Raw genomic sequence first — 57,010 nt, 5'->3', positions numbered from 1 at the left:
TTGCGCAGCGCATGGGTTATGAGAAGGAAGCCGTCGAGATCCAGGACAAGTACCTGTCCGGCGACAAGAAGGGCGCGGCCGAGGCGGTCCCGCACCAGCTGATCGACCAGACGGCGCTGCTGGGCCCGGTGGAGCGGATCGCCGAGCGGATGGCTGCGTACGCCGCGGCCGGCGTCACCACGCTGACCCTCGCCCCGGCCGGCTTCACGCTCGACGAGCGGCTCACGGCCCTGCGGGCGGGCACGGAGGCCCTGGAGCGCGCCGGGCTCGCCTGACGCGGCCGCTGACCAGCCTGCCTGCGTCGAAGCCCTCGTACAGACCGTCGTACAGAGGAGTGCAAGTCTGCGGCCGTGGTGGGGGCTCGGGGGTCTTCCCCGCCACGGCCGTCATGCACCACAACGCCGAAAAGCTGGCTCCGGTTACGGCCGGCGCCCGCGCCGCCGTCCTCCGTTCGGCGGAGTTGTGCGACCTACCTGTTGCCTCGCCTCCCGTAGCGCATTTGACTCGTTCTTTGCGGATGTCTTCTGCGGATGTCTTCACGGAAGGTGGCAGTGATGCTCTCGGCCCGAACTCTCTTCCAGGAAATCGTCGACTGCGACGACGCCTTCCAGCTCTTCTGCTCCATCGCGGCCAGCGGCGAGGCACAGGGCGGCTGGGAGAACGGCCGTATCGCCTCCCTGGTGCCTGAGAGCATGCGTGCCCTCGCGCCCAAGATCACCCGGCACGGCGCCGACGAGGACAAGCACGGACGGCTCTTCGACGCCCTGCTGAAGAAGCGCGGACTGGAGCCGGTCCCCGTCCCGCCGGAGACCGACTACACGATGCTGCTGGAAAAGAAGGGCATCGGACTCACCCACGAGAAGCTGCGCCGCGACGAGCCGCTGACCGAGCAGGACATCGTCGTCTACCTCTCGCACAGCAGGGTCACAGAACAGCGGGCCGCCGACCAGATGGACATGCTCGTGAAGCACTTCGGGAACCATCCGGAACTGGGCAGGGCCATCACCATGATCTGCAACGACGAGGACAACCACCTGGCGTACTGCCACGAGGAGTTGCTGCGGCTGGCCGCCGCCGGGCACGGCCGTACGATCCAGCGGGTGTTGCGCGAGAGCGCCCTCGCCGAGATCAAGGTCTACCGCGATGTGAGTCTCGCAGTGATGGAGCACATGGGAAGGCTGCTGCACTGGCCCAAGGCCAAGTCCGCGACGCTGGCGGCGGGCATCCACGCCATGTACGCGTACGAACGGTTCGGCGGCTGGCACCGGATGGTCAGCCTGAAGATGCCCGAGCGCCGGGGCGCCCTCGACGGGCCTCCCGCCGCCGCTCCCGCCTTCTGAGAGGGGCCTGGGCGCCTCTACGGCCGACCGGGCGCTACCAGCCGGCCGCGGCGCTCTACGGCCGCCCGCGGCGCCTCTACAGCCAGCCGCGGCGCTTGAACAGCCGGAACAGGCCGTACACCGCCCCGGCCATCAGCAGCACCACCGCCGGATAAGCCCACACCGACCCGAGCTCCGGCATGTGCTCGAAGTTCATGCCGTAGATCCCCGCGACCATGGTGGGGACCGCGACCATGGCCGCCCACGCCGAGATCTTGCGCAGGTCGTCGTTCTGCCGCACGCCCATCTGTGCGAGATGGGCGGACAAGACGTCCGACAGCAGCCGGTCAAGCCCCTCCACCTGCTCGTTCGCGCGTATCAGATGGTCGCTGACGTCCCGGAAGAACGGCTGCGAGTGCTCGTGGACGAACGGCACGCCCGCGCTCGCCAGACGGGCCATCGGAGCCGTCAGCGGCCCGGCGGCGCGGCGGAACTCCAGCACCTGCCGCTTGAAGGTGTAGATCCGCACCGCGCTGTGGCGTGCGTCGCCGCCGGCGGGTGCGAAGACGTCGGTCTCCAGCTCCTCCAGGTCCACCTGGAGCTCGGCGGCGACATCGATGTAGTGGTCGACGACCGCGTCACTGATGGCGTACAGAACCGCAGTGGGGCCGTGTTTGAGGACCTCGGGTTCGGCTTCTAGCCGTCGGCGCACCGCCGCGAGCGGCGCGCCCTCACCGTGCCGGACCGTCACCACGAACGAATCGCCTATGAAGACCATCAGCTCGTCAGTGGTCACAGCGTCGCTTTCCGGCTCGTACACCACCGGCTTGAGAACCACGAACAGCGAGTCGTCATACACCTCGAGCTTGGGGCGCTGGTGTGCGTTGAGCGCGTCCTCCACCGCCAGCGGATGCAGCCCGAACTCCGCCGAGACGTGATCGAACTCCTTCTCGGTCGGCTCGTAAAGACCGATCCAGAGAAAGGCGTCGCCGGTCGCCCGAGCCTCGTCCAGGGCATCGGAGAAGTCGGCGGGGCCTTTGGTACGACGCCCCTCCCGGTAGATGGCACAGTCCACGATCACGGCGTGCATTCTTCCTTGCATACGGCCCCGGCGCACCCTCGTGCGCGGGTCCGCCTAGGCTGACGGGCATGGCCACGCTGATCCTCGTACGCCACGGACGCTCCACCGCCAACACCGCGGGGGTGCTCGCGGGCTGGACCCCTGGCGTCTTCCTCGACGAGCGCGGCGCCGCGCAGGCGGCCGCGCTGCCCGAGCGGCTCGCCGACGTGCCGATCGCCGCCGCCGTCAGCAGCCCCCTGGAGCGCTGTCTGCAGACCATGCAGCCGCTGCTGGACGCCCGGTCCGGCCTTGAACTGCAGACCGACGAGCGGATCGGCGAGTGTCACTACGGCGACTGGTCGGGGCGCAAGCTCGCCGAGCTCGCGGACGAGCCGCTCATGGAGGTCGTGCAGCAGCACCCGTCCGCGGCGACGTTCCCCGGCGGCGAGTCGATGCGGGCCATGCAGGCGCGCGCCGTCGACGCCGTACGCGAATGGAACGCCCGGATCGACGCGGCGCACGGCGAGGACGCGGCGTATGTGATGTGCTCGCACGGCGACATCATCAAGTCCCTGGTGGCGGACGCGCTCGGCATGCATCTCGATCTCTTCCAGCGGGTTCATGTGGAGCCGTGTTCCGTGACCGCGATCCGTTACACCCGCACCCGACCATTTCTTCTGCGCCTCGGCGACACCGGGGACTTCGGCTCGCTCGCGCCGCGCGGGAACGGCGGCGGGAGCGCCGGTGGGGGGACCGCGGTCGTCGGGGGCGACGTGGGCGCCCCGTGATCGCTCCGCGCAGTAGGGTGGACGGGCCGAAAACCCGTATGCCCGCTCGACAGTCGTCCACAGCAGCCCGTACCGACCGACCCCACGATCCCGAGGGAGACAGAACGTGTCCCGTCAGGTGTACCTCTACGACCCGCCGGACCGTTTCGTGGCCGGTACGGTCGGGCTGCCTGGACGCCGTACGTTCTTCCTGCAGGCTTCGGCCGCAGGGCGCGTCACCAGCGTAGCCCTGGAGAAGACCCAGGTGGCCGCGCTCGCCGAGCGGATCGACGAGCTGCTGGACGAGGTCGTACGCCGCACCGGGGGCAACGCGCCGGTGCCTGCCGTCGCGCCCGCCGACGTCGCGGACACCGCGCCGCTCGACGCTCCGGTCGAGGAGGAGTTCCGGGTCGGCACGATGGCGCTGGCGTGGGACGGCGAGGAACAGCGCATGATCGTCGAGGCTCAGGCGCTGGTGGAGCTGGACGCGGACTCCGAGGAGGACCTCGCGGAGGCCGAGGAACGGCTGCTGCAGGACGAGGAGAACGGCCCGCCGATGCTGCGCGTCCGGCTGTCCGGGGCGCAGGCGAGGGCGTTTGCCAAGCGCGCGCTGGACGTGGTGAACGCCGGCCGGCCGCCGTGCCCGCTGTGCAGCCTGCCGCTCGATCCGGAAGGACACGTATGCCCGCGCCAGAACGGATACCGCCGCGGAGCCTGACGACGCGGAGCCTGACGGCGCGGGATCTCCTCGCCAAGGGCGAGCTCACCGTGCGCGGACGGATCCGCGAGGCGTCCAACGCGGTCCTGTACTGCTCCGTCGCGTACGAGGGCGAGCAGGCCCACTGCGTGTACAAGCCGATCGCCGGGGAGCGTCCGCTGTGGGACTTCCCGGACGGCACGCTCGCGCAGCGCGAGGTGGCGGCGTACGAGCTCTCCGAGGCGACCGGGTGGGGCCTGGTGCCGCCGACGGTCCTGCGGGACGGCCCGTACGGCGAGGGCATGGTCCAGCTGTGGATCGAGGCGGACCCGTCGGCGTCGCTGCTCGCGCTGGTCGAGGACGAGGAGCCGGGCGAGGGCTGGAAGGCGGTCGGCTTCGCGGAGGTGGGCGAGGGACGTACGGCGCTGCTGGTGCACGCGGACGATGTGCGGCTGCGGCGGCTGGCGGTGCTGGACGCGGTGATCAACAACGGTGACCGGAAGGGCGGGCATCTGCTGCCGACGGCGGACGGCCATCTGTACGCGATCGACCACGGGGTCACGTTCAATGTGGACGACAAGCTGAGGACGCTGCTGTGGGGCTGGGCGGGAGACCCGCTGACGGCGGAGGCGACCTCGGCGCTGGCCTCGCTGGCGGCGGCGCTGGGCGAGGGCGAACAACTGTCCACCCGTCTGGCGGAACTGCTGACGGGCCCGGAGGTGGCGGCCGTGCGGTCGAGGGTGGGCGCGCTGCTGGGGACGGGGAGGCATCCGGAGCCGTCGGGGGAGTGGCCGGCGATTCCCTGGCCGCCGGTGTGAGGCGTTGGGGTTTCCCCACGAACACATCCCCGCGCCCCCCGCAAGACCGCCCAACCGGCCAAGCCGTCGCCTGATCCGGTTCGTATGCGGAACGGGCGTCCGGTTACGCTCATGTCATGCATGCCTGGCCCGCTTCTGAGGTCCCCGCCCTGCCTGGCAAGGGCCGCGACCTCCGGATCCACGACACCGCGACCGGTGGTCCTGTGACCCTCGACCCCGGTCCCGTCGCCCGTATCTATGTCTGCGGCATTACGCCGTACGACGCCACCCACATGGGTCACGCGGCGACTTACAACGCGTTCGACCTCGTTCAGCGCGTGTGGCTCGACAACAAGCGGCAGGTTCACTACGTCCAGAACGTGACGGACGTCGACGACCCGCTCCTCGAGCGCGCGGTCCGCGACGGGCACGACTGGACCGAGCTCGCCGAGCGCGAGACCGCGCTCTTCCGCGAGGACATGACTGCACTGCGGATGCTTCCCCCGCAGCACTACATCGGCGCCGTCGAGGCCATACCCGGCATCGTGCCGCTCGTCGAGCGGCTCCGGGACGCGGGTGCCGCGTACGAGCTCGAGGGTGACGTGTACTTCTCCGTGGAGGCCGATCCGCACTTCGGGGAGGTGTCCAACCTCGACGCCGAGGCGATGCGTCTCCTGTCCGCCGAGCGCGGCGGCGACCCCGACCGCCCGGGCAAGAAGAACCCACTCGACCCGATGCTGTGGATGGCCGCCCGTGAGGGCGAGCCGAGTTGGGACGGCGGCACCCTCGGGCGCGGGCGGCCCGGATGGCACATCGAGTGTGTGGCCATCGCCCTGGACCACCTCGGCATGGGCTTCGACGTGCAGGGCGGCGGCTCCGATCTCGCCTTCCCGCACCACGAGATGGGCGCTTCGCACGCCCAAGTCCTCACCGGTGAGTACCCCTTCGCCAAGGCGTACGTCCACGCCGGCATGGTCGCGCTCGACGGCCAGAAGATGTCCAAGTCCAAGGGCAATCTGGTCTTCGTCTCCAAGCTGCGCCGCGACGGGATCGACCCGGCCGCGATCCGGCTCGCTCTTCTCTCCCACCACTACCGCTCCGACTGGGAGTGGACCGACCAGGTCCTGCGGGACGCCCTCGAGCGTCTCGGCCGCTGGCGCGCGGCCGTGTCCCGGCCCGACGGGCCGCCCGCCGACGCCCTGGTCGAGGAGATCCGCGCCGCCCTCGCAAGCGACCTCGACGCGCCCGCCGCGCTGGCCGCCGTCGACCGCTGGGCCGCGCGCCAGCAGTCCGAGGGCGGCACGGACGAGGGCGCCCCCGGCCTGGTCTCTCGTGCCGTCGACGCTCTGCTGGGCGTAGCGCTGTAAACCCGGACGACGCCTGAACGGGCGCCGGGCGGGTCTGTGCCCACCCGGCGCCCTCTGTACGGGAGTTGCCTCAACTGCTTGTTCGGGTAACCCGCGCATTTCGTCCTGAAGGCGATGTCAGCCGCAATTCGGCCAAGTACTGCGCAGCCGCCTGCCGTGTGTTGAGGTGAGAGCGTCTGTTGACCACTTGTCGGAAGGACGGTCAATGCAACGCTCCTTCGCACGTCGAAGAGTTCTCGGAGCGGTCGCGGCACTCGGCGGCGCGGCGCTCCTCGCCCCTCTGGGCCCAGTCGCCCAGGCGGCCGGATCCACCGGTGGGCGGTGGCCCACACGTTTCCCGCTGCCGAACGGCTTCCGGCCCGAGGGCATCTCCATCGGGCCGAGTCCGTATGCCTACTTAGGGTCGATAGCGAACGGCGATGTCTACCGCGCGAGCCTGGCCACGGGCCGGGGACACGTCATCAGCCGGGGGCTCGGACCCGAGCATCCCGTGATCGGACTCAAAGTCGACCGGCGCGAGCGGCTGTTGTTCCTCAGCGGCGGCGGCAGCCGTGAGATCCGGGTGGCCGACGTCCGCTCGGGCAAGCTCCTGAAGACCTTCACCGTCGGCTCGGACGGCACATTCGTCAACGATGTGATCCTCACCCCGGGCGCCGCCTGGTTCACGGATTCGTTCAAACCGCAGATCTACCGCCTCCCGCTCGGCCGGTACGACCAACCGGGCGACGAGGTCACGACCGTCCCGCTGACCGGTGACTGGGAGCAGGGTCCCGACTTCACGGGCAACGGCATCGAGCGCACCCCGGACGGCAGCGCGCTGCTCCTGGTCAACTCCGTGGCCGGGGGCGGCGGCCTGATGCGCGTCGACCCGCGCACCGGAGTGGCCCGCAGCGTCGACATCGGCGACACCCGACTGCCCAACGGCGACGGTCTGTTGCTGCTAGGCCGCACCCTCTATGTCGTACAGCAGCGGCAGAACGCCGTCGATGTGCTGCGGCTCGATCAGTCCGGCACCCGGGGCACGGCGATCGCGCGCATCACCGATCCGGAGCGCTTCAAGATCCCCACGACGGCCGCGGCATGGGGCGACCGGATCTACTTGCCCAACGCCCGTTTCGATGTCGAGCCGACACCCGACACGACGTACGACGTCGTCGCGGTGGATCAGGTCCGACGCTGAGTACGAACTGAGAACGGAGCGGGGCGGCGCCCGGTCGGCACCGCCCCGCTCCTCACTCCGCCAACTCAGCCGTCCGAGGAATCTTCGTCCCCGGACTCGGGCCCAGCAGGCCCCGCAGGCCCCGCCTCGGGCTCAGCAGGCCCCGCCTCGGGCTCAGCCTCAGGCCCCGCCTCGGGATCCGGCCCCGCACGCGGCGGCATCGGCGGCCGGGTCCGGCCGCCGGAGGTGTCGCGCAGATACGAGCTGCCCTCGCCGCCGTCCGTCGCATGCCCGGGACCGCCGTCGCGCCTGCGCAGATACCGTTCGAATTCGCGGGCGATCGCCTCGCCCGACGCCTCGGGAAGCTCCGCGGTGTCCCGCGCCTCCTCCAGCGTCTGAACGTACTCGGCCACTTCGCTGTCCTCTGCGGCCAGTTGATCCACGCCGAGCTGCCACGCCCGTGCGTCCTCGGCCAGTTCGCCCAGCGGAATCCGGAGCCCGATCAGGTCCTCGAGGCGGTTGAGCAGGGCCAGCGTCGCCTTGGGGTTGGGCGGCTGCGACACATAGTGCGGCACGGCGGCCCACAGGCTCACTGCCGGCACACCCGCGTGCGTGCACGCCTCCTGGAGGATGCCGACGATACCGGTCGGCCCCTCGTACTTGGTCTCCTCCAGATCCATGGTCCTCGCCAGATCCGGATCGGAGGTGATGCCGCTGACCGGCACGGGACGGGTGTGCGGGGTGTCGCCGAGCAGCGCGCCCAGAATCACCACCATCTCGACGCCCAGCTCATGGGCGAAGCCCAGGATCTCGTTGCAGAACGAGCGCCAGCGCATGGACGGCTCGATGCCGCGGACCAGCACCAGGTCGCGCGGCTTGTCGCCGCCGATGCGGACCACGGAGAGCCGGGTGGTGGGCCAGGTGATCTTCCGTACCCCGCCGTCCAGCCACACCGTCGGCCGGTTGACCTGGAAGTCGTAGTAGTCCTCTGCGTCGAGCGCCGCGAACACCTCGCCCTTCCATTCCCGGTCCAGGTGTGCGACCGCGGTGGAGGCGGCGTCGCCGGCGTCGTTCCAGCCCTCGAACGCGGCCACCATGACCGGGTCGATCAGCTCGGGAACCCCCTCGAGCTCGATCACCCAGTGCCTCCTTCCGAAGTTTCCTTGTCCACGCCCCAACCTTACGGCTTACGGGGCGCCCGGCCGCAGCCCCCTTGCACGGCCGGGTGAACTTCCGCGCGATAGGGCATGCGTCGGAGAACCCGGGTATCCGGCCCTCGATTCATCCGAGCTGTGCACGAGAACTTTCGCCCCGACCCTGGGCGTTGCCGCGTCGACGGCGCTATACATCGGATGACCGAGAGAGGTCCGATGTTCTTCCAATGGGGGGCGGGCATGAGTCATACCGTCACGGAGTGCGAGGTTCACGGCATCCGCTTTCCCACCTCGGAACAGCTCGACGGCTCAGACGCCATGAACCGGGACCCGACAATTCCGCCGCCTATGTAGCGATACGCGACTCCGGCGGGGCCGAGGGCCACGGCTTCTGCTTCACCATCGGGCGTGGCAACGATGTCACCGCCGCGGCCACCGAGGCGCTGCGCCCCTAACGTCATCGGGCTCCCCGCTCCCCGTACGGCAGCCGATCTCGCCGCCCTCCTGTACCTCGCTGCGTACGACAACAGGCCCGCCGCAGGCGTTACAGCGTTGACCTCAGCCACTGCTCCACGCTCGCGATATGCACCGTCGCCCACGACCTCGCCGCCTCTCCATCCCGGTCCCGCAGCGCCGACAGGATCGCCCGGTGCTCGTGGAGCGTGCGGCTGACCGCGTCCTCCTGTGTCAGGCCGCGCCACACCCGCGCCCGGGTGGTCGGCCCGGACAGTCCGTCGAGCAGCGAGCAGAGCACCGAGTTGCCCGAGGACTGCACGATGCCGCGGTGGAACTCGAGGTCGGCGGCGACCAGCTGCTCCACCGAAGGCTGCGGACCGAGCGCGTCCAACTGTGCGCTCAGCACATCCAGTTCGCTCTCGCTGATCCTGGACGCGGCCATCGCGGTCGCGGCCGGCTCAAGGATGCGGCGTACCGCGAGGAACTCCAGCACCGTGTCGTCCCGGTGGAAGTCGACGACGAAGCTCAGGGCCTCCAGCAGCAGCTGCGGGTCCAGGCTGGTGACGTAGGTGCCGTCGCCCTGCCGTACGTCGAGGATGCGGATCAGCGACAGCGCGCGCACCGCCTCACGCAGTGAGTTGCGCGACAGGCCCAGCTCGGCGGCGAGTTCGCTCTCCTTCGGGAGGCGGTCGCCGGGGCGCAGCGCACCCGAGACGATCATTCCCTTGATCTTCTCGATGGCTTCGTCGGTGACAGCCATGGGCGACCTCCATACATCCGATGTATCGGCCCCCATTATGCGTCCCAGAGGGTGGTCGGAGCCGCCTTCCGTGCGATTGGGTGACGGCAACGTGGCGGCCGTATGGCATGAGTAAGGGGCGGCCTCCCGGGAGGCCGCCCCTTACTCATCAAGCAGCATCAAGCAGCGCCAAGCAGTGTCAGCCCTTGTCCACGAGCAGCTTGTCGACCTTCTCGCGGATCTCGTCCGTCGCGAGGCCACGGATCGTCAGCGTCGTACGGCGGCGCAGCACATCGTCCGCCGTCTCGGCCCACTCGTGGTCCCGCGCGTACACGACCTGCGCCCAGATCTCCGGCGCGTCCGGGTGTATCCGCTCGCCGAGCGCCGGGTTGTCGTTGGCCAGGCGCGCGATGTCGAAGGAGAGCGAGCCGTAGTGCGTGGCCAGGTGCCGAGCGGTGTCCGCGGCCATCCGCGGGCCGGGCGTTCCGCCGTCGACCAGCAGCCGGTGCGCGACCGCGTTCGGGTTGGCGATACCCGGCAGCGGGAGCTTCTTCGGCAGTCGCGAGATCGGCTCCATGTCGTCGGCCAGCGGCTGCCCGGGCAGGGCGGCCAGCTTGTTCATCACCGTACGGCCGATGTGGCGGAAGGTCGTCCACTTGCCGCCGGCCACCGACAGCATGCCGGCGCGGCCCTCGGTCACGACCGTCTCGCGCTTCGCCTTCGAGGTGTCGCCGGGACCGCCCGGCAGCACCCGCAGACCCGCGAAGGAGTACGTGATCAGATCGCGGGACAGCTGCTGGTCGCGTATGGAGAACGCGGCCTCGTCCAGGATCTGCGTGACGTCCTTGTCGTTGACCGCGACATCTCCCGGATCGCCCTCGTACTCCTCGTCGGTCGTGCCGAGCAGCAGCATGTCCTCCCAGGGGAGGGCGAAGGTGATGCGGTACTTGTCGATCGGCGTCGCCAGCGCGGCCTTCCACGGCGAGGTGCGCTTGAGCACCAGGTGCGCGCCCTTGGACAGGCGGATGGACGGAGCCGCGTTCGGGTCCTCCATCCTGCGCAGGTGGTCGACCCACGGTCCGGTGGCGTTGAGCACCAGGCGTGCGCTGACGCCGAACTCCGTGCCGTCCATACGGTCCTTGAGCTCAGCGCCCGTCACCCGGCCCTTGGTGAAGCGCAGCCCGGTGACCTCGGCGTGGTTGAGCACGGTCGTGCCCGACTCGACGGCCGCGCGGACCGTCATCAGCGCCATCCGGGAGTCGTTCATCTGGTCGTCGCCGTACACGGCAACGGCCTTGAGGTTCTCCGTACGCAGCTCGGGAACGTCACGCTGTGCCTTGGACGCGCTGATCACATGGCCGACGCCGTCGCCGAACGCGGAGAGCGCGGAGTAGGCGAAGACGCCCGCCCCGAGCTTCGCCGCGCCGTGCGGTCCGCCCTTGTAGACCGGCAGATAGAAGGTGAGCGGGTTGGCCAGGTGGGGAGCCACCTGACGGGATATCGCGCGCCGCTCGAAGTGGTTCTCCGCGACCAGCTTCACCGCGCCGGTCTGCAGATAGCGCAGACCGCCGTGGAGCAGCTTGGAGGAGGCGGAGGAGGTGGCGCCGGCGAAGTCGCCGGCGTCCACCAGAGCCACCCGCAGCCCGGACTGCGCCGCATGCCAGGCGGTGGAGATGCCCAGGATGCCGCCGCCGATCACCAGGAGGTCGTACGTCGCCTTGGAAAGCTGCTCCCGAGTTTCGGCGCGGCTCGGCAGGGAGCCGGAGGCCGGGTGCGTCCCAAGGGAAGGGACGCTCTGCAGGGTGGTCATCTCGAATTACTCCTCGTCAGCGTCGTCTTCGAGCCAGCCCATGGTCCGCTCGACGGCCTTGAGCCAGCTCTTGTACTCGCGGTCCCGTTGGGCCGCATCCATGTGGGGTGTCCACTCGGCGGCCCTGCGCCAGTTGGCGCGCAGCGCGTCGGTGTCCGGCCAGTAGCCGACGGCCAGACCGGCGGCGTAGGCAGCGCCGAGGCAGGTCGTCTCGGCGACCATCGGGCGCACCACCGGTGCGTCCAGGAAGTCCGAGAGGGTCTGCATCAGCAGGTTGTTGGAGGTCATGCCGCCGTCGACCTTGAGAGCGGTCAGCTCGACGCCGGAGTCCTTGGTCATGGCGTCACTGATCTCGCGGGTCTGCCAGGCGGTGGCCTCGAGAACGGCGCGGGCGATGTGCGCCTTGGTGACATAACGGGTGAGACCGGCGATCACGCCGCGGGCGTCGGGACGCCAGTACGGGGCGAAGAGACCGGAGAAGGCCGGTACGAAGTACGCGCCGCCGTTGTCCTCGACGGAGGAGGCCAGCGTCTCGATCTCGGCCGCGGAGTTGATCAGGCCCATCTGGTCCCGCATCCACTGCACCAGCGAACCGGTGACGGCGATGGAACCCTCGAGGGCGTACACCGGAGCCTGGTCGCCGATCCGGTAGCCGACCGTCGTCAGCAGGCCGTTGTACGAGTTGACGGGCTCGTGACCGGTGTTCATCAGCATGAAGGTGCCGGTGCCGTACGTCGACTTGGCCTCGCCCTCGGCGAAACAGGTCTGGCCGAACAGGGCCGCCTGCTGGTCGCCGAGCGCCGATGCGACCGGCACGCCTGCGAGGGCGCCGCTCTTGGCGGTCCCGTACACCTCGGCGGAGGAACGGATCTCCGGCAGCACCGCGGCCGGGACATCCATCGACTGGAGGATCTTCTCGTCCCAGTCGAGGGTGTGCAGGTTCATCAGCATGGTGCGCGAGGCGTTGGTGACGTCGGTGACGTGGCGGCCGCCGTCGACACCTCCGGTCAGGTTCCAGATGACCCAGGAGTCCATGGTGCCGAAGAGGATCTCGCCACGCTCGGCGCGCTCGCGCAGGCCCTCGACGTTGTCGAGCAGCCAGCGGATCTTCGGACCGGCGAAGTACGAGGCCAGGGGCAGGCCGGTCTCGCGGCGGAAGCGGTCCTGGCCGACGTTGCGGCCGAGCTCCTTGCAGAGCGCGTCGGTACGGGTGTCCTGCCAGACCAGCGCGTTGTGCACCGGCTCGCCGGTGTTCTTGTCCCACAGGACGGTGGTCTCGCGCTGGTTGGTGATGCCGATGGCCTTGACGTCGGCGGCGGTGATGCCCGCCTTCGCGACGGCGCTGTCGACGACCTCCTGGACATTGGTCCAGATCTCGGCGGCGTTGTGCTCCACCCAGCCCGGCTTGGGGAAGATCTGCTCGTGTTCCTTCTGGTCGACGGAGACGATCCGGCCGTCCGTGTCGAAGACGATGCAGCGGCTGGAGGTGGTGCCCTGGTCGATGGCGGCGATGAAGGGGCCGGTGGTGTGTGCGTCGGTCACGGGTGTGCTCCTGAAGGCTGTAGGTGTCGGTCGGCTCAGGCGAACGCGATGTTGTAGATGCCCGCGGCAATCGCTCCGCCGATCAGCGGACCGACGACGGGAATCCAGGCGTAGCCCCAGTCGGAACCGCCCTTGTTCGGGAGCGGGAGCAGGGCGTGCACGATGCGCGGTCCCAGGTCACGTGCCGGGTTGATGGCGTAGCCGGTGGGGCCGCCGAGCGAGAGGCCGATGCCGACGACGGTGAAGGCGACGATCAGTGCGCCGATGACGCCCAGGCCCTTGCCGCTGTCGTTGAGGCCCTGCGTCAGCACCGCGAGCACGAGCACGATGGTGCCGATGATCTCGGTGGCCAGGTTCTGCCACACGACACGGACCTCGGGGCCGGTGGAGAAGACACCGAGCACCGGTCCGGCCTTCGGCGCGGCCTCCTCGCTGACCAGGCCTTCCTCGTGCGGCGGCGCGGCGGTGATCTCCGGGTCCGTGAGGTGGGCCTGGAACTGTCCGTAGTACGCGATCCAGACCAGAGCGGCACCGATCATGGCGCCGAGCATCTGCCCGGCTATGTAGACCGGAACGTTGCTCCAGTCCCCGTCCTTGACCGCGATGCCGACGGTGACCGCCGGGTTGAGGTGGGCGCCGGACAGGGTGCCCGTCATGTAGACCGCGATCATGACCGCGAAGCCCCACCCGAAGGTGATCGCCAGCCAGCCGGCGTTCTGAGCCTTCGAGCGCTTGAGCACGACGGCAGCGACCACGCCGCCGCCGAGCAGGATGAGAACGGCGGTACCAATTATCTCGCCGATGAAGATGTCGGAGCTGGACACCCGCGACTCCTTTGTCCTTCGTCCAGGGGAAGCCGAACCCCGGGTTCCCTCCGGTGGTCCGCGCCCTCAGGTGAGGGCGATACCGGCCCTGGCATGGCCACACTCTAACGCGTATTGCCGGTAGGTGTTCGGCAATGCCGACCGATGAACGGAAGTTTTGCCCTCCGGTTAACAGGACGTCAAGGGCTTGTGGCCGAGAGACTCGATCGTTACCCACGAGCTGGCAAAAGCCTCAAAAGCGTCCGGCGCCGAGGTCCCTGGAAACCGCCCTGGCACAGTCCCGTACCGCCGCGACCAGCTCGGAACGCAGCTCGCCGGAGTTGCAGACCCGCTCCACGGCGCCCGTTATGGCGACAGCCCCTACCGGCATGCGGCGTCGGTCGTGGATGGGCGCGGCCACCGAGGCGACGCCCTCCCAGGTCTCCTCTATGTCGGCCGCCCAGCCCTGGGCCCGGGTGTGGTTGAGCACCGACTCGAACTCCTTGAGGCCGGTCACGGTCCGCGGGGTGAAGACCTTGCGCTCGACCTCGAGGACCTCGGTGTGCGCCACCGGGTCGTAAGCCGAGAGCACCTTCCCCAGCGCGGTGGAGTGCAGTGGCTGCATGGCCCCCACCTCCAGGACCTGGCGGCTGTCGTCGGGCCGGAAGACGTGGTGGACGATGAGGACGCCGTGCTGGTGCAGCACCCCGAGGTGGACGCTCTCGCCGCTGGAGCGCGCCAGGTCGTCGGTCCAGACGAGGGCGCGGGCGCGCAGCTCGTGGACGTCCAGATAGCTGTTGCCGAGCCGGAGCAGTTCGGCCCCCAGCTGGTAGCGCCCGGATGCCGGGTCCTGCTCGACGAAGCCCTCGGCCTGGAGTGTGCGCAAGATGCCGTGGGCGGTGCCCTTGGCCAGGTCGAGCGAGGAGGCGATGTCGGAAAGGCCGAACCGGCGCTCCCCGCCCGCGAGCAGCCGCAGCATTGCCGCTGCTCGCTCGAGTGACTGGATGTTCTTCGCCATCTCCCGGCCCTTCTCCACTGCGGTTCGACAATGCTGAACACTATCGGTCGATGTCGACCTTGGTTACCGCAGTGCAAGCCCTTCGTGGCCGAAAGCCATCACCTGAGGGACGGGGACATGATGCCGTCCCGCCCCGTGGGACGCCCGCCCCTTCCTCGGCCCGCCCGGTTAGTCTGGGCCCGTGCGCCTTCCACCGAGGACGCAAAGCCGACAGCCGTCGCATTCCAGGGAGAACATCCATGGCCTCGTTGCCGACCCCTTCCGCTGACAGCCGGACCCGAATCGAAGCCCTGCGCGAAGCCCTCGCCACGCGAGTCGTCGTGGCCGACGGGGCGATGGGCACGATGCTCCAGGCGCAGGATCCGACGCTCGAGGACTTCGAGGACCTCGAGGGCTGCAACGAGATCCTCAATGTGACCCGCCCCGACATCGTGCGGTCGGTCCACGAGGAGTATTTCGAGGTCGGTGTCGACTGTGTCGAGACGAATACGTTCGGTGCGAACTTCGCGGCGCTGGCGGAGTACGACATCCCCGAGCGGGTCTTCGAGCTCTCCGAGTCCGGGGCGCGGATCGCGCGTGAGGTCGCGGACGAGTTCACCGGGTCGACGGGGCAGCAGCGCTGGGTGCTCGGCTCGATGGGGCCGGGCACCAAGCTGCCGACGCTGGGCCACGCCCCCTATGTGAAGCTGCGGGACGCCTATCAGCAGAACGCCGAGGGCATGATCGCGGGCGGCGCGGACGCGCTGCTGGTCGAGACGACCCAGGACCTGCTCCAGACGAAGGCCGCGATTCTCGGCGCCCGCCGGGCCCTGGACGCAACCGGCACGAACCTGCCCGTGATCTGCTCGGTGACGGTCGAGACGACCGGGACGATGCTGCTCGGTTCGGAGATCGGGGCGGCGCTGACCGCGCTGGAGCCGCTGGGCATCGACATGATCGGCCTGAACTGTGCGACAGGACCGGCCGAGATGAGCGAGCACCTGCGCTACCTCGCCCGGCACTCCCGTATCCCGCTGGCCTGCATGCCGAACGCCGGTCTGCCGGTCCTCGGGAAGAACGGCGCGCACTATCCGCTCTCCGCGGGCGAGCTCGCCGACGCGCAGGAGACGTTCGTACGTGAGTATGGGCTGTCGCTGGTGGGTGGCTGCTGCGGTACGACGCCGGAGCATCTGCGGCAGGTTGTCGAGCGGGTGCGTGGGCTGGTTCCGAGCGGGCGTGAGCCGCGCCCGGAGCCGGGCGCGGCGTCGCTGTACCAGACGGTGCCGTTCCGTCAGGACACCTCCTTCATGGCGATCGGTGAGCGTACGAACGCGAACGGGTCGAAGAAGTTCCGCGACGCCATGCTCGAGGGCCGTTGGGACGACTGTGTGGAGATGGTGCGGGACCAGATCCGCGAGGGCGCGCACATGCTCGACCTGTGCGTCGACTACGTCGGCCGGGACGGCGTCGCCGACATGGAGGAACTGGCCGGCCGTTTCGCCACCGCGTCCACCCTCCCCATCGTGCTGGACTCGACCGAAGTCGACGTCCTTCAGGCCGGGTTGGAGAAGCTGGGCGGACGTGCGGTCATCAACTCCGTCAACTACGAGGACGGCGACGGTCCCGAGTCGCGGTTCGCGAAGGTCACCAAGCTTGCGGTCGAGCATGGCGCGGCGCTCATCGCGCTGACGATCGACGAGGAGGGCCAGGCCCGCACCGTCGAGAACAAGGTCGCGATCGCCGAGCGGATCATTGACGATCTGACCGGGAACTGGGGTGTGCTGGAATCCGACATCCTCATCGACACCCTCACGTTCACCATCTGCACCGGGCAGGAGGAGTCGCGTAAGGACGGCATCGCCACCATCGAGGCGATCCGTGAACTCAAGCGCCGCCGCCCCGATGTGCAGACCACGCTGGGCCTTTCGAACATTTCCTTCGGTCTGAACCCCGCCGCCCGGGTCGTGCTGAACTCCGTGTTCCTGGACGAGTGTGTGAAGGCGGGACTGGACTCGGCGATCGTGCACGCCTCGAAGATCCTGCCGATCGCCCGTCTTGAGGAGGAGCAGGTCAAGGTCGCCCTCGACCTGATCTACGACCGGCGGGCCGAGGGGTATGACCCGCTGCAGAAGCTCATGGAGCTCTTCGAGGGCGTCAACATGAAGTCGATGAAGGCGGGCAAGGCCGAGGAGCTTCTGGCCCTGCCGCTGGAGGAGCGGCTCAAGCGCCGGATCATCGACGGTGAGAAGAACGGCCTGGAGGCCGACCTCGACGAGGCGCTGCAGACCCGCCCGGCTCTCGAGATCGTCAATGCCACGCTCCTGGACGGCATGAAGGTCGTCGGTGAGCTGTTCGGTTCTGGTCAGATGCAGTTGCCGTTCGTGCTGCAGTCCGCCGAGGTGATGAAGAACGCGGTGGCCTATCTCGAGCCGCACATGGAGAAGTCGGACGCGGACGGCAAGGGCACGATCGTGCTGGCGACGGTCCGTGGTGATGTCCATGACATCGGGAAGAACCTCGTCGACATCATCCTGTCCAACAACGGCTACAACGTCGTCAACCTCGGTATCAAGCAGCCGGTTTCCGCGATCCTGGAGGCGGCAGAAGAGCACCGCGCCGATGTGATCGGCATGTCGGGTCTGCTGGTGAAGTCCACGGTGATCATGAAGGAGAACCTTCAGGAGCTGAACCAGCGCAAGCTGGCCGCGGACTTCCCGGTCATCCTCGGCGGGGCGGCGCTGACGCGAGCGTATGTGGAGCAGGATCTGCACGAGATCTACGAGGGTGAAGTCCGCTACGCCCGTGACGCGTTCGAGGGTCTGCGGCTGATGGACGCGCTGATCGCGGTCAAGCGCGGTGTCCCGGGGGCCGCCCTGCCGGAGCTGAAGCAGCGCCGGGTGGCCAAGCGCGACACGGCGGTGCTGGAAGTGCAGGAACCGGAGGGCACGGTCCGCTCCGATGTGGCAGTCGACAATCCGGTGCCCGCCCCGCCGTTCTGGGGCACCCGGGTCATCAAGGGCATCCAGTTGAAGGAGTACGCGTCCTGGTTGGACGAGGGCGCGCTGTTCAAGGGCCAGTGGGGCCTCAAGCAGGCCCGGGCAGGTGACGGCCCCACCTATGAGGAGCTGGTGGAAACCGACGGCCGGCCGCGGCTGCGCGGCTGGCTGGACCAGCTGCACACCAGGAACCTCCTGGAGGCGGCCGTGGTCTACGGCTACTTCCCCTGCGTGTCCAAGGGCGACGACCTGATCCTCCTGAACGAGGACGGCTCGGAGCGCACCCGCTTCTCCTTCCCCCGCCAGCGCCGCGGCCGCCGGCTGTGCCTCGCCGACTTCTTCCGCCCCGAAGAGTCCGGCGAGACCGACGTCGTCGGACTCCAGGTCGTGACCGTGGGCTCCAAGATCGGCGAAGCCACCGCCGAGCTCTTCGAGTCGGACTCGTACCGCGACTACCTCGAACTGCACGGCCTGTCCGTGCAGCTGGCCGAGGCGCTCGCCGAGTACTGGCACGCCCGCGTCCGCGCCGAGCTCGGCTTCGCGGGCGACGACCCGGCCGACGTCGAGGACATGTTCGCGCTCAAGTACCGCGGCGCGCGCTTCTCGCTCGGTTACGGAGCGTGCCCGGACCTCGAGGACCGGGCCAAGATCGCCGAGCTGCTGCAGCCGGAGCGGATCGGCGTCCAGCTCTCCGAGGAGTTCCAGCTCCACCCCGAGCAGTCCACCGACGCCATCGTCATCCACCACCCCGAAGCGAAGTACTTCAACGCACGTTAGTCGGCAGAGTCGTACACTGGTCGGTCCAGTGCAGGCCGGTTGCCTTCCCCACCTGGGAGGCGACCGGCCTTGTCGTCCCTGATGGAGGTGTGCCGGATGACCAGTACGGTCCCCGCGTCCTTGACCCGTTCGGCCGAGGGCTCTGCCTTGCAGGCCGTTTTCCTCGACATGGACGGCACCCTCGTGGACACCGAAGGCTTCTGGTGGGACGCGGAGGTGGAGGTCTTCGCCGATCTCGGCCATGAGCTCGACGAGGCATGGCGGGACGTGGTGGTCGGCGGCCCCATGACGCGCAGCGCCGGCTATCTCATCGCGGCCACCGGCGCGGACATCACGCTGGCCGAGCTGACCGTGCTGCTCAACGATCGATTCGAGGACCGCATCGGGCGCGGTGTGCCGCTGATGCCGGGCGCCGCACGGCTGCTCGCCGAGCTCGCCGCACACGAGGTGCCCACCGCACTGGTCTCCGCCTCCCACCGCCGCATCATCGACCGCGTCCTCGCCTCCCTCGGGCCCCAGCACTTCGCGCTCTCGGTCGCGGGTGACGAGGTCTCCCGTACGAAGCCGCACCCGGACCCCTACCTGCTCGCCGCCCGGGGGCTGGGCGCCCAGCCTGCGAGATGCGCCGTCATCGAGGACACGGCGACCGGTGTGGCGGCCGCAGAGGCGGCCGGCTGCCGGGTGGTCGCCGTACCGTCGGTGGCGCCGATCGCACCCGGAAACGGCCGGGTGGTCGTACGGTCACTCGAAGAAGTGGACCTTGGCTTTCTGCGCACCCTCATCACCGCGATGAACTGATGCGTGTACGGTCCGTATTTCTCCCCTGCATTCGTCTGCATTCGTCAATGGGGTTCATAGCGTGACGTTCGTCACGCTGAGTGGTCACGCAGAGGTGGGTCTGGATCACTCTGCACTCTGACCAAGGGCGCCGGGCCTGCCCTTGTGTCCACATTGGTGGGGTGGTGTACGAATCATTCCGTCGCGCGCTCGTCCACTCGCGGGCGTGACTGATCACGGAGTGGTTGCGATCCCAACTCGGCCCTGGTCACGCTTTCCTGACGTCTCCGACTAATCTCTTCGCGAGAACTTCGTCGCATCATCGATCTGTCTCGGCGGCCACCCAGCCATGGGGAACTCAGTGCCGACCGCTCTGTTTCCCCGGCCCGATCGCACCGCTCCGAACGGGCGGTCGCGGCGCAGTGCCCTAGCCATCGCTGTAACCCAGTGCCGGATGAGGAGAACGTCCAGGATGAACCGTAAGACTCTGGTGCTGCCGGCCGTGGTCGGCCTGCTCGCGCCCGTGCTCGTCGCCTGCGGTGGGTCGGACGGCGGGTCCGGCGGCGGTGATGCCATTGTCGTGGGCACCACGGACCAGTTCATCGCGACCGCGGACGCGCCCGCGCCCCTCGACCCGGCCTACGCGTACGACACCGGTTCGTGGAGCGTGCTGCGGCAGACCGTCCAGACGCTGACGCGCAATCCGAGCGGCGGCGGCGCGCCGGTGCCCGAAGCGGCCCAGTCGTGCAGCTTCACGGACAAGGTCAGCGAGAGCTACCGCTGCAAGCTGCGCAGCGGGCTGAAGTTCGCCGACGGCAGTGCCATCACCGCCGAGGACGTGAAGTTCTCCATCCAGCGTGTCCTGGACATCAACCCCGACAGCGGCACGGCCTCCCTCCTCGCGAACATCGACACGATCGAGGCCAACGGCGACGAGGTGGTCTTCCACCTCGCAACGCCCGACGCGACCTTTCCGTACAAGCTCTCGACACCGGTCGCCGCCATCGTCAGCAAGAAGAAGTACGAGGGCAAGAAGCTCCGCGAGGGCTTCGAGGTCGACGGCTCCGGCCCGTACACCATGAAGACCGAGGCCAAGGGCGGCCAGATCGCCAAGGTCATCTTCACCAAGAACCCCTCCTACCAGGGCGACATCAAGCTCCGCAACGACAAGGTCGAACTGCGGTCGTTCCCGGACGCCGACTCCATGGGCCAGGCGCTCGAAGCCGGTGACATCGACATGATGACCCGCGCGATGTCGCCCGAGCAGATCAGGGATCTGTCCGAGAACCCCAAGGAGGACATCCGGCTCACCGAGATGCCGGGCCTGGAGATCCGCTACCTCGGCTTCAACACCAACGACCCGTCGGTGAAGAACAAGGCTGTCCGGCAGGCCATGGCGGCAGTCGTCGACCGCGGCCAGATCGCCGGCCAGGTGTACGGCTCCACCGCCGAGCCGCTCTACTCGCTCATCCCGTCGAGCATCGCGGCGCACACCAACTCCTTCTACAACAAGTACGGCGAGCCGAGCCGCGCGAAGGCCGCGGACATGCTGCGCGACGCCGACATCACCACGCCGGTGAAGCTGAAGCTCCACTACACGACCGACCACTACGGTCCCGGTACGGCGAAGGAGTTCGAGGCGCTCAAGAACCAGCTGAACGCCACCAAGCTCTTCGACGTCACCATCGAGGGCACCGAGTGGTCGAAGTTCGTCCCCGCCGAGAAGCGCGGTGACTACGCGGTCTACGGAATGGGCTGGTTCCCCGACTTCCCGGACCCGGACAGCTTCATCGCCCCGTTCCTGGACAAGGGCAGCTTCCTCAACACCCCGTACGTGAGCACCGTGGCCCGGGAGCTCATCCCGCAGTCGCGCCGTGCCGCCGACCGGACCGCCGCGTCCGACGCCTTCACTCAGATGCAGGAGATCGTCGCCACCGACGTGCCGTTCCTGCCGCTGTGGCAGGGCAAGCAGTACGTCGCCGCCCGCACCGGCGTCAATGGCGTCGAGCGGCTGCTCAACTCCAGCTCGGACCTGCAGCTTTGGGAGTTGGGCCGGGGAGGCGTCTGACCCGTACCATTCCCCGGGGCACATTGCCCCCGAATGGTACGAGAGAACAGAGGCACGGTTCTGTGAAGACAGGTATCAAGTGGCTGACCACCCCGCTCGCGGCGGGACTGGCGGCCGGTCTGTTGAGCGGCTGCGGCGATCAGAAGGACGGTGCCGCCTCCGGCGGCACCGAGTCGCTGGTCATAGGAATGTCGGACGAGGTCCTGGCCACAGACCCGGCGGCAGGCTACGACCCGGGTTCCTGGCTGTTGTTCAACAACGTCTTCCAGTCGCTCCTCAGCTTCCCCAAGGGCAGCTCCATCCCGCAGCCGGAGGCGGCCGAGAGCTGCACGTTCGACAAGGGCGGCAGCACGGTCTACCGCTGCACACTGCGCGACGGCCTGAAGTTCAGCAACGGGAACAGCATGACGTCGGAGGATGTGAAGTTCTCCTTCGAGCGTGTGCGGAAGATCGCCAGCGACGCGGGCCCCATGCCTCTGCTCTCCACCATCGACAAGATCGAGACGCCGGACGAGAAGACGGTCGTCTTCGAGCTGAAGGCCCCCGACGCCACCTTCCCGAGCAAGATCGCCTCGGGTGCCGGCTCCATCGTCGACCACCGCGAGTACGAGGCCGACACGCTGCGCACCGACGGCAAGGCAGTCGGCTCGGGTCCCTACAAGCTCGACTCGTACGGCAAGAACGAGGCTGTCTTCTCGCTCAATGCCGACTACAAGGGCACCGCCAAGGCGCAGAACTCGGGCATCAAGCTGAAGTTCTTCCACAGCGACCAGAAGGCGCTGGCGTCGGCGCTCGGTGAGGGCCAGGTCGACGTCGCCTACCGAGGTCTGCCCGCAGACGACATATCCGGACTCCAGGGCTCGGCGTCGGCCGATGCCATGGGGATCGAGGTCGTCGAGGGAACCAGCGCCGAGGTGCAGCACCTGGTCTTCAACCTCAACGACCCGGTCGTCGGCAAGCTCGGGGTGCGCAAGGCGATTGCGCATCTCATCGACCGCGACGCCCTGGTCCGGGATGTCTACCAGTCCACGGCGACCTCCCTCTACTCGATCGTCCCGGCCGGCATCTCCGGTCACAACACCGCGTACTTCGACCTGTACGGCGGCAGTCCGCAGCCGGAGAAGGCGAAGAAGGCACTGCGCTCCGCCGGCATCAGCGACAAGGTGAAGCTCACCCTCTGGTCCACGCCGAGCCGCTACGGCCCCGCCACCGACCAGGAGTTCAAGGCGATCGCCAAGCAGCTCAACGACAGCGGGCTGTTCGACGCGACGGTGAAGTCGGTCGGTTTCGAGCAGTACGAGAAGGACATCGCGGCCGGGAAGTACGGCGTCTATGTAAAGGGCTGGATCCCCGACTACCCCGACGCCGACAACTTCACGCAGCCCTTCTTCGGCGAGGGCAACGTCCTCGGCAACCACTACGAGAACAAGCGGATCACCGGCTCGATCCTCCCCGGGACCGCCGCCGTCGCCGACCGGGCGGCCACCGAGCAGCAGTACGGCGAGCTCCAGGACCTGGTGGCGGCGGAACTGCCGATCCTGCCGCTCTGGCAGGGCAAGCAGTACGCCGTGGCCTACGGCAACATCACAGGCCTGGAGTGGACCCTGGACGCCTCGACCGTCTTCCGGTTCTGGGAGATCAAGAAGGTCTGACCGCCCGGCCCCCGCCGCCCACCGGCCCCCGCCGCCCACCGGCCCCCGCCGCCCACTGGGCGCCGGGGGACACCAGGCACCGGGGTACACCAGGCGCCGGGCAGCTCACTGTGCGCCGGGGCGCACCAGACCGCTCTCGTACGCATACACCGCGGCCTGTACCCGGTCGCGCAGACCCAGCTTCGTCAGCACATGGCCCACATGCGTCTTGACGGTGGTCTCGCTGACGAACAAATCCGCGGCGATCTCGGCATTGGACAGCCCTCGCGCGACCAGCTTGAGCACCTCCACCTCGCGATCGGTCAGCGTGTGGAGCGTGTCCGGGACCGGATCCTCGCCGGACGGCAGATGGTCCGCGTACTTGTCGAGCAGTCGGCGCGTGATGCTCGGCGCCAGCATCGCCTCGCCCGCCGCCACCACCCGGATCGCCTGGATCAGTTCATTGGCGGGCGCGTCCTTGAGCAGGAAGCCGCTCGCGCCGGCCCGCAGCGCCTCCACCACATACTCATCCAGGTCGAAGGTGGTCAGCACCAGGACCTTCGCCGGGCCGTCGCGGCCGGGGCCGGTGATCTGCCGGGTCGCCTCGACGCCGTCCATCCGGGGCATCCGGATGTCCATCAGCACCACATCAGGCTGCAGTGCCCGCACCTGGTCGAGGGCCTGGAGGCCGTCCCCGGCCTCGCCGACGACCGCGAGGTCCTGCTCCGCCTCCAGGATCATCCGGAATCCGGTGCGCAGCAGGGGTTGGTCGTCGACCAGTAGGACGCGGATAGCCACGGGTACTCCTTCGCTTGGACCGGGCCCATTCTGCCCTGGTCATCCTCGGCCGAAGCGGCCGGGGAAATGCTCAGCGGATGCTGCGTCATTCGCGGGGGGCGACCCCCGGGCCCCCGGCAGAAAAGCGCAGGTCAGCTGGGTTGATCCGATTGTTCTGGTGAGGCGAAACCAGGATAAGGCGGGGGAGTGCCGCCGAATTCCGGGCAGACCGCCTGGTGGTCGCACCAGCCGCACAGCTTCGTCGGCCGCGGCCGCCAGTCACCCGACTCGGTGGCCTGTCTGATCGCGTCCCACAGCGCCAGCAGCTTGCGCTCCATCCGCTCCAGGTCCGCCGGGACCGGGTCGTACGTCAGCACATCGCCGCTGCCCAGATACACCAGCTGCAGCCGGCGCGGGACGACGCTTTTCAGCCGCCAGATCACCAGCGCGTAGAACTTCATCTGGAACAGTGCGCCCTCGCTGTACTCCGGGCGCGGGGCCTTGCCCGTCTTGTAGTCGACGATCCGCACCTCGCCGGTGGGCGCCACATCGACCCGGTCGATGACCCCGCGCAGCCGCAGCCCCGACTCCAGCTCCGTCTCGACGAACATCTCCCGCTCGGCGGGCTCCAGGCGGGTCGGATCCTCCAGCGAGAACCAACGCTCCACCAACTGCTCCGCCTCGCCCAGCCAGCGCGTCAGCCGCTCGCCCTCGGCGTCCTGGGCGAACAGCTCGCCCAGCTCCGGCTTGGTCTCGAGCAGCCGGTCCCACTGGCCCGGGATCAGGGCCTTGGCGCGCGGAGCCGTGCGCTCCGCCGCCGGGGCGTCGAAGAGCCGCTCCAGCACCGCATGCACCAGCGTGCCGCGGGTAGCCGCCTCGCTGGGCTTCTCGGGCAGCTTGTCGATCACCCGGAACCGGTACAGCAGAGGGCACTGCATGAAGTCGCTCGCCCGCGACGGCGACAGCGATGTGGGCTGCTGACTCGTACTCATGACCCAGACCCTACGGCCCGCCACTGACAGCGAGCGGAATACCATCGACGTCAGACCCTCGCGCACTGCATGATCGAGCGAGCGAGCGACGCATTCGCAATGAAGGGGACCCGTGAACGAGGACGACAAGAGCGGTGAGCGCGAGCGGCCGCAGTCCGGTACGCGGGGAGCGAACCCCGAGAGCGGCAAGCCGCGGCGCTCCGACGGCCCCGGCGGCGGCATTCTGATGGGCCGTCCCTTCGGCGTGCCGGTCTACGTCGCCCCCAGCTGGTTCATCGTCGCGGCCCTCATCACCTGGGTCTTCGGCGGTCAGCTCGACCGCGTGCTCCCGGAACTCGGCAGCGCGCGCTATCTCGTCTCCCTCTTCTTCGCGGTCGCGTTCTACGCCTCCGTACTCGTCCACGAACTGGCCCACACCATCGCCGCGCTGCGCTTCAAACTGCCGGTGCGCCGCATCCAGCTGCAGTTCTTCGGGGGCGTCTCCGAGATCGAGAAGGAGTCCGAGACCCCGGGCCGCGAGTTCATCCTCGCCTTCGTCGGGCCGCTGCTCTCACTCGTGCTGTCAGGCGTCTTCTACCTCGGCATGCAGGCTGTGGAGCCCGGCACGGTCCCGGGTGTGCTGCTGGCCGGCCTGATGATCTCCAACCTCATCGTCGCCGCGTTCAATCTGCTGCCCGGGCTGCCGCTCGACGGCGGCCGGATGCTGCGTGCCGTCGTCTGGAAGATCACCGGCAAGCCGATGGCGGGCACCGTCGCCGCGGCCTGGGTCGGCCGGGCGCTGGCCGTCGCCGTGCTCATCGGCCTGCCGCTGCTCACCCACACCGGAGCCCTCGGCAACGCCACCGAGGACATCGGCGGCATGGAGACGGTCACCGACGCGCTGCTCGCCGCGATTCTGGCCGCGATCATCTGGACCGGTGCGGGCAACAGCCTGCGCATGGCCCGGCTGCGCGAGCACCTCCCCGAGCTGGAGGCCCGCACGCTCACCAGGCGCGCCGTCCCCGTCGAGTCCGACACCCCGCTCTCCGAGGCCCTGCGCCGTGCCAACGAGGCGGGGGCCCGCGCGCTGGTCGTCGTCGACGGCCACGGCGAGCCGAAGGCCCTGGTCCGCGAGAGCGCGATCGTCGGTGTCCCGGAACACCGCCGCCCGTGGGTGGCGGTCAGCGGCCTCGCACAGGATCTGACGGAAGGCATGAAGGTCCCGGCCGAACTGGCGGGCGAGGCCCTCCTCGACAAGCTGAGGGCGTCCCCGGCCACGGAGTACCTGGTGGTCGAGAAGACGGGCGAGATCTACGGCGTACTGTCCACGGCGGACGTGGAGCGCGCTTTCGTGGCGGCGATGGCGCGGCCGTCTGCCTGAAGGCTCCGCCAAGGCGCGTGGTCCCCGGGGCCGACGGGGGCCGGTAGGCTGGTCACATGTCCGAACCGACCGGTGCCGCCCGCCGACGCGGGCCCTTCAAGGTCGGGGACCAGGTCCAGCTCACCGATCCCAAGGGACGCCACTACACGTTCACTCTCGAGGCCGGGAAGAATTTTCACACCCACAAGGGTTCCTTCCCGCACGACGAGTTGATCGGCGCTCCAGAGGGCAGTGTTGTCCGTACCACGGGAAACGTCGCCTACCTCGCGCTGCGCCCCCTGCTCCCCGACTACGTCCTGTCCATGCCCCGCGGCGCCGCCGTGGTCTACCCCAAGGACGCGGGGCAGATCCTGGCCTTCGCCGACATCTTCCCCGGTGCGCGAGTCGTCGAGGCGGGGGTCGGCTCCGGCTCGCTGAGCAGCTTCCTGCTGCGCGCCATCGGCGACCACGGCATGCTGCACTCCTACGAGCGCCGCGAGGACTTCGCCGAGATCGCCCAGCAGAACGTGGAGCGCTACTTCGGCGGCCCGCACCCCGCCTGGCAGCTCACCGTCGGCGACCTCCAGGACAACCTGACCGACGCCGATGTCGACCGCGTGATTCTGGACATGCTCGCCCCCTGGGAGTGCCTGGAGGCCGTCTCCAAGGCGCTCGTCCCCGGCGGCATTCTCTGCTGCTACGTCGCGACCACCACCCAGCTGGCGCGGACCGTGGAATCCATCCGCGAGATCGGCTGCTTCGCCGAACCGCAGCCCTGGGAATCGATGATCCGCAACTGGCACGTCGAAGGCCTGGCCGTCCGCCCCGATCACCGGATGATCGGCCACACCGGCTTCCTCGTCACCGCCCGCCGTCTCGCCGACGGTGTGGAGCCCCCGATGCGCCGCCGCCGCCCCGCCAAGGGCGCGTACGGCGATGACTACGAAGGCCCCAACAAGGGCTGACACTCGCACAACGCGACGACGCCGCCGTCGAGTTCCCGCGACACCGCGGGGAACTCGACGGCGGCGTCGTCGCGTTGACCGCTTCTTGACGAACGCATTCGGACCCCGCTGTTCCGCGCCCACTGTGACGTATGGCACGATGCAGGCCACCCCCACCGGACCGCCGCCACAGGAGACATCCCGCGTGCAGACCTCCGCCGTCCCGGACCTCGCGCACACCCACGCCCGCCCGGTGCACTGGCTGGCCACGGCGACGGCGATGGCCGCGGTCGTCGCTGCCGCCGGACTGCTGCAGCCCAGGGCCGCCACCGCGTCCCAGGCGGGCGCGCCCGGAACGGGCACCGTTGCGGCCGCTGCCCCCGATCCGGCGGGCGTACAGCTCCCGCTGGAGTGCGGCGGGGCGAAGACTGTCGTGACCCACAGGGCTTCGGGCGATCTGGACGGCGACGGCAGCCCGGAGACAGTGGCCGTGGCCCGGTGCGACGCAGGCTCCGGTACTCCGCCGAGCGGCATGTACGTACTGACCCGGGGCAGGGGCACGGACCCGCGCGTCGTCGCGACGCTGATCGAGCCCGCACAGAAGCTCTCCGTCAAGGACTTCGCCGTACGTGACGGAGCGGTTACGGCAACGCTGCTCGGCTACTCCTCGCCGGACGTGCCGAGCTGCTGTCCCGACCAACTGGAGAAGGTCAAGTGGCAGTGGCAGGGCGGGAAGTTCGTCCGCAGCGCCGGGGTGCAAGCGCGCAGTATGTGATTTGTCACTCTGCGTCGGGGCCGTAGACCTCGACCCTGTCCGAAACGCGTCGCACATGGATGCAGTCGCCCGGGCACTCCTTCGCGGAGTCCACGACGTCCCTCAGGAGCGGCAGTGGTACGGGCGTTGTGGCGCCCGGGTTCTGGAGCAGTTCGTCGCCGCCGCTCTTCACATACGCGAGCCCGTCGATGTCCAGCTCGAAGACCTCGGGGGCGTACTGCACACAGATCCCGTCCCCCGTGCAGAGGTCCTGGTCGATCCAGACCTCCAGGGCCTCCCCGACGCCTTCGCTGGGGGCCTCGTGCTGCACGGTCATATCTCCTGCCGTTTCCTTCGTCGGGTGTAGCAATGTGAAGCAAGTCGTGCCAGCCCTGACGGGTGTTGAACGCTTCGACCATACAACCGCCCGCTTTCCGATGTTGATGGGTGGGTATTCCCCTGGCGAGAGGGAGAGCGCAAGGGTGAAGATCGGACACACCCCGACCGTCTTTGTGATCTAGGGGTTTCAATCACCACCCGCCCAGGTAGGGTCAGGAAGCGTCCAGCTCCCCATGGAGGAGGTGAGGACCGTGGCAGCCCACGACGACGACATCAACCGCGGCATCCGGCCGGGGCGAGGGTCTGAAGACCCCGCCGGTCAGGTTGCCTATCTCGAGCAGGAAATCGCCGTCCTGCGCCGCAAGCTCGCCGACTCTCCGCGTCATACGAGGATTCTCGAAGAGCGGATCGTCGAGTTGCAGACCAACCTGGCCGGCGTCTCCGCACAGAATGAGCGGCTCGCCAACACGCTCCGTGAGGCCCGCGACCAGATCGTGGCCCTCAAGGAGGAGGTCGACCGGCTCGCTCAGCCACCGGCCGGCTTCGGTGTCTTCCTGCAGGCCAACGAGGACGGCACCTGTGACATCTTCACCGGGGGCCGCAAGCTCCGGGTGAATGTCAGCCCCAGCGTCGAGCTCGACGAGCTCAGGCGCGGCCAGGAAGTCATGCTCAACGAGGCGCTCAACGTGGTCGAGGCCATGCAGTTCGAGCGCGCCGGGGACATCGTCACCCTCAAGGAGATCCTCGAGGACGGCGAGCGCGCCCTGGTGCTCGGGCACACCGACGAGGAACGGGTGGTGCGGCTTGCGGAGACGCTGCTGGACACCACCATCCGTCCCGGCGACGCCCTGCTGCTCGAGCCCCGCTCCGGCTATGTCTATGAAGTGATCCCGAAGAGCGAGGTCGAAGAGCTCGTCCTCGAAGAGGTCCCGGACGTCGACTACGACAAGATCGGCGGTCTGGGCGGCCAGATCGAGATGATCCGCGACGCGGTCGAGCTTCCGTACCTCCACCCGGACCTCTTCAAGGAGCACGAACTGCGGCCGCCGAAGGGCATCCTGCTCTACGGCCCGCCCGGATGCGGCAAGACGCTGATCGCGAAGGCCGTCGCCAACTCCCTTGCCAAGAAGGTCGCCGAGGTGACCGGCCAGCCCGCGGGGAAGAGCTACTTCCTCAACATCAAGGGCCCCGAGCTCCTCAACAAGTACGTCGGCGAGACCGAGCGGCACATCCGCCTCGTCTTCCAGCGTGCCCGGGAGAAGGCGAGCGAGGGCACCCCCGTCATCGTCTTCTTCGACGAGATGGAATCCCTCTTCCGCACCCGTGGTTCCGGCGTCAGCTCGGACGTGGAGAACACCATCGTTCCGCAGCTGCTGGCCGAGATCGACGGTGTGGAGGGCCTGGAGAACGTCATCGTCATCGGCGCCTCCAACCGCGAGGACATGATCGACCCCGCGATCCTGCGCCCCGGCCGGCTCGATGTGAAGATCAAGATCGAGCGTCCGGACGCGGAGGCCGCAAAGGACATCTTCGCCAAGTACCTGACGGCCTCGCTGCCGCTGCACTCGGACGACCTGTCCGAGCACAATGGCTCCAAGGAAGCGGCGGCGCACGGGATGATCCAGTCCGTCGTCGAGCAGATGTACGCGGAGTCCGAGGAGAACCGCTTCCTCGAGGTCACGTACGCCAACGGCGACAAGGAAGTCCTGTACTTCAAGGACTTCAACTCCGGCGCGATGATCCAGAACATCGTCGACCGGGCCAAGAAAATGGCCATCAAGGCCTTCCTCGACCACAACCAGAAGGGCCTTCGGGTCTCCCACCTCCTCCAGGCATGCGTGGACGAGTTCAAGGAGAACGAGGACCTGCCGAACACCACCAACCCGGACGACTGGGCCCGGATCTCCGGAAAGAAGGGCGAGCGGATCGTGTTCATCCGCACCCTTGTCACCGGAAAGCAGGGCGCGGACACCGGACGTTCCATCGACACGGTGGCGAATACCGGTCAGTACCTGTAGAAACGCAGACCGGCTGCGGATGCTGGGGGTCCCCCCGCCGAGGGCAGGGGGGACAGGCATCCGCAGCCGAATGCTTTTCCGACAGGTCCAGCCATACCGGAGCAATGACGAAATTGATCTCCCCACCAGTGCAGAGGCGTTCTAGGCTCTTCGGTACCGCCGAGTCGCGCAGTGCGGGGACGGGCACCGCACAGGCACCGGAGAGACAGCGGTACTTGAGCGCCGTTCCCGGAGGGGAGCGCCGCCGGGCAAGGAGGGCCGCATGACCGTACGGCGAGTAATGGGCATCGAGACGGAGTACGGAATCTCCGTCCCTGGCCACCCGAACGCCAATGCCATGCTCACCTCGTCCCAGATCGTCAATGCCTACGCGGCGGCGATGCACAGGGCGCGGCGCGCCCGCTGGGACTTCGAGGAGGAGAATCCGCTGCGGGACGCCCGCGGCTTCGACCTCGCCCGCGAGGCCGCCGACTCCAGCCAGCTCACCGACGAGGACATCGGCCTGGCCAATGTGATCCTCACCAACGGTGCACGGCTGTACGTCGACCATGCGCACCCCGAGTACAGCTCGCCCGAGGTCACCAATCCGCTGGACGCCGTCCTGTGGGACAAGGCGGGCGAGCGGATCATGGCGGAGGCCGCCGAGCGCGCGGCCCAGCTCCCCGGCGCCCAGCCGATCCACCTGTACAAGAACAACACCGACAACAAGGGCGCGTCCTACGGGACGCACGAGAACTACCTGATGAAGCGGGAGACCGCCTTCTCGGACATCGTGCGCCACCTGACGCCGTTCTTCGTGTCCCGGCAGGTCGTCACTGGTGCCGGACGGGTCGGAATCGGCCAGGACGGCCATGAACACGGCTTTCAGATCAGCCAGCGCGCCGACTATTTCGAGGTCGAGGTCGGGCTCGAGACCACGCTGAAGCGGCCCATCATCAACACCCGGGACGAGCCCCACTCCGACGCCGAGAAGTACCGCCGGCTGCATGTGATCATCGGCGACGCGAACCTGTCCGAGATCTCCACCTACCTCAAGCTGGGCACGACGGCCCTGGTCCTGTCGATGATCGAGGACGGCTTCATCGCGGTGGACCTGGCGGTCGACCAGCCGGTACGCACCCTGCACCAGGTTTCCCACGACCCGACCCTCAAGCGCCTGGTCACGCTGCGCAGCGGCCGGACACTCACCGCGGTCCAGCTCCAGATGGAGTACTTCGAGCTGGCCCGCAAGTACGTCGAGGAGCGCTTCGGCGCGGACGCCGACGACCAGACCAAGGACGTCCTGGTCCGTTGGGAGGACACCCTCAACCGGCTCGAGAACGACCCGATGAGCCTGTCCGGGGAGCTGGACTGGATCGCCAAGAAGGAGCTCATGGAGGGCTACCGGCGGCGGGACAGCCTGGGCTGGGACGCGGCGCGGCTGCACTTGGTCGACCTCCAGTACGCCGACGTACGCCCCGAGAAGGGCCTGTACAACCGCCTGGCGGCCCGCGGCAAGATGAAACGGCTGCTGGACGAGCAGGACGTCGCACGGGCCGGGACGAAGCCCCCTGAGGACACCCGGGCGTACTTCCGCGGCCGCTGCCTGGAGCAGTACGCCGACGATGTGGCCGCGGCCTCCTGGGACTCGGTCATCTTCGATCTGCCAGGCCGTGACTCTCTGCAGCGGGTGCCGACCCTGGAGCCGCTGCGCGGCACGCGCAACCACGTCAAGGAGCTGCTGGACCGCTGCCGCACCGCGGAAGACCTGGTCCGGGTGCTGTCCGGGGGCTGAAATGGTCCTCGTCCGGGAATCATCGAGGTGGTCCCCGGACGTTGAGGCAAGTGCGGGGCCGATGTCGGACCCTGCTTGTAGGGTCTGATCTTGACCGAACGAACTCACGTCAGGGCAAACCGAGCGGGGTGAGGGATATGGCGACCAAGGACACCGGCGGCGGGCAGCAGAAAGCCACGCGTTCCACCGAGGAGACCGAGGAGCAGACGCAGGAGGCGCAGGCTTCGGAGGACCTCAAGGAGCGCCAGGAGAAGCTGTCGGACGATGTCGACTCCGTACTGGACGAGATCGACGACGTCCTCGAGGAGAACGCCGAGGACTTCGTGAGGTCCTTCGTTCAGAAGGGCGGAGAGTAGGTCCCCCTAACTTCGTTGGGGGTACCCCCAGTTGTCTGTCCCGGACCGTCGGCGAAAGCCGGTGGCACCGGGGCGGATGACCGGCGATGGCGCGGGTAAGGTCCGTGCACAGTTCGAAAGATCGGCCCGCGCCCGAACATGGCGGGCCGCCGCCTATCCGGAAGGAAACGCGTGGAAGCCAACCCTCGTAGCACCGGGCGTCTGCCGGCAGCCTTCCTGACGCCCGGCTCGTCCTCGTTCATGGACTTCCTGGGCCAGCACTCCCCGGAGATGCTGCCCGGCAAGCGCATCCTGCCGCCCGTACAGGGCGCCATCGAGGCACCGCACGGCACGACCATCGTCGCGACGACGTTCCCCGGCGGTGTGGTGCTCGCCGGTGACCGGCGGGCGACCATGGGCAACATGATCGCGCAGCGCGACATCGAGAAGGTCTTCCCGGCCGACGAGTACTCGGCGGTGGGCATCGCAGGCACCGCCGGCCTCGCCGTGGAGATGGTCAAGCTCTTCCAGCTGGAGCTGGAGCACTTCGAGAAGGTCGAAGGCGCCCAACTCTCCCTGGAGGGCAAGGCGAACCGGCTGTCCACGATGATCCGCAGCAACCTCGGCATGGCCATGCAGGGCCTGGCCGTGGTGCCGCTCTTCGCGGGGTACGACGTCGACCGCGAGAAGGGCCGGATCTTCTCGTACGACGTCACAGGCGGCCGCTCCGAGGAGCACGGATTCGCGGCCACCGGCTCTGGTTCGATCTTCGCCCGCGGAGCGATGAAGAAGCTCTATCGCGAGGACCTGACGGAGCAGCAGGCCACCACCCTGGTCATCCAGGCGCTGTACGACGCGGCCGACGACGACTCGGCGACCGGCGGGCCCGATGTGGCCCGGCGGATCTATCCGATCGTCACCGTCATCACCGACGAGGGCTTCCGCAGGCTCACCGAGGCCGAGTCCTCCGAGATCGCCCGCTCGATCCTGGAGCGCCGCCTCGAACAGCCCGACGGCCCGCGCGCCGCGCTGCTCTGAATGCTCTCGCCACTGACAGAAAGGGACGGATAGCCGGTGTCGACGCCGTTCTATGTCTCACCCCAGCAGGCCATGGCCGATCGGGCGGAATACGCCCGCAAGGGCATCGCCCGTGGTCGCAGCCTCGTCGTGCTGCAGTACTCCGACGGCATTGTCTTCGTCGGTGAGAACCCGTCCCGTGCGCTGCACAAATTCAGTGAGATCTACGACCGGATCGGCTTCGCCGCCGCCGGTAAGTACAACGAGTACGAGAACCTCCGGATCGGCGGTGTGCGCTACGCCGACCTGCGCGGTTACACCTACGACCGTGACGATGTGACCGCCCGTGGTCTCGCCAACGTCTACGCCCAGACGCTGGGCACGATCTTCTCCAGCGCGGCCGAGAAGCCGTACGAGGTGGAGCTGGTCGTCGCCGAGGTCGGCGCCACTCCCGAGGGCGACCAGATCTACCGGCTGCCGCACGACGGATCGATCGTGGACGAGCACGGCTCGGTCGCGGTCGGCGGCAGCGCGGAGCAGATCAGTACCTTCCTGGACCAGCGCCACCGCGACGGGATGTCGCTGGCCGAGGCCTTGAAGCTGGCCGTACAGGCCCTGTCCAACCAGCCCAACGGCAGCGATCGGGAGATCCCCGCGGACCGGCTGGAGGTCGCGGTGCTGGACCGTACGCGACCGCAGGCCCGGAAGTTCAAGCGCATCGTCGGACGGCAGCTGTCCCGGCTGCTGGAGGCCGACGGTGCCGCGTCGACGCCGACGGACGCGCCGTCGGACACCGAGGAGACCGAGGACGGCGAGGAGTAGCCCGCCGGCCCGACCCGACTGCGCCCCGGACCGCCCGTGCGGACCGGGGCGCAGCCGTATGCCCGGGTCAGGGGAGTGCCCAGCGGTGGAGGCGGGTGCGGTCCCGGGTGAGCCAGGTGCCGTCGCCGAGCGGGGTCACATCGCCGCCGACGGCCACCGGATACCGCACCCGGCCCTGCGGGCGGAGTGTCACCGCGTCGCACAGCCAGTGACGCACAGAAACCGGCCGCCCGGGCAGGTAGATCCGGCCGGTGACCAGGACGTGCGTGCCGTCGATCAGATACGCGCCGGCGAACTCGTCGTTGTCGCGGTCGACCGCGAGCTCGCCGAGGTCGAACAGCCCGGCCGGGTCGTCGGCGCAAACATCGTGGGACGCGAGCTCGTCGCGGTCGTCGTTGTACGCGATTCCCTCGGCGCGCCGGATGGTGAGCACTCGGGAGGCCGCGGGCAGGAAGCCGATCACCTCGCGCATCGTCGTGCCGCCGCGGATGTGCAGCCCGTCGTGGCGCGGCTCGATCCACCAGGTCGACCAGCTGTACCAGGCCGTCCAGCAGGAGAGCGCGAGCAGCGAGCCGTCCGGATGCCACCGTTGCGTCACGTCCGAGGCGACGGCCCCGATCGGGCGGCGAGCCCGGACGTCGCCGGACGCGGCGTCGAGGAGCAGCAGGGTGTCGCGCGCGTAGCGATGCCGGGGCGAAACGTCCTGGACCAGTATCGCGGCGCGCTCGCCGGTGGCGAGCGTCGGCACGAGGACGCTGACGAGACTGCCGTCCGGGCTCACGGCGGGCGGGCCGGGCGGGCGCGGGTCACGGTGCCCGCCGTGCCAGCGGGCGTGCCGCAGCTCCCAGCGGGTGGCGCCGGCGGGGCCGACGACGCGGATCCTGGATCCCTCGGCGACGACGAGGCCGCCGCCGGGCAGCGGGGTGGCCGCGGCGTACGGCGGGAGGCGCAGGCTCTGGGTGGGGGCGGGGATGCCGGAGAGGAAGGTCTCCGCGTCGTGGATCTCGAGGCGCTCATCGGTTCTGACGACCAGCCGGTCCCCCGAGAGCGGTGTTACGGAGCCTGTTGCGGGGACCGTCCCGATCAGCGTCGCGTCGATCGGGTTCTCGGCCGTACTCGTCATGATCGTGATCGTTCCACGCTGGGTGTCGTGGGCTCAAGGCGGATGGCTACGGACCATCCGGACGGGTTCAGACGGTCCGTGCGGGAGCCGACGAGCCGCGTACGACCAGTTCGACCGGGAGGTCGCCCTCCTCGGGCGGACGGCCTTCGAGGATCGCGAGCAGGGCGGACATGCCGCGCTCGCCGACCCGTTCCGCGGGCAGGCTGACCGTGGTGAGCTCCGGCTCGACGGCGGTGGCGAGCGCGAGGTCGTCGAAGCCGGTGACGGACACGTCATCGGGGACCCGCAGGCCCAGCCGCCGTACCGCCTTGCAGGCGCCGGCGGCCAGAACGTCGTCGTCGCACACGATCGCGGTGGGCCGCGGCCCCGGGCCCGTGAGCGCCCGCTCCGCGGCCTCGCGCGCGCCGGCCACGTCGAGGGGTGCGGGGACGGTCCGTACGACCGCGTCGGGGATGTCACGCAGTGCCGTGGCGAGCGCCCGGGCCCGTACGTCGAAGGTCCAGGAGGACACGGCCGATGCGAGGTGGACGAAGCGGCGATGGCCGAGCGCCAGCAGATGGGCCGACATCTGCCGCATGCCGTCGGCGATGTCGAGATTGACGTGGGCCGCGGCGCCCGGGTCGGCGGGGTCGCTGTCGATCATCACCAGCGGGAGATCCGTACCGCGGATGGCGGTCAGGGCCTGGGCGGCCATGGAGGACGCGATCACGCCGTCGAGCGCGGCGCGGGCCGAGGCGAAGGGGTCCCTGGCGGGGCCGACGCCTTCGGGGGAGGGGTAGAGCACCACGCCGAAGCCGTGCTCGGAAGCGATGGTGGCCGCGCCCGTGTAGACCCGGGCGAAGAACTCGTTGGTGAGGGCCGGGACCACGAGCAGCGCGGTCCTGGTGCGCCCGAGCCGCAGATTGCGCGCGGCGAGGTTGGGCCGGTAGCCGAGCTGCCGCGCGGCATCCCGTACGAGCCCGGCGGTGCGCTCGGAGACCCGGCCGCGCCATTTCTCGCCGAGGACGAGGGACACGGTGGCCTGCGACACGCCGGCGGCGCGGGCGACGTCCCGGCTGGTGGGCCGGGGGGTGCCGGGGCGGTGCCCGACCGGCGGGGGAGACGCCCCCTGGCCCGGTACCGCGGGGTGGTCCTTGGGGGACCCGTGTGCCATCGGTGCCGTCCTCAGCCGCAAGCCACTTGTTCAGGTACGCCGCCGCGGTGGACCCGCGGACTGTCGACATGGTACGTATGACCGAAGGCGTTATACGTAAAACCTCGGGTCATGCCCGGGTGAGAGGGGGGAACATGGCCGCGGGAGCCACCGGCTACGCAGACATCCTCAAGGCGCCGCACGCCACACGGCTGCTCGCCGGGACGCTCGTGGGGCGGCTGCCCAACGCCACCGCCCCCGTTGCCATAGTCCTGTTCACCCGCGCAGAGGGCGGCAGCTACAGCCTCGCCGGAGGGCTCGCCGCCGTGTACGGCATAGCGACTGCGATAGGCCAGCCCCTCCTCGGCCGCGCCGTCGACCTGCACGGACAGCCGCGCGTCCAGTTCCCCGCCGCTGTCGTCTCCGCCCTCGGCATGGTGCTCCTGGCCGCTGTCGGCATCGGCGCGCTGCCCGTCGCGTACGCGGCCGTCGCCGTCGCGGGCGTGTTCACCCCGCCCCTCGAAGGCGGACTGCGCGCCCTGTGGCCCAGCGTCCTGGGCGGCGAGGACCGGGTGCACCGGGCCTACGCCATGGACGCCGTCGCGCAGGAGATCATGTTCACCGTCGGCCCGCTGCTGGTCACGCTGCTCGTCTCGCTCTGGTCGGCCGGTGCCGCCCTCCTCGTCATCAACGTCATCGGCGTCCTCGGCGCGCTCTCCGTCGTACTCTCCGTACCCTCCCGCGGCTGGCGCTCCGCACCCCGCGAGGCCCACTGGCTGGGCGCACTGCGCTCGCCCGGCCTGCTCGCCCTGCTCGGGTGCTTCTTCTTCGTCGGCCTCGCGCTGGGCTCGATCACCGTGGCCGGAGTCGCGTACGCCGACGACCACGGCCGTGAGTCGGTGTACGGCTGGCTGATGGCTGCGCTGGGCCTCGGCGCGCTCATCGGCGGCACGGCCTACGGCGCCCGCCAGTGGGCCGGAGCCCCCGAACGCCGCCTCCGCGTCATCGTCGGCCTGCTCGCGCTCGGCTATCTGCCGCTCGCGCTCACCCCCGGTGTGGTCGCCATGACCGCGCTCGCCGCCGTCTCCGGCCTCTTCCTCGCGCCCGCGATCGCCTGCGCCTTCATCGTCGTCGACCGGCATGCCCCGAGCGGCACCGTCACAGAGGCGTTCTCCTGGCTCGTCACCACCTTCGGCGTCGGCGCCGCGGCCGGAACCGCCGTCGCAGGCCCGGCGGTCGAGCTGGGCGGAACCTCCTGGAGCTTCGCCGTCGCGGGAGCCGGCGGCATCGCCGCGCTGCTGGTCCTGACGGGCACTCAGCGGGTCCTCGCAGTTCCCGGGCGTACCAAGGACATCGCAGGCTCATCGGAAAATGATCGAAACGGTGCTGCCGAACCCGGTTTCAGCTCAGGCCGTGAGGCGTAATGTTCAGACATGGACCGCCGCATTTTCGGGCTGGAGAACGAGTACGGCGTCACGTGCACGTTCAGGGGACAGCGCCGACTGTCACCTGACGAAGTGGCGCGCTACCTCTTCCGCCGTGTTGTCTCATGGGGCCGCAGCAGCAATGTCTTCCTGCGGAACGGCGCCCGCCTCTACCTCGACGTGGGTTCGCATCCGGAATACGCAACTCCCGAATGCGACAACGTGACCGAACTGGTCACCCACGACAAGGCCGGCGAGCGCATTCTCGAAGGCCTGCTCGTCGACGCCGAACGCCGCCTGCACGAGGAGGGAATCGCGGGCGACGTCTATCTCTTCAAGAACAACACCGACTCGGCGGGAAACTCCTACGGCTGCCACGAGAACTATCTCGTCGCCCGCCACGGAGAGTTCTCCCGGCTGGCGGACATTCTCATCCCGTTCCTGGTCACCCGTCAGCTGCTGTGCGGCGCGGGCAAGGTGCTGCAGACCCCGCGCGGCGCTGTCTACTGCGTCAGCCAGCGCGCCGAGCACATCTGGGAGGGCGTCAGCTCCGCCACCACCCGCTCGCGCCCGATCATCAACACCCGCGACGAACCGCACGCCGACGCCGAGCGCTACCGCCGCCTCCACGTCATCGTCGGCGACTCGAACATGTCCGAGACGACGATGCTGCTGAAGGTCGGCGCGACCGATCTCGTACTGCGCATGATCGAGGCGGGCACCGTGATGCGCGATCTGACCCTGGAGAACCCCATCCGGGCGATCCGCGAGGTCAGCCACGACATCACCGGCCAGCGCAAGGTGCGCCTGGCCAGCGGCCGCGAGGCCTCCGCCCTCGAAGTACAGCGTGAGTACTACGAGAAGGCCGTGGACTTCGTCGACCGGCGTGGAATCCGCACCGGCACCGTCGAGCAGGTCCTGGAGCTGTGGGGCCGCACGCTCGACGCGATCGAGGCGGAGGACCTCGACCGGATCGGCACCGAGATCGACTGGGTCATGAAGTACAAGCTCATCGAGCGCTACCGCGCCAAGCACAACATGACCATGTCGCATCCGCGAGTCGCGCAGATAGACCTCGCGTACCACGACATCCACCGCAGGCGCGGGCTGTACTACCTGCTGGAGCGCAAGGGGCAGGCCGCCCGGATCTGCAACGACCTGAAGATCTTCGAGGGCAAGTCCGTGCCCCCGCAGACCACCCGGGCCAGGCTGCGCGGCGACTTCATCCGCCGGGCGCAGGAGCAGCGGCGGGACTTCACCGTCGACTGGGTGCACCTCAAGCTCAACGACCAGGCGCAGCGCACCGTGCTGTGCAAGGACCCCTTCCGGTCGGTCGACGACCGGGTGGAGAAGCTCATCGCCGGCATGTAGGTCTCAGACGGTGGAACGCCACTCGGGCCCCGTACGTTTCTCGTGCGGGGCCCTTGGCACGCCCTAGAGTGTCGGGCAACTAATGTGCCGTCTGAGATCTGAGGAACACGTGCGCCGACTTGCCGGCCTTCTCGTCGTCCCCCTGCTGCTGCTGTCCGCGGCGGCGTGCGGCAGTGACGACGACAAGGGCTCCGACTCCACCTCGACCAAGAACGGACTGCCCGCGATCACCGCCGGCGCCCAGTTCGGTGAGAAGCCGACTCTGGCGAAGGGCGAAGGTGATCCGCCCAAGGCGCTGAAGGTCGAGACGATCAGCGAGGGCAAGGGCGCGACGCTGAAGAAGGGCGACCCGGTCCAGGTCAACTACCTCGGCCAGGCCTGGGACTCGAACAAGCCCTTCGACAACAGCTTCGACCGCAAGCAGCCCTTCGACCTCACGCTGGGCGCCGGTGGCGTCATCCAGGGCTGGGACAAGGGCCTCGAGGGCCAGAAGGTCGGCAGCCGTATCGAGATGTCGATCCCGCCGGAGCTCGGCTACGGCGCGCAGGGCCAGGGCGACATCAAGCCGAACGCCACCCTCGTCTTCGTCATCGACATCCTGAAGTCCACTCAGGTACCGCTGTCCGCCAAGGGCACCGAGGTCGCCCAGGACAACATCGACCTGCCGAAGGTGGGCACCAACACCGACGGCAAGGCGCCCTCGGTCACCTTCCCCAAGTCCGACGCGCCGAAGAAGCTCGTCTCCAATTACGTCCTGGAAGGCACGGGCCCTGTGCTGACGGCGAAGGACACCGTCGTCGTGAAGTACGAGGCGTACCTCTGGGACGGCGCCAAGAAGTTCGACAGCACCTATCAGGCGGGTAAGACCCAGACTTTCCCGCTGGGACAGGTGACGCTCAAGGGCCTCAAGGACGGCGTCGTGGGCAAGAAGGTCGGCAGCCGCGTGCTCCTCGTCATCCCGCCGGACCAGGCATTCGGGGCCAAGGAGCAGCAGGGCATTCCGAAGAACTCGACGCTCGTCTTCGCCGTGGACCTGCTGACCAAGGTGTAAGGACCAATGGGTGGGGACAAAGGTGTAAGACTGTCTTGGTTGCCCCGTTCATCATTTAGAGGAGCAGTTCAGTGAGCATCGAGAAGCCCGAGATCGACTTCCCGGGTGGCGAGCCGCCGGCCGACCTGGAGATCAAGGACATCTGGGAGGGTGACGGCCCGGTGGCCAAGGCGGGCGACACCGTCTCCGTCCACTACGTCGGTGTGGCCTTCTCCACCGGCGAGGAGTTCGACGCGTCCTGGAACCGGGGCACACCCCTGCAGTTCCAGCTCGGCGTCGGCCAGGTCATCTCCGGCTGGGACCAGGGCGTGCAGGGCATGAAGGTCGGCGGCCGCCGCCAGCTGACCATCCCCGCGCACCTCGCGTACGGCGACCGCGGCGCCGGCGGCCGTATCGCTCCCGGCGAGACGCTGATCTTCGTCTGTGACCTGGTCGCCGTCTGACCTCGTACGGACAGTGAACGAGGGCCCATGCCTTGTGGCATGGGCCCTCGGCTTTGGTCCCGACGCTCCGGAGCGGTACGGTCAACGATCGGAAGCACTGTGAGGAAGGGCGTCGATGGCCATTGCCAAGGCCGAGCGGCTGATGAATCTGGCGCTGTGCCTGCTGGGGACCCGCCGCCCGCTCAGCAAGCGCGAACTGCGCGGGTCCATCGAGGCCTACCTCGAGGCCGGTTCCGACGACTCCTTCAACCGGATGTTCGAGCGCGACAAGGATGATCTGCGCGAACTCGGCCTGGTCATCGAGACGGTGGAGAATCTCGACGGCGACACCGGCTATCTTGCCCGCCGCGACTCCAACCGGCTGCCCGCCATCACGCTCGACGCCGAGGAGGCCGCAGCGCTCGGCCTCGCCGCCAGGGTCTGGCAGCAGGCGCGGCTCGCCGGAGCCGCCAGCGGCGCCCTGCAGAAGCTGCGCGCGGCCGGCATGCCCGAGGCCGAGGATTCGTACGAGGCACACCACAGCGCACTCGAACCCCGCATCCCGGTCCATGAGGCCGCCTTCGAGCCTTTGATGCTCGCCTGCCGCGACCGCCGCCCGGTCATCTTCGACTACCGCAAGGCGAACGCCGCGCGCCCCGAGCCGCGCCATGTCGAGCCATGGACGCTCGAGTGCTGGCGCGGCCACTGGTATCTGGCGGGCTGGGACCGGGACCGCGGCGCCGAGCGGGTCTTCCGGCTGTCGCGCATCACCGGCCGGGTCCGCTCGCGCGCCGGCTCCTTCACCGCGCCCGTCCCCGACGTCGTCACCGTCCGGGAGACCGTCGAGACCTGGGCCGGGGAGACCGCGACCCGCTCCGCGCGGATCCGGCTGCGCACCGGCTGCGGCTATCCGCTGCGGTCCAGGGCGAAGTCGATACGGGAACTGGGTGAGGGCTGGGACGAGTTGGAGATTCCGTACGGTCACGGGCTCGACGCCTGGCTCGTGGAGTTCGGCCCGGACGTCGTCGTACTGGAGCCCGCGGATCTGCGGGCCGATGTGGTGGACCGGCTGCGCGCCGTGGCCAAAGGCTGAGGGGGACTCGTACAACCATGGCCGCCAATGCCATTGACCAGACCCGGCGGATGCTCTCGCTGGTGACCTATCTGCGGGAGCGCCCCGGCGCGCGCGTCGGTGACGTCGCCCGCGCCTTCGGGATCACCGAGGACGAGCTGATCTCCGACCTCGACGTACTGCCGATGTGCGGGACGAGCTTCCGCGGCGGCGATCTGCTCGACATCGACACCGACGGTGAGCGCATCTGGTGGCACAACCCCGACGATGTCGCCGAGCCGCTGCGGCTCGCTGCCGACGAGGCGACCGCGCTGCTGGTCGCGGCGCGCGCCGTGGCCACGCTGCCGGGACTGCGCGAGAGTGACCGGGACGCGCTGCTGCGGGCCACCGCCAAGCTGGAGGCCGCGGCGGGCGAGGCGGCGGGCGCCAGCTCCCGGCTGTCGGTGACCTTCGAGTCCGAGGGCGGCGTCTTCGCGGATGTCGACCGGGCGATCTCGGAGCGGCGGCGCCTGTGGCTGAAGTACTACTCGCCCGCGCGTGACGAGCTCACCGAGCGCGAGGTCGACCCGATCCGGCTCTTCGCCGTGGGACATACGTATATGGAGGCCTGGTGCCGTCTCTCCGAGGCGCGCAGGACCTTCCGGCTCGACAGGGTGGCGGAGATCAGACTGCTGGACGCGCCCGCGGCCCCGCCCGAGCTGGAGCTGCGCGATTTGTCGGAGGGGCTTGTGCAGCCGTCCGCCGACGACCCCGAGGTCGTGGTAGAGGTCGGCCCCGGGGGTCGCTGGGTCGCGGAGTACTACCCGCACGACAGCGCGGACGAGCTGCCGGACGGCGGGCTGCGCATCAGTCTGCGTACGCCTGAGCCTGCCTCGCTGCGCCGACTGGCGCTGCGGCTGGGACAGGACGGGCGGATCGTCTCGCCGCAGGACCTGGCGGACAGTGCCCGGCTGGCGGCGCGCGAGGCACTCGCGGCCTACGACGGTCAGGAATAGGGAGACTCGCGCCACATGTCTGTGATGTCAGGAATCGCGGCCCAGATGGCGCCGGTGCTCTTCAAGGCCGCCTGCCCCGACTGCCGCGCCGGCTTCGAGCTCTCGGCGGGGGCCCTGCGGCTGGCGATCGGCGCGAGCGCGCGCACCACGTTCTACTCCTTCACCTGCCCGGAGTGCGGGTCCGCGGTTCGCAAGCCGGCGGGGGAGCGCATCGTCGAACTCCTCACCGGCGGCGGTGTGCGGACGCTGCGCCTCCACTCCTCCCTCTGAGACGTCTAGGCTCTGCCCATGCTCTGGCCCATGCTCGCCATCGCCCTCGGCTTCCTCGGGATCGCCGTGCTCGGCGTCCTCGGCATCAGGGTCTTCATCGAGGCCCAGCGCCTGGGCCGTGAGGTGGCCCGCACGACTGAGCGGATCAACCGTGCGTCGGAGGAGTTGGAGAGGGCGGCGACGGATCTGGCGCGTACAGGCGAGGCCTTGCGGTAGCGGGTGCACCCTGATGTGAGGGCGACTCGGGCGGTAGGCTGATAAGCGGCGGCAGGCAATGAGGCGTCGGCCGCAACGGGAGTATGCAAGGGGATTGCCCTGCGTTCACCCGTGAGAGTTACGATCGCAGCCGGTTACGGTTCGGACACCAGTCCGGCGTGATCAGCAGCTCAGCCCTATGCCGCCTCGGTGAGAAGGTAGACACCAGCTATGTTCCGACAGATCGGTCCCCTCGAGATCAGTCTCATCCTTCTCGTCGTCGTCTTGCTCTTCGGGGCCAAGAAGCTTCCCGAGATGGCCCGTTCGCTGGGTAAGTCGGCCCGGATCCTGAAGAGCGAAGCGAAGGCGATGAAGACCGAGGGCCAGCCGTCCGCCACTCCGGCCGACCCGCCGCAGGACCCGGCCCAGGGTCAGGCTGCCCCTCGTACGATCCAGGCGTCGCCCGGCGATGTGACGAGCGCTCGGCCCGTCAACGAGCCCTCTGACACCACCCCCCAGCGCTGACCCCAAGGCCACCGATCACGGCCTGCCGCACGAGATGAGGACGTGGGTTGCTCAAGCCTGCCCGCTCGAAACAGAAGCAGGAGAAGGACCCCGAAGGGCGGATGCCGCTCGCGGAGCACCTGCGTGAGCTGCGCAACCGGCTTGCGAAGGCGATGCTGGCGGTCACGATCGCGTCCATCGTGGCCGCGTTCTACAGCCAGGAGCTGATGCGGGTCCTGGCCTCGCCGGTCCACGCCTGTGAACAGGGACAGCTCGAGACCGGCGGCAAGTGCGCCACCATCGTCTACACCGACCTGCTGTCGCCCTTCACCACCACGGTGAAGGTCGTCATGATGGCGGGCATCATCGCGGCCTGCCCGGTCTGGCTGTACCAGCTGTGGGCCTTCGTGGCCCCGGGCCTGCACAAGAAGGAGAAGAAGTACACCTACTTCTTCGCCGCCGCGGCCGTTCCGCTCTTTATCGCGGGTGCCTATCTTGCGTTCGTGATCATGCCGGTGAGCATGAGCGTGTTGCTCAGCATCACCCCGGACACCGCCGCGAACTTCCTCGAGGTCGACAAGATCCTGGACTTCGCCGTCCGCATGGTGCTGATCTTCGGGTTCTCCTTCGAGCTGCCGCTGCTGCTGATCATGCTGAACTTGGCAGGCGTCGTGACGGGACGCCGGATGGCGGGCTGGTGGCGTGGTGCCGTCATGGGCATCTTCGTCTTCGGGGCGATCGCCACCCCGTCCACCGACCCCCTGGGCATGATCGCGCTGGCGGGACCGATCATCGTGCTGTACTTCGTCGCGGTGGGTGTCTCGCTGCTCAACGACCGGCGGCGACGACGCAACGACCCCGACGCCGAACTCGACGACGACGAGGCATCCGAACTCGACCTCGCTCCCGAGGCTGTCGGTGAGATCGAGGCCGTATCAGCCGCCAGGGCGCTGCCCGAGCAGGCGAGCGGCGAGGCCGACGGACGTTCCCACAGGCTCAACGGTTACGACGACGTCACCTGATCTTGTATGGTCCTCCCCCCAGACTCCGTCCAGGGGGACCCCAGTGACCAGCGAGATCACCCTCTTCGTCAATCCCACCGCGGGACGCGGCCGGGGCGCTCATGCCGCGCAGCCGGCCGCTGGTGTGCTGCGCGAGGCCGGGTTCTCCGTGCGTACCGTCCTCGGCGAGGACGCCGACGACGCCCTGCGGCGGGCGCGCGAAGCCGTCGGCGGGGGAACCGGGGCTCTCATAGCCGTCGGTGGGGACGGGATGATGTCGCTCGCTCTGCAAGCCGTCGCCGGCACCCGGACGCCGCTCGGTGTCGTCGCCGTCGGGACCGGCAATGACTTCGCCCGCGCGCTCGGGCTGCCTGTACGGGAGCCGGCCGCCGCCGGGCGGCTCGTCGCCGAGGCGCTCAAGGGCGAGCAGATCCGGGAGGTGGACCTCGGGCGCGTGGGGCAGAAGTGGTTCGGGACCATCCTCGCCTCCGGGTTCGACTCGCGGGTCAACGACCGCGGGAACCGCATGCGGTGGCCCAGCGGGCGCTTCAAGTACGACCTCGCGATGGTCGCAGAGCTGGCGGCCTTCAAGCCCATCCCGTACCGCATCACGCTCGACGACGGGGAGGTGCGCGAGATCGAGGCCACCCTCGTCGCCGTCGGCAACGGATCCTCCTACGGCGGCGGCATGCGGATCTGCTCCGGTGCGCGCATGGACGACGGGCTGTTCGACGTGACCGTGGTCGGGGACTGTACGCGTACGACCCTGCTCAAGGTCTTTCCGCAGGTCTACAAGGGGACGCACCTCAGCCACCCCAAGGTCACCACCCATCGCGTGCGTACGATCACGCTCCAGGCGGACGAAGTCACCGGGTATGCCGACGGGGAACCGATGGGAGCGCTGCCGCTGACCGCCCAGTGCGTTCCGGGCGCCGTGCGGGTGCTCGCTCCGGAGGTGGCCCCGGTGATCGCCCGGTAATGCCCAGTGACTGCCCCGTGGCTGCCCGGTGATTGCCCGGTGATTGCCCCGGTCAATTAAAGATCGCGCTCACTGTCAGAGGTGGCGGGTAGGCTCGTGGGCAAGATGACCGAGGACCTCTCACCCGCTGAGCGCTACGCCGCCGCCCGCATCCGCGCTGTTGAGGAGGCCACTGCGCTGGCCCCCTTCCGCGCGTTGTACGAATTCGACCTGGACCCCTTCCAGATCGAGGCCTGCCAGTCCCTGGAGGCGGGCAAGGGCGTGCTCGTCGCCGCGCCCACCGGCTCGGGCAAGACCATCGTCGGCGAATTCGCCGTCCACCTGGCCCTTCAGCAGGGCCGCAAGTGCTTCTACACCACGCCCATCAAGGCCCTTTCCAACCAGAAGTACACCGACCTCGTCAGGCGCTACGGCGCGGACAGGGTCGGCCTCCTCACCGGCGACAACAGCGTCAACCCCGAAGCACCCGTGGTCGTGATGACCACAGAGGTGCTGCGCAACATGCTCTACGCGGGCTCGCAGTCGCTGCTCGGCCTCGGCCATGTGGTGATGGACGAGGTGCACTACCTCTCCGATCGCTTCCGCGGCGCCGTGTGGGAGGAAGTGATCATCCACCTCCCCGAGTCGGTGACCCTGGTGTCACTGTCGGCGACTGTTTCCAACGCCGAGGAGTTCGGCGACTGGCTGGACACCGTCCGCGGCGACACCGAGGTGATCGTCGCCGAGGAGCGGCCCGTCCCGCTGTGGCAGCACGTCATGGCCGGCCGCCGGATGTACGACCTCTTCGAGGAGGAGACCGACCACGGCGGCCGCGGCTCGGGCCGGCGCGAGGTCAACCCCGATCTCGTACGCCTGGCGCGGACGGAGAACCAGCGTACGTACAACCCCAAGGACCGCCGCCGCGGCAAGATGGTGCGCGAGGCGGACCGCGAGCGGGAGCGGCGCCAGCGCAGCCGGATCTGGACGCCCGGGCGGCCCGAGGTCATCGAACGGCTCGACGCCGAAGGGCTGTTGCCCGCGATCACCTTCATCTTCAGCCGGGCGGGCTGCGAGGCCGCCGTGCAGCAGTGCATGTACGCGGGGCTGCGGCTGAACGACGAGAACGCGCGGGTCAGGGTGCGCGAGATCGTCGAGGAGCGGACCGCCGCCATCCCCACAGAAGACCTGCATGTCCTTGGCTACTACGAGTGGTTGGAAGGCCTTGAGCGAGGCATCGCCGCGCACCACGCCGGCATGCTGCCCACCTTCAAGGAAGTCGTCGAAGAGCTCTTCGTGCGCGGTCTGGTGAAGGCCGTATTCGCCACCGAGACGCTGGCGCTCGGCATCAACATGCCTGCTCGCTCTGTGGTGTTGGAGAAGCTCGTCAAGTGGAACGGCGAGCAGCACGCCGACATCACCCCTGGTGAGTACACCCAGCTCACCGGCCGGGCAGGGCGGCGTGGCATCGACGTCGAGGGCCACGCCGTGGTGCTGTGGCAGCGGGCCATGGACCCGCCCGCGCTCGCGGGACTCGCGGGCACTCGCACCTACCCCCTGCGCTCCAGCTTCAAGCCCTCGTACAACATGGCGGTCAACCTTGTGCAGCAGTTCGGGCGGCACCGCTCGCGCGAGCTGCTCGAGACGTCGTTCGCGCAGTTCCAGGCGGACAAGTCGGTCGTCGGCATCTCCCGCCAGGTACAGAAGAACGAAGAGGGACTCGAGGGCTACCGCGAGGGCATGACCTGCCACTTGGGCGACTTCGAGGAGTACGCGCGGCTGCGCCGCGAGCTCAAGGACCGTGAGACGGAACTGGCCAAGCAGGGCGCGGCCCAGCGGCGGGTGGCCGCGGCGTCCTCGCTGGAGAAGCTGAAGCCCGGCGACGTCATCCACGTCCCCACAGGCAAGTTCGCGGGCCTTGCGCTCGTCCTCGACCCGGGCATCCCGGCGGGCCGGACCAACGGACACCGCGGCTTCGAGCACCACGACGGACCCCGGCCGCTCGTGCTGACGGCCGAACGGCAGGTCAAGCGGCTTGCGTCGATGGACTTCCCGGTGCCGGTCGAGGCGCTGGAGCGGATGCGGATCCCGAAGTCCTTCAACCCGCGCTCGCCGCAGTCCCGTCGCGATCTGGCCTCCGCGCTGCGGACGAAGGCCGGGCACATCGCGCCCGAGCGGCACCGCAAGCAGCGGGCGGCCGCCGCCGACGACCGCGAGATCGCAAGGCTGCGCACGGAGCTGCGCGCGCATCCCTGCCACGGCTGCGACGAACGCGAGGACCATGCGCGGTGGGCGGAGCGGTACCACCGGCTGCAGCGAGACACCCGGCAGCTGGAGCGGCGCATCGAGGGCCGGACGAACACCATCGCCCGTACCTTCGACCGGATCGTGGCGCTGCTCACCGAGCTGGACTATCTGCGCGGCGACGAGGTCACCGAGCACGGCAAGCGGCTCGCGCGGCTCTACGGCGAGCTGGATCTGCTGGCCAGCGAGTGCCTGCGCGACGGTGTGTGGGAGGGGCTGAGCCCGGCCGAACTGGCCGCGTGCGTCTCGGCGTTGGTGTACGAGGCGCGGCAGGCGGACGACGCGGTCGCGCCCAAGGTCCCGGCGGGCAACGCGAAGGCCGCGCTCGCCGAGATGATCCACATATGGGGCCGACTGGACGCTCTGGAGGAGGATTTCAAGATCAACCAGGCGGAGGGCGTGGGGCAGCGTGAACCCGATCTCGGCTTCGCCTGGGCCGCGTACCAGTGGGCATCCGACCGGAGCCTGGACGAGGTGCTGCGTGAGGCGGAGATGCCCGCCGGAGACTTCGTCCGCTGGTGCAAGCAAGTGATCGATGTGCTGGGGCAGATCGCGGCGGCGGCGCCGCGTGAGGGCAGCACGGTCGCGAAGAACGCCCGCAGGGCGGTCGACGCGCTGCTGCGGGGTGTGGTCGCGTACAGCTCCGTGGGCTGAGCGGCGATACGTACGATGGCCCGGGTGCACCGCCAGGCGGTGAACCGGGCCATCGGAGTCCGGTCGCTCTGGGGTCAGCCCCAGAACCTGTCCTCTTCGTCGATGTCCTCGGTGCACTCGTCGATGTCGGTGATCTTTCCGCCGACGATGGTGAAGAAGAGACCCTCGCGGATCTCGATGCCGTGGTCGCCCCGGTCGGCCCTCATCGTGTGAAGTGACATGGCGTGCCCGCGCCCGTCGGCCAGCACCGATTCCAGCTGGATCTGCATCGTGCCGTCGGTCTCCTCGCCGAGCCTGCGGTACAGCTGGAGAACGGCATCGAGGCCCTTGTGGTGGCCGGAGAGCGGGTTGTTGCCCGGCACGTGGTGGACGACGTCCCTCGTCATCAGGGAGCCGAGTGTCTCCATGTCACCCGACACGAACGCTGCGTAACCCCGGCGTACAAGGGCGCAGTCCGGGTGTTCAGCCATAGTGATTCACACCTTTCGTCCCTATTGATGCCCTCTCTATATCCTCCGCCGGGTGTGGAGGGCTGTCCACGCAGGCGTTCCTGTAGGCCCGCCGGCCGCCGTACCCGGTTGTCCGTGCCCACGTGGACGAGGCCGGGCTCAGGTGGGTCGGTGCACAGGGCGAACATGGGTGTCTGGGGCGTGTGCGACGATCGGCTTCATGAGCACCACCACGGGACGACGGGTCGGCCGGCCGCGCGCGACGCAGCGGCCGGACAGCGGGATGTCCGCGCGGGACGAACTCCTCCTGGCCGCGGCGGAGTTGTTCACCACGAGCGGGTACGCCGCGACCACGACCCGGGCGGTCGCGGAGCGCGCGGGTATGCGGCAGGCGACGATGTACCACTACTTCAGCGGCAAGGAGGACCTGCTCGCCGAGCTCCTCGAGTCGACGGTGGCCCCGTCCCTGACGCTCGCACTCCGGCTGCTCGCGGACGACGCGCGCCCTGCGGAGGAACGCCTGTGGGAGCTGTGCCGCGCGGACGTTGAGCTGTTGTGCGGCGGCGAGCACAACCTGGGCGCGCTGTACCTGCTCCCGGAGGTCCAGGGCGAACGCTTCACGAGCTTCCACCGGGTGCGGGCCGACCTGAAGTCGGCGTACGGGGAGCTGCTGGGGGCGACGGCGGCGGGGGGCGAGCTCGACAAGAGGGAGCGGGTGCTCCGTACGGACCTGGTGTTCGGGCTGATAGAGGGCGTGATCCTGGTCCACAGATCGGACCCGGAGAGGGCGGTGCGGGCGTTTGCGGGGGCGACGGCGGACGCGGCGCTGAGGATTGTGGGGGTGCGGGGCTCGGGATGACCGGTCCCGGGAAGCCCCTGGGGGTGCGTGGCGTTGGGAGCCGGCGCTTCCCACGCCCCTGAATGATGATCTAGACGAGCGCCCCGGGCTTCGGCTCGGCGGCCGGCTTCGTTGGGCGCTTCGCCTTGCCCGCGCCCCCCAGCACTACGAGTGAGAAGAGGCCCGCTCCTGCCATGACGCCGGCCGCGCCGACCGCAGCCAAGCCCATCCCGTGTGTGAAGGCGTCGCGCGCGGCCGCCAGCACGGTGTCTGCCGTTCCGGCCGGGAGCTGGGCCGCCACCGCTGTCGCGCCGCCCAGGGTTTCGCGGACCGCGTCGGCGTGCGGCACGTCGGCCGGCAGGGCGTCGGCAATGTCCCGGCTGTAGACCTGGTACCGGTACATTGCCCACGACCCCGGTCGCAGACTGCACTCGTACTAGCGCATGAGTAACGCCCACGGAGCGGCGTACAGCCACGCTGACTGTGGCCGATTCCGCGTGGCGCGACTCCTACGCTGGTACGAGCGACTCGGGGTCGTCCCCTCCGAAAGGGGCCGCTGAGCTGGGCTTTCTGAAGTGGCGCCCGCTGTCAGGCCATTTGATATGGGGCTAGGCCAGGGCGATCGTTTCGGTAGCGATGTCACGGGCCCAACTTGTGGTTCGAGTTGGTGGCCATGTGCGTAAAGTCGTGAGGCAAAGCCCTTCGGCACGACGAAGGGAGATTCCCGCGCGGCCCATGCTTCCTACGGCCTGGCCTCGCCGAGATCTCCCTCTCGTCAGTCGATGGGTACCGACCCGTATTGAGGAGATGGCAGCCCATGACGCCCTTGACCGTACCCCAGTCGAGAGCTCCAGCCATGTGAGCCTGCTCGCCTGGGCCACCACCTTGACGGGCCTGCTGTCCGTTATCGCCGTCGTGATGCCCCGTCGTAGGGGGAGTACCAGCTGCCGCTGGTGGCGGCGCAGGCGGAGTCGGTGACCACGTTGGAGCCGTCGCGCTTGAGGACGGTCTCGCGGGTGTTGCAGGTGCCGCTGATGGTGATCCAGTGGGGGAACAGGTCGCGGCTGTAGCCGGTGCGGGAGTGCTCGGTCGTGGCGGGCATCGAGGCGAGGTAGGAGCGGGCGGTGGCGGCGCTGACCGGTGTGGGCAGAGCAGCTTGCGCGGGGGTGGTGCCGAAGAGGGTCAGCGCGGCGGTGGAGATGGCCACCAGGGTGGCGGCGATGCCGTGACGGGCGTGTGTGCGCATGAGTATCGACTCCCGAGCCGGGGTTGACGGGCGGGGGGCGCCGCTCATCGTGGCCCGGAGGAGTTGATGCGGGTAGATCTCGCAGGGTGAAGTTCCCGTGACAACCCGTCAACGACTGGATTGAGAACCGTACCCGCATTCCGGCGATGGGGTGTCGGCCGTACCTTCACGCTGGCTGCCAGTCGAGGAACCAGGCGGTGCGCTGAGCAGATCGAGGCAGAGCCACCAAGGGTCAGGGAGAGCCTCTCGCGGCCGACGTAGGTCACGGCCGGAAGAGGTTCTTCCATCGCTCACTTTCCGTTGGGAAACGGACGAAGCGTTTGGCTCCTAGGGTGACTCGCGCCGCTCCCCAGTTCATCGCATCGAGAGGACTCCCATGACAGGCATGTCCGCCGGAAGGCCGACCGGTCCCGGTTTCGAACGACGCACTCTCCTGCGCGGTGCTGCGGTGGCCGCGGCCGCTTCCGTCTCCTTCCAGGCCCTCGCCGCGCGGACGGCTGCAGCCGCGCCGGTCAAGCTCGAATTCGACGCCGGGTACGGCCCGCTGAGCCCGGTCAAGGACCAGGCGACCGGCCTGGAGTTGCTGCAACTGCCGCGCGGGTTCGAGTACATCTCCTACGGGTGGACGAACGACCTCATGGACGACGGGGTGCGCACCCCTGGCTCCCATGACGGCATGGCAGCCTTCCGGTACGGGGACCGGGTCCACCTCGTCCGCAACCACGAGCGCGGCGCCGGCCCGGCCTTCACCGCCCCCGCCTACAACCCGGAGGCCGGCGGCGGGACCACCACCCTGGTCTTCGACCCGGATGCCGGCCAGTGGCTGGAGTCCTATGGCAGTCTCGGCGGCACCATCCGCAACTGCGCCGGCGGGCCCACCCCGTGGAACACCTGGCTCACCTGCGAGGAAACCTTCTCCACGACGGTCGGCAAGCGCCACGGCTACATCTTCGAGGTGGCGTCGGAAGGCAAGGGCAACCCTGAGCCCTACAAGGCCATGGGCCGGTTCAACCACGAGGCCGTCGCCATCGACCCGGCGACTGGATACGTCTACGAGACCGAGGACCGCGGCGACGCATCCCTGTACCGGTTCGTCCCGGCGGTCCCCGGCAACCTGTCCAAGGGCGGTCGGCTCGAGGCGCTGCGCATCGGCACCACGACGTACGACACCCGAGGCGACGGCGAGAAGGCGTACGGCACTGTCTCCTGGGTGCCCGTGGACGACGTCGACCCGGCGACGGACACGGTGCGGCTCGAGGCGCAGGCGAACGGTGCGGCGGTGTTCAGCCGCCTCGAGGGCGCCTGGTACGGCAACGACCGCATCTACGTGATCACGACCGACGGGGGTCCCGCCCGCCAGGGACAGGTCTTCGAACTCGACCCGGCCACCGATGAGTTCCGGGTGCTCTTTGCCTCGCCGGGCTCCGACCTCCTCAACGCGCCGGACAACATGTGTGTGAGCCCCCGCGGCGGCCTGGTGCTCTGCGAGGACGGAGGCGGCACCGAGTACGTCCACGGGCTGACCACGGAGGGCGAGATTTTCCGCTTCGCGGCCAACAACGTGGATCTGCGCGGCGGGACTCCGGGCAAGAACGTCCCGGCGGCCGACCACAGGGGCTCGGAGTGGGCCGGCTCGGTGTTCGAACCGAAGAACGGAAACTGGCTGTTCGTGAACATCCAGACCCCGGGCATCACTTTCGCGATCACCGGTCCCTGGTCCCGGGGCGCGCTGTGATACGTCAGCCGGGAGCTGCAGCCGCGGCCGGATTGCCCGCAGGGCACTGGCCAGGCTGACGCGCAGTGCCCGGCCGACACAGGCTGGGCACTACGCGGGTTACGCGTCCGCCGGGCATATCCCGGCTCCGCGGGCGTAACGCACGCGCAGGGCTGCCGGGCAGAGATCGAAACAAGTCCTGCAGCATCGACGTCTCCACAGACACACACTGCGGTCGATCGCCGCGAATGGCCCCCACGGCACGGCAGCGGGCCCGAGCCGTCGACCCTACCGACAACGGCCGATCAGGGACATGGGTATACGTTCAACTGTGCCGAAGGACCCGGAACGGGCGTGGGGGCACGGTCCTGGCGGACGCGGCTGGGGCGCGATCAAGGATGTACTCGCGCATCACCTGCAGCAACCGCTGCTGTGTCTCGGTGATCTCGGTCATGCCGCCTCCACCCAGCGCGCTACGGGCGTGGGATGCCACGCCTACCACTTGGGCGCCGCGCCCGGGCCGCGAGCTGGAGTCGTTTGATCGGCGCCGCACGGGAGAGTCAAAGCGGCTGAAGGCCACGCCGTACGGCACCCGATCAGCCCGTTTTCCCCGGTGTTCTTCCGGATAGGGCAAGGGGGAACAGCCCCGCTGCCGTACCCCGGTGAGGAGACACGCGATGGCCGTCCTGCATCATCTGGCCAGGCGTCTGGAGCAACTTGACGCCCTCGATCCAGTGGCGGCACCCCTGGCTCGGGCGGTCGGACGCGTGGTCCGGCCGCGCCCGCTGCGGAACCTGCTCAGCGGAACGAACCTGGGCCATCCACTGCACCCGGTGCTCACTGATGTGCCGATTGGGGCGTGGGGCATGTCAGTGCTGCTAGACAATGTTGGGGGGAAGCTCGCCGAGCCGGCTGCCGACGTTCTCCTCGCCGCCGGCGTCGCCGCGGCGGTACCGACCGCCGCCACCGGTTGGAACGACTGGTCGGACACCTATGGGCCGGCCAGGCGCGTCGGGTTGGTCCACGCCGGCGTGAACGTGACCGCACTGAGCCTGTACGTCGCCTCACTCATCGCCCGCCGGTCCGGACAGCGCCGCCGTGGCAAGGGGCTGAGCCTGGTCGCCCTCGGTGTCCTGATGGCAGGTGGTTACCTCGGGGGGCATCTGACGTTTGTGAAGGCCGTCAACGTCAACCACACCGCGTTCGAGGACAGGCCCCGGGAGTGGACCCCGGTACTGCCGGATTCCGAGCTCGCCGAGGGCGCACACCGCAAGGTGCTCGCCGGGGACGCCCCGGTCCTGCTCTGCCGCGAAGCGGGGGAGGTGCTCGCGCTGGCGAGTACCTGCAGTCACATGGGCGGTCCCCTCGAGGAGGGGAGGATCGCGGACGGCTGCGTCACCTGTCCCTGGCACGGCAGCACCTTCAACCTCGCCGACGGAGGTATCGTCCGCGGCCCGGCCTCCACACCCCAGCCGAGCTACGACACACGTGTCAACGACGGGCACATCGAAGTCCGCGCACGGCACTAGCGCCACGAGGAATGCGGTGGCTCTGCCGATCGGGGTAGTGGGTGAGGCCGTAGCGGTCACCGGCCTCCGCCAGTGCAAGAACGCTCCTGAATGGCCTTCGCGACCGGGCGCTGGATCGCCGTTGATCTCGAAATGGTCCAGCTCGCCGCCCTTGGGGGCCAGATCTTGGGGTGACGGGCTCTCATCCGCAGGTCACGGAGTCACTCAGGCACTCAGTCCGGCGATGTGGCTCAGGCGTGATCCACGAGTTGCGCGACGCCCTGCTGGCGCGCGCAGTGCGCGCAGCAGAAGAACTGCCCATCGGATTGAAGCCCATGGCCGAGGATGCGGCACTGGCAGTTGTCGCAGATCGGCGCCATCTTCTGGGCGGCGCACTCGATGCTGTCGAAAGTGTGCACGGCTCCCGCGGCATGCACCTCGAACGCCATCTCGTAGTCGTTGTTGCAGACCTCGCACACGGCCATGAATGATCCGCTCCTCGGTGCTCGGGAAAGGCGGGGGTTGAGTTGGCGCTTCTGGAAGTTAGCGAGAAGCTGCGTCAAATCTCCGGCGACACGTTGGCCCGGACCCGACCGGCACAGCGGAACCACTCAGGTGGGGGGCTTTTCCTCCTCCGGCTCACTCGGCGGCTCGGCAGCTCACCCAGCGCCGGCTCACCGTTCCGCCGTTTCGGCCTGTTCCGCCTCAGCCGTTTCCCCGGGGCGCGCCTGCTCACGCGGGCCAGCTGGTGGGTGCCCGTGGTGCGGGGGGCCTGGGCGGCGGAGTGCTTCCATGAGCGCAGGAGGTACCGGATTTTGCTGGGTTCCTGCCCGGTGGTGGCGGCGATCTCCTCGAGTTCGCGGCCGACGGTGTGGTGCAGGACGATCGCGTCGTACTGCTCGGGTTCCACTGGGATGGGCAACGGCGGGGTGCGGGCGGACGCGTCGGCGGATCATGCCTTCGTCGCCCGTCGGCAGCGCGATGGTCGCCGCGTGCAGTGCGCATCGGGGCGGGCGCTGCGACGGAGACTCGGGCCGCGTCGCGCTGTTCTCCTCTTCGCAGGGAGATCAGCGGCACCCATGCCGGCACCCTGTACCTCGCCGGAGGCGTCACCAGCGTCACCAGCGACCTCGACCAGGGCTGGCGTTGCCCCACCAACCGCTGGGCCGACTCCGCACCCCTCACGTCCACCGCGTCGCTCGCCATCGGCGACCACACCGTGCTCCTCGTCGGCCCAAGGCCGACCCAACCATGGCATAGAGAAGGCCCTGTACGCGGTGGCGTGTTCTCGCCGTGCGCCTTCGCCTCGGCAGCACGGTCGGCGTGCGCTCTGGTTCGCCAACTCGCCTCTGAGTACGGTGAGTCGTGTACGAACCAGGGCAAGGCACCGAGCGAAGGGGGAGCGGCATGGGCGTCGACTGGGTTGCTGCCAGTGAGGGCGGTCAGGGTGGCGGTGGGGGTGGGGGTGACGGGCATCCGGGGCAGCCGTGGCAGCCGCCGCAGGACCCTCCGTCCCCGGACGGGGGAACGCCCCCGGGGGATGGAACGCACCGTAAGTGACCCTGACCACGGGCCGGGGGGTGCGGCCTGGCTGGAGGAAGCTCGGCGGTTTCCTGCTGGAGTCCGGCGCGATGGCACCGGACTGGGCGCAGGCCTTCGAGGCCGTTGACCGCGCCCGGTTCCTGCCTAGCGTGATGTGGCCCTACGACATGGCCACCAGGACCAGCAGCCACGTCGACCGGGACGCCGACCCCGACGCCTGGTATGCGGCCGCGGACGCTGACGTGCCGGTCACCACCCAGTGGGACGACGGCCGTCACCATGGCACGGCCCCCGGCAGCGTGCCCACCTCATCGGCGTCCATGCCCTCCGTCCCAGCCACAGCCTCACAGGTGCCCACGGGACGACCGCGACCGATCCCATCGATCACGGCCAGCGAGCCGCTTGTCGGTTACTGAGACACGCTCCTAGTGCCCGTCCTGGCCGAGCGTGGCCACATCGAGGCACTGCGTGTTCTGATGCGCCCCGGCAAAACAGGTTTCGCCCTGCAACTGGCACGTGCCCTCGCCACCCGCGGACGGCTCGACGAGGCCATCGCGATCATGACGGAGCGCATCGACGCCGACGAGCAGAACGCCTACGAGTGGACCATCGAGCTGCTCGTCGAACTGGGCGAGGCCGACCGGGCGCTGCGGCTGCGGCGCAAACGGGGGCACAAGCTCCGCTCACCTGTCGACACCTCCGACTTCCAACTGGCCCGGCTTCTGGACGAGCAGGGACGCCACGAGGAAGCCATCGACGTACTGAGCCACAAAGGGGGCGCGCCGACGCAACTGGCGGACCTGCTCGCCGGCGTCGGCTGCATGGACGAGGCCATGATGGTGCTCGACGGCGCCCAGCACACGGTCAGGGTGAAGAGCGTCGGTGACAAGCTGGCCGAGCATCAGGCAGCTCTCCTCGCCCGGTATGGCCACCTCCGCGAGCTCCGGGACCGTGCCGCGAACGGCCACCCGGAGCACCGGGAGATCATGCGTTCCCACCTGACCCGCGCCCAGGCCGCCGCGACAGACAGGCGCTGATCAGCGCGGAATCGCACCCGTCAGTAGCCCACCCGTTCAACCTCCTAACCAGGCGCGATCAAACTTCGGCGGCACAGACTCAGCTTGTTCTTTAACCTTTCAACCGTTGTAGGGCTATAAGTGTCTTCTCGCGGCGGACGGTTTTGCCTACGTCGTAGTGGGGTGTCCGGTGTCTG

General features: G+C 69.0%; 52 protein-coding genes and 1 pseudogene (1 of these 53 cut by a window edge). 36 read left to right on the top strand and 17 right to left on the bottom strand.

Going from position 1 to position 57,010, the window contains the following annotated elements:
* Both ACFYWY_RS33470 and ACFYWY_RS33465 read left to right on the top strand, forming a co-directional pair.
* Window positions 1–275: the 3' end of an LLM class F420-dependent oxidoreductase gene (locus ACFYWY_RS33470; protein WP_389193695.1), read on the top strand. The gene continues 775 nt to the left of window position 1, outside the view; only the last 275 of its 1,050 coding nucleotides appear in the window; the start codon falls outside the window, past its left edge; the stop codon is at window positions 273–275.
* Between the two features lie 279 nt (window positions 276–554).
* On the top strand, window positions 555–1,340 hold the full coding sequence (locus ACFYWY_RS33465; RefSeq protein ID WP_389193693.1) for a ferritin-like domain-containing protein: 786 nt from the start codon (window positions 555–557) through the stop codon (window positions 1,338–1,340).
* Window positions 1,341–1,416: 76 nt separating this feature from the next.
* On the opposite strand, the gene corA is transcribed toward ACFYWY_RS33465, so the two are convergent.
* Complete coding sequence (gene corA, locus ACFYWY_RS33460) at window positions 1,417–2,409, bottom strand: magnesium/cobalt transporter CorA (RefSeq protein WP_389193690.1); 993 nt, start codon at window positions 2,407–2,409, stop codon at window positions 1,417–1,419.
* Window positions 2,410–2,468: 59 nt separating this feature from the next.
* Here corA and ACFYWY_RS33455 point away from each other — a divergent pair, with 59 nt between their 5' ends.
* The 5 genes from ACFYWY_RS33455 to ACFYWY_RS33435 all read left to right on the top strand — a co-directional run bounded on the left by ACFYWY_RS33455 (window position 2,469) and on the right by ACFYWY_RS33435 (window position 7,187).
* Window positions 2,469–3,167 carry a histidine phosphatase family protein gene (locus ACFYWY_RS33455; RefSeq protein WP_389193687.1) on the top strand — a complete coding sequence of 233 codons (699 nt, stop codon included), beginning with the start codon at window positions 2,469–2,471 and terminating at the stop codon, window positions 3,165–3,167.
* Between the two features lie 106 nt (window positions 3,168–3,273).
* Window positions 3,274–3,864: a DUF3090 domain-containing protein gene (locus ACFYWY_RS33450; protein ID WP_389193684.1), complete on the top strand. Its 591-nt coding sequence runs from the start codon at window positions 3,274–3,276 to the stop codon at window positions 3,862–3,864.
* On the top strand, window positions 3,828–4,661 hold the full coding sequence (locus ACFYWY_RS33445) for an SCO1664 family protein (RefSeq protein WP_389193682.1): 834 nt from the start codon (window positions 3,828–3,830) through the stop codon (window positions 4,659–4,661). Before ACFYWY_RS33450 ends, ACFYWY_RS33445 begins: the two co-directional genes overlap by 37 nt.
* Before the next feature lie 116 nt (window positions 4,662–4,777).
* On the top strand, window positions 4,778–6,007 hold the full coding sequence (gene mshC, locus ACFYWY_RS33440) for a cysteine--1-D-myo-inosityl 2-amino-2-deoxy-alpha-D-glucopyranoside ligase (RefSeq protein WP_389193679.1): 1,230 nt from the start codon (window positions 4,778–4,780) through the stop codon (window positions 6,005–6,007).
* A gap of 205 nt (window positions 6,008–6,212) precedes the next feature.
* The gene (locus ACFYWY_RS33435) at window positions 6,213–7,187 is read left to right on the top strand and encodes a superoxide dismutase (RefSeq protein WP_389193677.1); all 975 of its coding nucleotides are present in this window, start codon (window positions 6,213–6,215) and stop codon (window positions 7,185–7,187) included.
* Window positions 7,188–7,252: 65 nt separating this feature from the next.
* Here ACFYWY_RS33435 and ACFYWY_RS33430 read toward each other — a convergent pair whose 3' ends face one another.
* The 6 genes from ACFYWY_RS33430 to ACFYWY_RS33405 all read right to left on the bottom strand — a co-directional run bounded on the left by ACFYWY_RS33430 (window position 7,253) and on the right by ACFYWY_RS33405 (window position 14,688).
* Entirely contained in the window at window positions 7,253–8,305 is a 1,053-nt protein-coding gene (locus ACFYWY_RS33430; protein WP_389193673.1) for a PAC2 family protein, read from the bottom strand.
* Window positions 8,306–8,864: 559 nt separating this feature from the next.
* A complete protein-coding gene (locus ACFYWY_RS33425; protein WP_389193670.1) occupies window positions 8,865–9,536 on the bottom strand; it encodes a FadR/GntR family transcriptional regulator in 672 nt (223 codons plus the stop codon).
* A 178-nt stretch (window positions 9,537–9,714) separates the two neighbouring features.
* Window positions 9,715–11,325: an FAD-dependent oxidoreductase gene (locus tag ACFYWY_RS33420; RefSeq protein ID WP_389193668.1), complete on the bottom strand. Its 1,611-nt coding sequence runs from the start codon at window positions 11,323–11,325 to the stop codon at window positions 9,715–9,717.
* A gap of 6 nt (window positions 11,326–11,331) precedes the next feature.
* Window positions 11,332–12,867, bottom strand: coding sequence for a glycerol kinase GlpK (gene glpK, locus ACFYWY_RS33415; RefSeq protein ID WP_389193665.1), 1,536 nt, complete (start codon window positions 12,865–12,867; stop codon window positions 11,332–11,334).
* A 35-nt stretch (window positions 12,868–12,902) separates the two neighbouring features.
* Window positions 12,903–13,691, bottom strand: coding sequence for an MIP/aquaporin family protein (locus ACFYWY_RS33410; RefSeq protein WP_389193662.1), 789 nt, complete (start codon window positions 13,689–13,691; stop codon window positions 12,903–12,905).
* A 232-nt stretch (window positions 13,692–13,923) separates the two neighbouring features.
* Complete coding sequence (locus ACFYWY_RS33405) at window positions 13,924–14,688, bottom strand: IclR family transcriptional regulator (protein ID WP_389193659.1); 765 nt, start codon at window positions 14,686–14,688, stop codon at window positions 13,924–13,926.
* A gap of 239 nt (window positions 14,689–14,927) precedes the next feature.
* Here ACFYWY_RS33405 and metH point away from each other — a divergent pair, with 239 nt between their 5' ends.
* The 4 genes from metH (at window position 14,928) to ACFYWY_RS33385 (ending at window position 22,937) form a co-directional block, all read left to right on the top strand.
* Complete coding sequence (gene metH, locus ACFYWY_RS33400) at window positions 14,928–18,440, top strand: methionine synthase (RefSeq protein ID WP_389193656.1); 3,513 nt, start codon at window positions 14,928–14,930, stop codon at window positions 18,438–18,440.
* 96 nt (window positions 18,441–18,536) lie between these two features.
* A complete protein-coding gene (locus tag ACFYWY_RS33395) occupies window positions 18,537–19,238 on the top strand; it encodes an HAD family hydrolase (protein WP_389193653.1) in 702 nt (233 codons plus the stop codon).
* 451 nt (window positions 19,239–19,689) lie between these two features.
* Window positions 19,690–21,285, top strand: coding sequence for an ABC transporter substrate-binding protein (locus tag ACFYWY_RS33390; RefSeq protein ID WP_389193650.1), 1,596 nt, complete (start codon window positions 19,690–19,692; stop codon window positions 21,283–21,285).
* A gap of 62 nt (window positions 21,286–21,347) precedes the next feature.
* Window positions 21,348–22,937 carry an ABC transporter substrate-binding protein gene (locus tag ACFYWY_RS33385; protein ID WP_389193647.1) on the top strand — a complete coding sequence of 530 codons (1,590 nt, stop codon included), beginning with the start codon at window positions 21,348–21,350 and terminating at the stop codon, window positions 22,935–22,937.
* 105 nt (window positions 22,938–23,042) lie between these two features.
* Here the strand turns inward: ACFYWY_RS33385 and ACFYWY_RS33380 are convergent, their stop codons facing one another.
* Together ACFYWY_RS33380 and ACFYWY_RS33375 are read right to left on the bottom strand one after the other, a co-directional pair.
* The gene (locus ACFYWY_RS33380; protein WP_389193644.1) at window positions 23,043–23,714 is read right to left on the bottom strand and encodes a response regulator; all 672 of its coding nucleotides are present in this window, start codon (window positions 23,712–23,714) and stop codon (window positions 23,043–23,045) included.
* 131 nt (window positions 23,715–23,845) lie between these two features.
* Window positions 23,846–24,685: a RecB family exonuclease gene (locus ACFYWY_RS33375; RefSeq protein ID WP_389193642.1), complete on the bottom strand. Its 840-nt coding sequence runs from the start codon at window positions 24,683–24,685 to the stop codon at window positions 23,846–23,848.
* 112 nt (window positions 24,686–24,797) lie between these two features.
* On the opposite strand from ACFYWY_RS33375, the gene ACFYWY_RS33370 reads away from it, so the two are divergent.
* From ACFYWY_RS33370 to ACFYWY_RS33360, 3 genes are all read left to right on the top strand, one after another.
* On the top strand, window positions 24,798–26,045 hold the full coding sequence (locus tag ACFYWY_RS33370) for a site-2 protease family protein (RefSeq protein ID WP_389193640.1): 1,248 nt from the start codon (window positions 24,798–24,800) through the stop codon (window positions 26,043–26,045).
* A gap of 56 nt (window positions 26,046–26,101) precedes the next feature.
* The gene (locus ACFYWY_RS33365; protein ID WP_108147786.1) at window positions 26,102–26,989 is read left to right on the top strand and encodes a tRNA (adenine-N1)-methyltransferase; all 888 of its coding nucleotides are present in this window, start codon (window positions 26,102–26,104) and stop codon (window positions 26,987–26,989) included.
* Window positions 26,990–27,173: 184 nt separating this feature from the next.
* Window positions 27,174–27,743, top strand: a complete 570-nt coding sequence (locus tag ACFYWY_RS33360; RefSeq protein ID WP_389193637.1) for a hypothetical protein — start codon at window positions 27,174–27,176, stop codon at window positions 27,741–27,743.
* 4 nt (window positions 27,744–27,747) lie between these two features.
* Here the strand turns inward: ACFYWY_RS33360 and ACFYWY_RS33355 are convergent, their stop codons facing one another.
* Window positions 27,748–28,059 (bottom strand): ferredoxin, encoded by a 312-nt coding sequence (locus ACFYWY_RS33355; protein WP_389193634.1) that lies wholly within the window; start codon window positions 28,057–28,059, stop codon window positions 27,748–27,750.
* 253 nt (window positions 28,060–28,312) lie between these two features.
* Here ACFYWY_RS33355 and arc point away from each other — a divergent pair, with 253 nt between their 5' ends.
* From arc to prcA, 5 genes are all read left to right on the top strand, one after another.
* Entirely contained in the window at window positions 28,313–30,079 is a 1,767-nt protein-coding gene (arc, locus tag ACFYWY_RS33350) for a proteasome ATPase (protein ID WP_389193631.1), read from the top strand.
* A gap of 262 nt (window positions 30,080–30,341) precedes the next feature.
* The gene (gene dop, locus ACFYWY_RS33345) at window positions 30,342–31,853 is read left to right on the top strand and encodes a depupylase/deamidase Dop (RefSeq protein ID WP_389193628.1); all 1,512 of its coding nucleotides are present in this window, start codon (window positions 30,342–30,344) and stop codon (window positions 31,851–31,853) included.
* Between the two features lie 137 nt (window positions 31,854–31,990).
* Window positions 31,991–32,209: a ubiquitin-like protein Pup gene (locus ACFYWY_RS33340; protein WP_326648749.1), complete on the top strand. Its 219-nt coding sequence runs from the start codon at window positions 31,991–31,993 to the stop codon at window positions 32,207–32,209.
* Between the two features lie 171 nt (window positions 32,210–32,380).
* Window positions 32,381–33,226, top strand: coding sequence for a proteasome subunit beta (gene prcB, locus ACFYWY_RS33335; protein ID WP_389193624.1), 846 nt, complete (start codon window positions 32,381–32,383; stop codon window positions 33,224–33,226).
* Between the two features lie 36 nt (window positions 33,227–33,262).
* The gene (gene prcA, locus ACFYWY_RS33330; protein ID WP_389193621.1) at window positions 33,263–34,027 is read left to right on the top strand and encodes a proteasome subunit alpha; all 765 of its coding nucleotides are present in this window, start codon (window positions 33,263–33,265) and stop codon (window positions 34,025–34,027) included.
* A 67-nt stretch (window positions 34,028–34,094) separates the two neighbouring features.
* Here prcA and ACFYWY_RS33325 read toward each other — a convergent pair whose 3' ends face one another.
* Together ACFYWY_RS33325 and ACFYWY_RS33320 are read right to left on the bottom strand one after the other, a co-directional pair.
* A complete protein-coding gene (locus ACFYWY_RS33325; protein ID WP_389193618.1) occupies window positions 34,095–35,150 on the bottom strand; it encodes a hypothetical protein in 1,056 nt (351 codons plus the stop codon).
* Between the two features lie 67 nt (window positions 35,151–35,217).
* Complete coding sequence (locus tag ACFYWY_RS33320; RefSeq protein ID WP_389193615.1) at window positions 35,218–36,303, bottom strand: LacI family DNA-binding transcriptional regulator; 1,086 nt, start codon at window positions 36,301–36,303, stop codon at window positions 35,218–35,220.
* A gap of 134 nt (window positions 36,304–36,437) precedes the next feature.
* Between ACFYWY_RS33320 and ACFYWY_RS33315 the strand changes: the two genes are divergently transcribed.
* From ACFYWY_RS33315 to ACFYWY_RS33260, 12 genes are all read left to right on the top strand, one after another.
* Complete coding sequence (locus ACFYWY_RS33315) at window positions 36,438–37,706, top strand: MFS transporter (RefSeq protein WP_389193612.1); 1,269 nt, start codon at window positions 36,438–36,440, stop codon at window positions 37,704–37,706.
* 9 nt (window positions 37,707–37,715) lie between these two features.
* Window positions 37,716–39,077, top strand: a complete 1,362-nt coding sequence (gene pafA, locus ACFYWY_RS33310) for a Pup--protein ligase (RefSeq protein WP_389193609.1) — start codon at window positions 37,716–37,718, stop codon at window positions 39,075–39,077.
* A gap of 109 nt (window positions 39,078–39,186) precedes the next feature.
* Window positions 39,187–40,128: an FKBP-type peptidyl-prolyl cis-trans isomerase gene (locus ACFYWY_RS33305; RefSeq protein ID WP_389193606.1), complete on the top strand. Its 942-nt coding sequence runs from the start codon at window positions 39,187–39,189 to the stop codon at window positions 40,126–40,128.
* A gap of 71 nt (window positions 40,129–40,199) precedes the next feature.
* Window positions 40,200–40,571 (top strand): FKBP-type peptidyl-prolyl cis-trans isomerase, encoded by a 372-nt coding sequence (locus ACFYWY_RS33300; RefSeq protein WP_389193603.1) that lies wholly within the window; start codon window positions 40,200–40,202, stop codon window positions 40,569–40,571.
* A gap of 115 nt (window positions 40,572–40,686) precedes the next feature.
* A complete protein-coding gene (locus tag ACFYWY_RS33295; RefSeq protein ID WP_389193600.1) occupies window positions 40,687–41,643 on the top strand; it encodes a helix-turn-helix transcriptional regulator in 957 nt (318 codons plus the stop codon).
* A gap of 17 nt (window positions 41,644–41,660) precedes the next feature.
* Complete coding sequence (locus ACFYWY_RS33290) at window positions 41,661–42,617, top strand: helix-turn-helix transcriptional regulator (RefSeq protein WP_389193598.1); 957 nt, start codon at window positions 41,661–41,663, stop codon at window positions 42,615–42,617.
* 15 nt (window positions 42,618–42,632) lie between these two features.
* Window positions 42,633–42,887: a hypothetical protein gene (locus ACFYWY_RS33285; protein ID WP_389193596.1), complete on the top strand. Its 255-nt coding sequence runs from the start codon at window positions 42,633–42,635 to the stop codon at window positions 42,885–42,887.
* A gap of 18 nt (window positions 42,888–42,905) precedes the next feature.
* Entirely contained in the window at window positions 42,906–43,103 is a 198-nt protein-coding gene (locus ACFYWY_RS33280) for a hypothetical protein (protein WP_389193594.1), read from the top strand.
* 210 nt (window positions 43,104–43,313) lie between these two features.
* Window positions 43,314–43,607, top strand: coding sequence for a Sec-independent protein translocase subunit TatA (gene tatA / locus ACFYWY_RS33275; protein WP_389193591.1), 294 nt, complete (start codon window positions 43,314–43,316; stop codon window positions 43,605–43,607).
* Between the two features lie 101 nt (window positions 43,608–43,708).
* Entirely contained in the window at window positions 43,709–44,608 is a 900-nt protein-coding gene (tatC, locus tag ACFYWY_RS33270) for a twin-arginine translocase subunit TatC (RefSeq protein WP_389193754.1), read from the top strand.
* 43 nt (window positions 44,609–44,651) lie between these two features.
* Window positions 44,652–45,566, top strand: a complete 915-nt coding sequence (locus tag ACFYWY_RS33265; protein ID WP_389193588.1) for a diacylglycerol kinase — start codon at window positions 44,652–44,654, stop codon at window positions 45,564–45,566.
* 105 nt (window positions 45,567–45,671) lie between these two features.
* On the top strand, window positions 45,672–48,500 hold the full coding sequence (locus ACFYWY_RS33260) for a DEAD/DEAH box helicase (protein ID WP_389193752.1): 2,829 nt from the start codon (window positions 45,672–45,674) through the stop codon (window positions 48,498–48,500).
* A gap of 74 nt (window positions 48,501–48,574) precedes the next feature.
* Here the strand turns inward: ACFYWY_RS33260 and ACFYWY_RS33255 are convergent, their stop codons facing one another.
* Window positions 48,575–48,970, bottom strand: coding sequence for a nuclear transport factor 2 family protein (locus ACFYWY_RS33255; protein ID WP_389193585.1), 396 nt, complete (start codon window positions 48,968–48,970; stop codon window positions 48,575–48,577).
* Window positions 48,971–49,169: 199 nt separating this feature from the next.
* Here ACFYWY_RS33255 and ACFYWY_RS33250 point away from each other — a divergent pair, with 199 nt between their 5' ends.
* Window positions 49,170–49,808: a TetR/AcrR family transcriptional regulator gene (locus ACFYWY_RS33250; protein ID WP_389193582.1), complete on the top strand. Its 639-nt coding sequence runs from the start codon at window positions 49,170–49,172 to the stop codon at window positions 49,806–49,808.
* Window positions 49,809–49,878: 70 nt separating this feature from the next.
* Here ACFYWY_RS33250 and ACFYWY_RS33245 read toward each other — a convergent pair whose 3' ends face one another.
* Together ACFYWY_RS33245 and ACFYWY_RS33240 are read right to left on the bottom strand one after the other, a co-directional pair.
* Entirely contained in the window at window positions 49,879–50,190 is a 312-nt protein-coding gene (locus ACFYWY_RS33245; RefSeq protein WP_389193580.1) for a hypothetical protein, read from the bottom strand.
* A gap of 513 nt (window positions 50,191–50,703) precedes the next feature.
* Window positions 50,704–51,033, bottom strand: a pseudogene (locus tag ACFYWY_RS33240) (hypothetical protein); the annotation flags it as partial.
* Between the two features lie 385 nt (window positions 51,034–51,418).
* Here ACFYWY_RS33240 and ACFYWY_RS33235 point away from each other — a divergent pair.
* Window positions 51,419–52,768: an alkaline phosphatase PhoX gene (locus ACFYWY_RS33235; protein ID WP_389193577.1), complete on the top strand. Its 1,350-nt coding sequence runs from the start codon at window positions 51,419–51,421 to the stop codon at window positions 52,766–52,768.
* 304 nt (window positions 52,769–53,072) lie between these two features.
* On the opposite strand, the gene ACFYWY_RS33230 is transcribed toward ACFYWY_RS33235, so the two are convergent.
* Complete coding sequence (locus ACFYWY_RS33230; protein WP_389193574.1) at window positions 53,073–53,201, bottom strand: hypothetical protein; 129 nt, start codon at window positions 53,199–53,201, stop codon at window positions 53,073–53,075.
* Between the two features lie 223 nt (window positions 53,202–53,424).
* Between ACFYWY_RS33230 and ACFYWY_RS33225 the strand changes: the two genes are divergently transcribed.
* A complete protein-coding gene (locus ACFYWY_RS33225) occupies window positions 53,425–54,276 on the top strand; it encodes a Rieske 2Fe-2S domain-containing protein (protein ID WP_389193571.1) in 852 nt (283 codons plus the stop codon).
* A 230-nt stretch (window positions 54,277–54,506) separates the two neighbouring features.
* Here ACFYWY_RS33225 and ACFYWY_RS33220 read toward each other — a convergent pair whose 3' ends face one another.
* Entirely contained in the window at window positions 54,507–54,740 is a 234-nt protein-coding gene (locus tag ACFYWY_RS33220; RefSeq protein ID WP_389193568.1) for a hypothetical protein, read from the bottom strand.
* 1,071 nt (window positions 54,741–55,811) lie between these two features.
* Here ACFYWY_RS33220 and ACFYWY_RS33215 point away from each other — a divergent pair.
* Both ACFYWY_RS33215 and ACFYWY_RS33210 read left to right on the top strand, forming a co-directional pair.
* Window positions 55,812–56,213: a hypothetical protein gene (locus ACFYWY_RS33215; protein ID WP_389193565.1), complete on the top strand. Its 402-nt coding sequence runs from the start codon at window positions 55,812–55,814 to the stop codon at window positions 56,211–56,213.
* Window positions 56,214–56,225: 12 nt separating this feature from the next.
* Window positions 56,226–56,834, top strand: coding sequence for a tetratricopeptide repeat protein (locus ACFYWY_RS33210; protein ID WP_389193563.1), 609 nt, complete (start codon window positions 56,226–56,228; stop codon window positions 56,832–56,834).
* Window positions 56,835–57,010: the final 176 nt, after the last annotated feature.

The organism is Streptomyces sp. NPDC002870, assembly GCF_042888505.1.
Classification (GTDB): domain Bacteria; phylum Actinomycetota; class Actinomycetes; order Streptomycetales; family Streptomycetaceae; genus Streptomyces.
Note: the sequence above shows the minus strand (reverse complement) of the source record. Positions and strands in the feature narration are given on the sequence as shown.

Bases quoted from the DNA above. Each gene is read 5' to 3' on its own strand.
- ACFYWY_RS33465 (WP_389193693.1), top strand. From the start codon at position 555: ATGCTCTCGGCCCGAACTCTCTTCCAGGAAATCGTCGACTGCGACGAC.
- corA (WP_389193690.1), bottom strand. From the start codon at position 2,409: ATGCACGCCGTGATCGTGGACTGTGCCATCTACCGGGAGGGGCGTCGT.
- ACFYWY_RS33455 (WP_389193687.1), top strand. From the start codon at position 2,469: ATGGCCACGCTGATCCTCGTACGCCACGGACGCTCCACCGCCAACACC.
- ACFYWY_RS33445 (WP_389193682.1), top strand. From the start codon at position 3,828: ATGCCCGCGCCAGAACGGATACCGCCGCGGAGCCTGACGACGCGGAGC.
- mshC (WP_389193679.1), top strand. From the start codon at position 4,778: ATGCATGCCTGGCCCGCTTCTGAGGTCCCCGCCCTGCCTGGCAAGGGC.
- ACFYWY_RS33435 (WP_389193677.1), top strand. From the start codon at position 6,213: ATGCAACGCTCCTTCGCACGTCGAAGAGTTCTCGGAGCGGTCGCGGCA.
- ACFYWY_RS33425 (WP_389193670.1), bottom strand. From the start codon at position 9,536: ATGGCTGTCACCGACGAAGCCATCGAGAAGATCAAGGGAATGATCGTC.
- ACFYWY_RS33420 (WP_389193668.1), bottom strand. From the start codon at position 11,325: ATGACCACCCTGCAGAGCGTCCCTTCCCTTGGGACGCACCCGGCCTCC.
- ACFYWY_RS33405 (WP_389193659.1), bottom strand. From the start codon at position 14,688: ATGGCGAAGAACATCCAGTCACTCGAGCGAGCAGCGGCAATGCTGCGG.
- metH (WP_389193656.1), top strand. From the start codon at position 14,928: ATGGCCTCGTTGCCGACCCCTTCCGCTGACAGCCGGACCCGAATCGAA.
- ACFYWY_RS33395 (WP_389193653.1), top strand. From the start codon at position 18,537: ATGACCAGTACGGTCCCCGCGTCCTTGACCCGTTCGGCCGAGGGCTCT.
- ACFYWY_RS33390 (WP_389193650.1), top strand. From the start codon at position 19,690: ATGAACCGTAAGACTCTGGTGCTGCCGGCCGTGGTCGGCCTGCTCGCG.
- ACFYWY_RS33375 (WP_389193642.1), bottom strand. From the start codon at position 24,685: ATGAGTACGAGTCAGCAGCCCACATCGCTGTCGCCGTCGCGGGCGAGC.
- ACFYWY_RS33365 (WP_108147786.1), top strand. From the start codon at position 26,102: ATGTCCGAACCGACCGGTGCCGCCCGCCGACGCGGGCCCTTCAAGGTC.
- ACFYWY_RS33355 (WP_389193634.1), bottom strand. From the start codon at position 28,059: ATGACCGTGCAGCACGAGGCCCCCAGCGAAGGCGTCGGGGAGGCCCTG.
- dop (WP_389193628.1), top strand. From the start codon at position 30,342: ATGACCGTACGGCGAGTAATGGGCATCGAGACGGAGTACGGAATCTCC.
- ACFYWY_RS33340 (WP_326648749.1), top strand. From the start codon at position 31,991: ATGGCGACCAAGGACACCGGCGGCGGGCAGCAGAAAGCCACGCGTTCC.
- ACFYWY_RS33325 (WP_389193618.1), bottom strand. From the start codon at position 35,150: ATGACGAGTACGGCCGAGAACCCGATCGACGCGACGCTGATCGGGACG.
- ACFYWY_RS33320 (WP_389193615.1), bottom strand. From the start codon at position 36,303: ATGGCACACGGGTCCCCCAAGGACCACCCCGCGGTACCGGGCCAGGGG.
- ACFYWY_RS33315 (WP_389193612.1), top strand. From the start codon at position 36,438: ATGGCCGCGGGAGCCACCGGCTACGCAGACATCCTCAAGGCGCCGCAC.
- pafA (WP_389193609.1), top strand. From the start codon at position 37,716: ATGGACCGCCGCATTTTCGGGCTGGAGAACGAGTACGGCGTCACGTGC.
- ACFYWY_RS33295 (WP_389193600.1), top strand. From the start codon at position 40,687: ATGGCCATTGCCAAGGCCGAGCGGCTGATGAATCTGGCGCTGTGCCTG.
- ACFYWY_RS33290 (WP_389193598.1), top strand. From the start codon at position 41,661: ATGGCCGCCAATGCCATTGACCAGACCCGGCGGATGCTCTCGCTGGTG.
- ACFYWY_RS33285 (WP_389193596.1), top strand. From the start codon at position 42,633: ATGTCTGTGATGTCAGGAATCGCGGCCCAGATGGCGCCGGTGCTCTTC.
- ACFYWY_RS33280 (WP_389193594.1), top strand. From the start codon at position 42,906: ATGCTCTGGCCCATGCTCGCCATCGCCCTCGGCTTCCTCGGGATCGCC.
- tatA (WP_389193591.1), top strand. From the start codon at position 43,314: ATGTTCCGACAGATCGGTCCCCTCGAGATCAGTCTCATCCTTCTCGTC.
- tatC (WP_389193754.1), top strand. From the start codon at position 43,709: ATGCCGCTCGCGGAGCACCTGCGTGAGCTGCGCAACCGGCTTGCGAAG.
- ACFYWY_RS33260 (WP_389193752.1), top strand. From the start codon at position 45,672: ATGACCGAGGACCTCTCACCCGCTGAGCGCTACGCCGCCGCCCGCATC.
- ACFYWY_RS33255 (WP_389193585.1), bottom strand. From the start codon at position 48,970: ATGGCTGAACACCCGGACTGCGCCCTTGTACGCCGGGGTTACGCAGCG.
- ACFYWY_RS33250 (WP_389193582.1), top strand. From the start codon at position 49,170: ATGAGCACCACCACGGGACGACGGGTCGGCCGGCCGCGCGCGACGCAG.
- ACFYWY_RS33245 (WP_389193580.1), bottom strand. From the start codon at position 50,190: ATGTACCGGTACCAGGTCTACAGCCGGGACATTGCCGACGCCCTGCCG.
- ACFYWY_RS33235 (WP_389193577.1), top strand. From the start codon at position 51,419: ATGTCCGCCGGAAGGCCGACCGGTCCCGGTTTCGAACGACGCACTCTC.
- ACFYWY_RS33230 (WP_389193574.1), bottom strand. From the start codon at position 53,201: ATGACCGAGATCACCGAGACACAGCAGCGGTTGCTGCAGGTGATGCGC.
- ACFYWY_RS33225 (WP_389193571.1), top strand. From the start codon at position 53,425: ATGGCCGTCCTGCATCATCTGGCCAGGCGTCTGGAGCAACTTGACGCC.
- ACFYWY_RS33220 (WP_389193568.1), bottom strand. From the start codon at position 54,740: ATGGCCGTGTGCGAGGTCTGCAACAACGACTACGAGATGGCGTTCGAG.